Genomic DNA, 57671 nt, shown 5'->3' with positions numbered 1-57671 from the left:
GCATCGATGGCACGGTGCTTGATCTCCTCCTCGTTGACCAGCTTGGCGGCTTCCTCGTCGCGCAGCAGGGCGAAGGCGTCCTTGACCTTGACCCGGCGGGTCTCGGTCTTGTGGCGGCCCATGTTGGAGAACAGGCTCTGCAACTGGCTGGTCATCTCCTCCATGCCCGGCGGGGTCATGATGTCGATGCCTGGTCCCTGCGGGGTGATCTCGATGTCGATCTCCTTGTCGTCGAGGTCGCCCTCGCGCAGCTTCTTGCGAAAGATCTGGCGAGTGGAGCTGTCGCTGCGGGGGCTGTCCTCCTGGCCACGGGGCGGCGGCAGCAGGGCGTCGAGAATGCGATCCTCGGCGGCGTCCTCGGCCCGGTGGCGCACTTCGTCCTTGGCCTGCTCGCGCACCAGCTTGATGGCGGCCTCGGTGAGGTCGCGGATGATCGACTCGACGTCGCGGCCGACATAGCCCACCTCGGTGAACTTGGTGGCCTCGACCTTGATGAAGGGCGCGCGGGCCAGCTTGGCCAGGCGCCGGGCGATCTCGGTCTTGCCCACCCCGGTGGGGCCGATCATGAGGATGTTCTTGGGCGTCACCTCGGGGCGCAGGTCGTCGTCGAGCTGCATGCGCCGCCAGCGGTTGCGCAGGGCAATGGCCACGGCGCGCTTGGCGTCCTGCTGGCCGACGATGAACTGGTCCAGGGCGTGGACGATCTCACGAGGGGTCATCTGTGACATGGGGGCGGCCTTCAGAGCGTTTCGAGAGTGACGTGATGGTTGGTGAACACGCAGATGTCACCCGCGATCTCGAGCGACTTCTCGGTGATCTCCCTGGCCGAGAGTTCGGTGTTCTCGAGCAGTGCGCGGGCGGCGGCAAGGGCGAAGTTGCCGCCCGAGCCGATGGCGATGATACCGCGCTCCGGCTCCACCACGTCGCCGTTGCCGGTGATGATCAGCGAGGCATGCTTGTCGGCCACGGCCAGCAACGCCTCGAGGCGGCGCAGGGCACGGTCGGTACGCCAGTCCTTGGCCAGCTCCACGGCCGCCTTGACCAGGTTGCCCTGGTACTTCTCCAACTGCGCCTCGAAGCGCTCGAACAGGGTGAAGGCGTCGGCGGTGCCGCCGGCGAAGCCTGCCAGCACCTGGCCGCGATAGAGCCGGCGAACCTTGCTGGCGTTACCCTTCATCACGGTATTGCCCAGCGATACCTGGCCGTCGCCGGCCAGGGCAACCTGGTCACCGCGGCGTACGGAAACGATCGTGGTCATGGAGATAACTCCGTAACGGGGAGTCGGGGCTCCCGGTGACTTTCGGCCCCCGGTGCGCCGGGGGCCGTGAATGAGCGTTCAGGTTAGGTGTGGGCGCCGGCAGGTGAATTCAAGCGCTATCGGGACGGGGCCGGTGAATCGAAGAGCGGTTCGCCGGGGAGCGTCGTACGTTCCTCAGTTGGTGGCCCGGTGCCGCAGCGGCGTGATTCCCTGGGTCGTCATCAAGTCCTCGGCACGGCTGAGCTCGCGAGTATCGTCGTAGGGACCCACCATCACGCGGTGCCAGGTCTGACCGTCGGCGGACTGTACCTGGCTGACCTGGGCCATGAGGCTAAGGTTGCGCAGGCGCTGGCGCAGCTGCTCGGCATCCTCCGGCTGGCGGAACGACGCCGCCTGCAGCATATAGCGGGTACCTGCCGGTGCCGTCGCTTCGCGTTCCGGCGTCGCGTTCACCTCGTCGCGCAGGTTGGCGGCGATCACCTGGGCGATGGGATCGTCGGCCGGGGCCTGCTCGGCAGCGGATTCGCTGTCGATGGGGGGAGGCACGTTGACCGTTGGCTCCGGCGGCGAGGCGGTAGAGGCCACTTCGCGCGGTGCCACGACCTCTTCGGGCAGCAAGGTATAGAACTCGAAGGTCGGCATGCGCGGTTCGCGCGGCTCGACGGTCGGCGCGGGTTCGGTCACCTCGCTAGGTGAGCGCGGCATCAGGTTGGCCAGCGGCGAGTCGCTGCCTTCCTGCCAAGGGGCCGTACCGTGCTGGTGCTGGGCCAGCAGGAAGCCCGCGATGACGCCGCCAAGCCCCCACACCCAGCCGGGCAGGCGAAAGCCGTGGCCACGCGCCGGGGCGCGCTTGCGGCTGGTGGTGGCGCCGCGTTTCTTGGGCGTGCGACGGGCAGCCATGGCTTACATTTCCTCCGGTGCGCTCACGCCCAGCAGGTCGAGACCGTTGCGCAGCACCTGGCGCGTGGCCAGGCCCAGAGCCAGGCGGGCGTTACGCAGCTCGTCGTCGTCGACCATTACCTTGACGGCGTTGTAGCAGGAGTGGAACTCGGCGGCGAGGTCCAGCAGGTACTGGGCGACCTGCTGCGGCTCGCGGCAGGCGGCGGCATGGCCGACCACCTCGGGGAAGCGTGCCAGGCGGTTCATCACCGCTTTTTCCTGGTCTTCCTCCAGCTTCGCCAGGCTGACCATCGCCAGGTCGTGGTCGAAGCCGAGGTTCTGGGCCTCGGCCTTGCGCAGCATGCTGCACACCCGGGCGTGAGCGTACTGCACGTAGTAGACCGGGTTGTCGTTGGACTGCGAACGGGCCAGGTCGATGTCGAAGGTGAGCTGCGAGTCGGCCCGGCGCGCGGCGAGGAAGAAACGCGTGGCATCGCGGCCGACCTCGTCGATCAGGTCGCGCACGGTGACGTAGCTGCCGGCACGCTTGGAGAGCTTCACCTCCACGCCGGAGCGGGTCACCATCACCATCTGGTGCAGTACGTAGTCGGGCCAGCCCGAGGGGATGCCGGCCTCCAGCGCCTGCAGGCCGGCACGAACGCGGGTGACGGTGGAATGATGGTCGGCGCCCTGCTCGTTGATCACCGTGGTGAAGCCGCGCTGCCACTTGTTCAGGTGGTAGGCCACGTCGGGCAGGAAATAGGTGTAGCTGCCGTCGGACTTGCGCATGACCCGGTCCTTGTCGTCGCCGAAGTCGGTGGTGCGCAACCACAGGGCGCCGTCCTGCTCGTAGGTATGTCCCTTCTCGATCAGCCGCTCGACCGTTTCCTCGACCTTGCCCTCGCGATAGAGCGAAGACTCCAGGAAGTAGACGTCGAAGGAGACGCCGAAGGCCTTGAGGTCGAGGTCCTGCTCACGGCGCAGCCAGGCCACGGCGAAGTCGCGGATGGCGTCGAGGTCGTCGGGGTCGGCCTTGGCAGTCACGTGGCGGTCGTCGGCATGCACCGTCTCGCCGGCCAGGTAGTCGTTGGCCACCTCGACGATGTAGTCGCCACGGTAGCCGTCGTCGGGCCAGGCCTCGTCGTCGGGGGTGAGGCCCTTGGTACGGGCCTGGACAGACAGCGCCAGGTTGACGATCTGTGCCCCGGCGTCGTTGTAGTAGAACTCGCGGGTGACGTCATGGCCGGTCGCTTCGAGCAGCCGCGAGATGCAGTCGCCGATGGCCGCCCCGCGGCCATGACCCACGTGGAGGGGGCCGGTGGGGTTGGCGGAGACGAACTCCACCTGAACCTTCTGGCCGCGTCCGGCCAGGCTGCGCCCGAAGGCATCGCCGGCATCGAGTACCTGGCGCACGACCTGGGCGGCGGCGTCGGTGGCGGCGAAGAAATTGATGAAGCCGGGGCCGGCAATCTCCACCTTTTCGACGGCATCGCTCGCCGGTAATGCCGCGATCAGCGCCTCGGCCAGCTCACGGGGTTTCCTGCCGGCCGGCTTGGCCAGCATCAGCGCCAGGTTGCTGGCGTAGTCGCCGTGGGCCTTGTCCTTGGTCGGATCGACCTTGATGGTCGGCGCGGCATCGGCGGGCAGCGTGCCCTGCTGCTTGAGCGTGTCGAGGGCATTCTCGAGCAGGGAAATGATCGTCTCTTTCATGAAGCGGTTATGTCCTGTAGCGGCGGGCGCAGAGGTAGTGACAGTGACAAGGCACTCGTGAATGGCGCGGCCACGCAGAATGGGCTGGTCGACCATTATCGGCAATTGTGCTGCGGCTTTAAACCCTGTCGGCATCGCTTCGGGCTTCGGGCCAAGAGGTAGGCTGCAACTCGCAACTCGCAACTCGCAACTCGCAGCTCGTAGCTCGTAGCTCGCAGCTCGCAGCTCGTAGCTCGTAGCTCGTAGCTCGCAGCTCGCAGCTCGTAGCTCGCAGCTCGTAGCTCGTAGCTCGCAGCTCGTAGCTCGTAGCTCGCAGCTCGTAGCTCGCAGCTCTTAGCTCGTAGCTCGCAGCTCGTAGCTAGGCAAGCGTCTGCGGGTCGACATCCAGCGACCAGCGCACCCGGCGTGCCTCGGGCGCGGCCTCGAGCCAGGCGGTCAGCTGCGCGCAGGCGGCGTGCAGCTGGCTGCGCCGTTCGGCGCTCAGCATCAGTTGGATATGATAGCGGTTCTGGCGTCGCTCCATGGGGGCAGGCACCGGGCCCAGGCAGCTCACGTCGGGGGCGTGCTCGGCGACCCACTGCCGCAGCATGGCCGTCGCGTCGCGGCCAAGCGCCATGGCGGCTTCCTCGCGGGGGCTCTCCAGGCGCAACAGGGCAAGGAAGCGGAAGGGAGGCAAGCAGGCGACACGGCGTTCGGCGAGCAGTTGCTCGGCCAGGGCATCGTAGCCGCGCTCGGCGAGCAGGCGCAGGTGCGGGTCGTCGTTGTGCAGGGTCTGTACCAGCACGCGTCCCGGGTGCGAGGCGCGTCCGGCACGGCCGGCCACCTGGGTCAGCAACTGGGCGCTGTGCTCCAGGGCGCGGAAGTCGCTGGCGTAGAGTCCGGCATCGGCATTGACCACGACCACCAGGGTGACATGGGGCAGGTGGTGCCCCTTGGCCAGCATCTGGGTACCGACCAGCAGGCAGGGTGCGCCGCGCCGCACTTCGCCGAGTAGCTGATCGAAGGCGTCGCGGCGCCGCGTACTGTCGCGGTCGATGCGGTGCACCGGTACCTTGGGAAAGAGCGCGGCCAGGGTCTCCTCGGTGCGCTCGGTGCCACTGCCTAGTGGGCGCAGGTCGGCGCTGCCGCAGCCGGGGCAGGCGTCCGGCACCGGGCGGCGCTTGTCGCAATGGTGGCAGGCCAGCATCGGCGGCTGGCGGTGCAGGGTCATGCGCGCGTCGCAGTGGTCGCAGTCGGCCATCCAGCCGCAGGCGTGGCAGGCCAGGGTGGGGGCGAAGCCGCGGCGGTTGATGAACACCAGCACTTGATGGCCGGCCTCGAGCGTCTCGCGGATCGCTTCGATGGCCGGTGGGATGAGTCCTCCCTGGCGCGGCCGGCCGCGCAGGTCGATCAGTTCCAGTCGGGCCGGGGCGTGACGGCTGGCGCGCTGGGTCAGGCGCAGGTGACGGTAGTTACCGCGCTCGGCGTGGTAGAGGCTCTCCAGCGAGGGTGTGGCACTGCCCAGCAGCAGCGGGACGGCGTGATGCTTGGCGCGGGCCACGGCCAGGTCCCGGGCGTGATAGCGCAGCCCTTCCTGTTGCTTGAACGAGCCGTCGTGCTCCTCGTCGACGATGATCGCGCCGGGCCGCGCCATTGGCGTGAAGATCGCCGAACGGGTACCGATGACGATGGGGGCGCGGCCGCTGGCGACCGCTTCCCAGGCGTCGAGGCGCTCGTTGTCGGTGAGCCCCGAGTGCAGCGCCACCACCGGTACGCGGAAGCGGCTGCGAAAGCGTGCCAGAGTCTGCGGCGTCAGGCCGATCTCCGGTACCAGCAGCAGGGCCTGGCGGCCGCGGGCGACCACCGCCTCGATCAACTGCAGGTAGACCTCGGTCTTACCGCTGCCGGTCACGCCGTGCAGCAGGCAGGGATGAAAACCATCGAGACGTTCGTGTATCGCTGCCAGGGCCGTGGCTTGCTCGCGGTTGAGCGGCAGCGCTGGTTCGGCTAGCAACTGGGAAGTGGTGGGCTCGGCGGCGGTCAGAGGGGTCTCATGCCGCGCGACTAGCCTCTTCTCCACCAGCGCGAGCAGCTGTTCACGGCTGAAACCCTGGGCCACTATCGCCTGAGTGTGCAGCCCGTGGGGATGCTGGCGCAGCATGGCCAGTAGCTCGGCCTGGCGCGGTGCACGTTTCAAGCGCGGGTCGTCGGCATCGGGCTCGGCCAGGGCCTGCCAGCGCTCGCGCATGCGCCCGGCCAGGGGGCGGCCCTGGCGCAGCAGTACGGGCAACGCCTGGTGCAGAGTGTCGCCAAGTGAATGCTGGTAGTAGCGTGCCGTAAAGCGGCACAGCCATAGCCAGTCTTCGGGCAGCGGCTCGGCATCCAGCCAAGCATCCACCGGCTTCAACTGGCCCAGAGGGAAGTCGCTTCGATCGCTGCACGCCATTACCACGCCGATGACCTGACGGCGGCCGAACGGCACGCGCACGCGCAGGCCGGGCTGCCACCCACCGGGAGGGGGTTCGTGGCCCGGACGGTAATCGAACAGGCGCCTCAGGGGGGTGGGTACCGCCACCCGCAGCACGCGAGGCGGAGGCGAGGAGATGGAATCGGGCAATTGGCCTCCGGCGTCGGCTCTGCTAGAATATCCGGCCGTCGTGGTGCCTGGCTCTCGAGAATCAGGCCTGGCGGCTACCGGTTGGTTGAACGACTCAACGTTGAACGAATAGCGACGACAGACAACCTGTATGCGGTGCCTGGCAATGGATCAGGTGGCGGCATACCGCTCCATGAGGCTCAAGATGAAACAAGGTATTCACCCGGATTACAAGATGGTCACCGCGACTTGCTCCTGCGGCGCGACCTTCGAAGTTGGCACCACTGCCGGCCATGACCTGTCACTGGACGTCTGCTCCCAGTGCCACCCCTTCTACACTGGCAAGCAGAAGCAGGCGACCACCGGTGGTCGCGTCGAGCGCTTCAACAAGCGCTTCGGTGCCGCCATCAAGCGCGGTTGATTCGCCCCGCCGCGACGCAGCATCGCTCGAGAAACCCGCCTTCACGGCGGGTTTTCTTTTTTGGGGTGCGCCAGGCTTGGCGCGCAGCGCCTAACTGGCGCTGTTCCCGGGGGTGGTCCTCCCTGCTCGATGCAAGCGGTTTTGGAGATGTGGATGACGGGCTGGGCAATAAGGAAAGCGTTATAGATGCGATGATTGCCATAAGTTGCAGCAAATGGTGGCGAATGTTCGCGAATGAGTATTCAAAATCGCCGAACGGGACGGTCGTTGAGGTGTGGAACGTTTTTCTATATTGTAGGTGGCCTCTTCCCAAAGTATGGATACCGGATTCTCAGCATGACAGACGCCAAGAAGCAGGCAGCGCTGGATTATCACGCCAAGCCGATTCCCGGAAAGCTCTCCGTGGAGCTGACCAAGCCCACTGCTACCGCTCGTGATCTCTCCCTTGCCTACAGTCCTGGTGTCGCCGAGCCGGTGCGCGAAATCGCCCGCGACCCGGAGAATGCCTATCGCTATACCGGCAAGGGCAACCTGGTGGCGGTGATTTCCGATGGCAGTGCCATTCTCGGTCTGGGTAATCTTGGCCCGCTGGCCAGCAAGCCGGTCATGGAAGGCAAGGGCGTGCTGTTCAAGTGTTTCGCCGGCATCAACTCGGTGGATATCGAAGTGAATGCCGAGAGCCCTCAGGCCTTCATCGACACCGTGGCGCGCATCGCCGACACCTGGGGAGGCATCAACCTCGAGGATATCAAGGCGCCGGAGTGCTTCGAGATCGAGCAGGCGCTCGTCGAGCAATGCAACATCCCGGTGTTCCATGACGACCAGCACGGCACCGCCATCGTCACCGCGGCCGGCATGCTCAATGCGCTGGAGATCGCCGGCAAGCGACTGGAAGACGCCAGGATCGTCTGCCTGGGGGCTGGGGCGGCGGCCATTGCCTGCATGAAATTGCTGGTGGCCTGCGGTGCCCGTTCGGAAAACCTGATAATGCTCGATCGCCGTGGCGTCATTCATGCCGGCCGCGAGGGGCTCAACCCGTACAAGGCGATATTCGCCGTGGATACCGACAAGCGCACGCTGGACGATGCGATCGCCGGGGCCGATGTCTTCATCGGGCTTTCGGGGCCCAACCTGATGACTGCCGAGCACATGCGCAAGATGGCACCGAATCCCATCGTCTTCGCCTGCACCAATCCCGACCCCGAGATCCACCCTGACGTGGCGCGGGAGGCGCGACCCGACGTGATCATGGCCACCGGCCGTTCCGACTTCCCCAACCAGGTCAACAACGTGCTGGGCTTCCCCTTCATCTTCCGCGGGGCGCTGGACGTGCGCGCCACGCGTATCAACGAAGAGATGAAGGTGGCCGCCGTTCATGCGCTCAAGGACCTGGCCCGCGAGCCGGTCCCCCAGGCGGTACTCGACGCCTACGAGCGCGATCACATGGAGTTCGGCCCCGAGTACATCATTCCCACACCGGTCGACATACGCCTGCTGGAACGGATCCCGGCAGCGGTGGCCCAGGCCGCAGTGGACTCCGGCGTAGCCCGCCGCCCCTACCCGGCGCACTACCCACTGAAGACCGTGGACGACGTTTACGGTAGCTGATCGTCCTGTCCTGGCAATGCCATGAAACGACTGCGCCGGCCTTCGGGCCGGCGCAGTGCGTCGTGTCTCGGGTGCGTGTCGCTTGCGGGAGTTACCAGGTGTAGAGCAGCGTCACGTTGGTGGTGTTGTCGGTGCGGGCGTCGGCCGTCTCGGGCGGGTTGGAGTTGTGCTTGACCTCATGGGAGAGGCGCAGCGATAGACGCGAGTTGAGGCGCGCGGTGAGCGACGACACCGATCGCGATGTAGTGTTCGCATCGGTCGATTCCACCGACATCTCCTGGCGCAGGTGGGAGTAGCTCGAGAACGTCCACTGGTAGTCGAGTGCGCTGTAGACGACCCCCAGGTTGTTGTTTTCCTCTCCATCGATTCTGTCGTGGCGATACCCCGGGCCGGCCTCGAGTGACAGGCGGTGCTGACCGGTATCGATGACGTCACGGCCGTAGCCACCGATGGTGGTGAACTGCTGGTCGTAGCCGCTGAAGCGGTCCTTCTCCCAGCGGGCGAAACCGAAGAGGTAGTGAGGGCCGTCGAAGTCATAGCGCTCGCGGCCGGAAATCAGGTACTGCTCGGCGCTGGTCTCCTCGTCGCGGCTGACATTGCGCACCTCGCTGCGCAGCGTGTGGGTCCAGCGTCCGGTCAGCCAGGTCAGCCGGCTCTTGCCGATCAGGGTCTGGCTGTCGGTATTTCCAGAGAGGTGGGTATAGCCGAACTCGGCTTCACCGCTGAAGGTGGGGCTGTCTTCCTCGGGGGGCGGAGGCGCATAGAAGACACTGGCGGCGAGGGCGGTGCCCGGTAGTAGCGTCAGTCCAATGACGCTCCATGGCATCAGTCGTGGCATGGCAACTAACCTGTCCTGTTGTCCCGGTAACGGGCCGCCCCGAGGGGCGGCTGTATGGCGGTTGGCAAGACGGCGGGCGGCGTCCGTGCCGCCCCTCGGGTCATCCGTATCAGAAGATCGCCTCGTAGCTTCCCGTGCCCTGCGAGCCGCTGCGCTGCTCGATCTCCTGCTCGATCCGGCGCGGCTCCATGTCGGGCAGATAGTCCGGGTGGAAGATTTCCGTGATTCCGCCGGGCTGGCCGTCGGCCAGGCGTCGCCCGGTCTGCTCGTCGATGCGCATCCTGACCAGCTGGGCGGGCGCTTCGGGCCTGGCTTCGGGGCGGCCGTTCAAGGCATTGCCCATGAAGTCGATCCAGATCGGCAGGGCAGCGTTGCCGCCATATTCGGCGATCGAATCGTTGTTGTCCTTGCCGACCCACACGGTAGCCACCAAGTCGTCGTTATACCCTGCGAACCAGCCGTCGCGCTGGTCGTTGGTGGTGCCGGTCTTGCCCACTACGTCGCTGCGATTGAGTGACAGCGCGGCACGCCCGGTACCGCTTTCGATCACGTCGCGCAGCATGTCACGCAGAATGTAGACGGCAGTGGGGTCGGCGACCCTGGGTGCCACGTCGTAGCGCTTGCCGTCGATTTCGACCTCGGTCTGATCTTCGCGACAGTCGCGGCAGGCGATGGCCGGGCGCGCCTCGCTGATGACCTGGTCGTCGCTGCCACGGGTGACGCGCTCGATGAACCAGGGGGAAACCTGGAAGCCTCCGTTGGCCAGTACGGCGTAGGCATTGGTCATCTCCAGCGGTGTCAGGTCGGCGCTGCCCAGCGCCAAAGACAGGCCGTGCGGCAGCCGGCTCCGGCTGAAGCCGAATCCCTCCAGGTACTCGATGGTGTTGTCGAGCCCCAGGGTCTGCAGGATGCGGATCGTCACCAGGTTGCGCGAGCGTGCCAGCGCCACGCGCAGCCGGGTCGGTCCGAGGAAGTCGCCGCTGGAGTTCACCGGGCGCCACAGGCTGCTACCGTCGTGCATGACCACCGGGGCGTCGTTGACCACGGTGGAGGCGGTCATCAGCCCGGTATCCAGCGCGGCCAGGAAGACGAAGGGCTTGAAGATCGAGCCCGACTGCCGCTGTGCCTGAACCGCACGGTTGAACTTGCTGGCATTGAAGCTGAAGCCGCCCTGCAGCGCGAGGATGGCGCCGTCGGCAGGGTTCATCACGACGATCGAGCCCTCTGCATCGGGGCGCTGGGAGAGCCGCCAGCTACCGTCGTCGCGCTGCAGGATACGCACCAGGTCGCCGGTTTCGGCGATCTCGCTGGCGGAGCCGGGCTCAGGCCCGCGCGCTCTGGGGTTGCGATAGGCGCGTGCCCAGGAGAGGCCGTCCCAGGCGAGGGTCACGAGTTCTGCCTCGCGGGTCAGTACGCGCATTTCGCGGCCTTCGCTCGATACCACGATAGCCGGCTGCAGCGGGCCGAAGCCGGGGGTTCGCTCCAGTACCCGCAGCCAGTTGCTGACGTCGTCATCGATGCCCTCGACGCGTGTCTGGCTGCGCGCCGCGGCCTGGCGGGCGGTCTCCATGATTTCGGGAGACTCGTCGAGCTCCTCCTCCAGTCCGCGACGCTCGGTACGCTCCTGCGCTTCGGCGAGGCTGGCGGGAATGTCGCGCTCTTCCGGCCCGCGCCAGCCGTGGCGGGTATCGTAGTCGATCAGGCCGCGTGCCAGGGCCTGGCGGGCGTGGGGCTGCAGCTCGCTGTCCAGGGTGGTGTGGATGCGGTAGCCGCCGGTGTAGGCCTCCTCGCCGAAGCGCTCGATGGCGTACTGGCGTGCCATTTCCGCCACGTAGTCGGCGTCGACCTCGACCTGCGCCACGTAGCGGCGCGCGGTAGTCGGCTCCTGCACGGCCGCCTCGTAGGTTGCCTGGTCGATGTGGCCGAGCTGGCGCATGCGATAGAGGATCCAGTTGCGCCGGATCAGCGAGCGCTCGGGATTGGCCAGTGGGTTGAACGAGGATGGCGCCTTGGGCAGGCCGGCGATCATCGCCTTCTGCGCCAGGCTGAGTTCCTCCAGCGGTTTGTTGTAGTAGACCTCCGCGGCGGCGGCAATGCCGTAGGCGCGGTTGCCCAGGAAGATCTTGTTGACGTAGAGCTCGAGGATCTCCTCCTTGGAGAGAATGCGCTCCATCTGCAGCGCCAGGAGGATTTCACGGATCTTGCGGGTGAACGTGCGGTCGAGCGTGAGCAGGTAGTTGCGCGCCACCTGCATGGTGATGGTGGAGCCGCCCGACTGGATGTCGCCGCTGGCGACGAGCTCCAGCGCTGCCCGTGCCAGGCCGCGGGGGTCGACGCCGCGATGCTCGAAGAAAGCTGCATCCTCGGCCGCCAGCAGGGCCTGGATGAAGTCTTCGGGGATCTCGTCGAAGGAGACCGCCATGCGGCGCTCCTCGCCATATTCGCCGATCAGCTTGCCGTCGCGGGTGAAGATACGCAGTGGCGTGTGCAGTTCGAAATCCTGCAGCTGGCGCACGTCGGGCAGGCCCGGCGTGAAATAGAGCGCCGCGCCTGCCACGCTGAGCAGGGCCGCGACGGACAGCGATACCAGTAGCCAGAAGGCCGAGAGAACCAGAGTCTTGATCCACTTCATGAAAAGGCGTTATCCATGGTGAGAGCAGGAAGGGGATGGCGATGGAAGAGAGCCTTCACTGGCGTGACCATTATAAAGAATCCGAGCCGTCCGCCACCAGTATTGAGGCAGTACCCGTCCAACTTTGTGTGCAGTGGCGGAATATCATGTAACCTCATTCCTAGTAATGCGAGTATGATCTTTCTCAGCCTACGCGCTCAGGCGCACGAGGCATACAAGAGCAAGATGATAACGAGCGGCCATCGCGACGGCTTACGCAAGGGCAACGATTGATGCGACTCAGAGCCTCCGCAAAGGGGTTGATCGGTGTCGATATCACCTCGGCAACGGTCAAACTGATCGAGCTCAAGCGGGTGGGCTCCCACTTCCAGATCGAAAGCTATGCCGTCAGACCGTTGCGCGAAGGCGCCGTGGTCGAGCGACGCATTCGCGACATGGGCGAAGTGGCCGATGCCCTGGGCCGCGCGGTCGAGAGCGCCAGGCCGACCTCCCGGCTAGCCGTGGCCGCCGTGCCGGCCAGTGCCGCCATTACCAAAACCCTGACATTACCCGCTTCACTCAACGATGATGAGATCGAAGCGCGCATTCAACTCGAATCAGACAAGCACATTCCGTTTCCGTTCAGCGAGGTCGCCTTCGATTTCCAGCGACTGGGGCTCAATGCACGCTATGGCGACCAGCAGGACGTCCTGCTGGTCGCCTGTCGTCAGCAGGACGTCAACCAGCTCACCGATGCCTTGCAGCAGGCCGGCCTGGTGCCTGCGGCGGTGGACGTCGAGGCCTTCGCCATGGAGCGAGCCTTCGGCGAGTTGCGCCATCAGCTGCCGCCGGCCGCCGGAGACGACGACTGCGTGGCGCTGGTCGACATCGGCGCCACCATGAATGCCTTCCACGTATTGCGCGGCGGGCGCATCGTCTACAGCCGTGACACCGTCTTCGGCGGGCGCCAGCTCACCGAGGAGATCCGGGCGCGCTATGGCCTGACACTGGAGGAAGCCGGCCTGGCCAAGAAGCGCGGCGGCCTGCCCGAGGACTATCAGACCAGCGTGCTGGCTCCCTTCATCGAAACCTTGGTCCAGCAGGTCGGTCGCTCGCTGCAGCTCTATTATACCGCGGGTCGCAAGCACGAAGTGCGGCGCATGGTCCTGGCCGGCGGCTCCAGCGTCATTCCTGGTCTGGCCGAGCGGCTCGCCCGCGAGAGCGCTATGCAGGTCGTCATCGCCAACCCCTTTCTGCGCATGAGGATCAACTCCCGCATCGATGTCCAGACCCTGGCGGGCGACGCACCGGCCATGGTAACCGCCTGCGGCCTGGCCATGAGGTCGCCGTCATGAGCATCGAAATCAACCTGTTGTCCTGGCGGGAGCAGCAGCGGGCACGTCGCAGCCGCTACTTCTATCTGGCCTTGACGATCATGGTGCTGCTCGGTGCGTCGGGCGGCCTGGGGTTGACTTACTATTACGACGCCGCACTGGATGCCCAGCGCGAGCGCAATGCGCACATTCGCGAGCGCATGCAACAGCTCGAAGGCGACATCCGTTCGATTGGTGAGTACGAAGCCATACGTGAGCGCATGATCGGCCAGGTCCAGGTCTTCAGCGACCTGCAGCAGGGGCGCTCCCAGACCGTGCGCGTGTTCCGCGACCTGACCTTGAGCCTGGCGGATGGCGTGCACTATACCCAGCTGAGCCGGCAAGGGGACCAGCTGCGCCTGTCGGGACGCGCGGAGAGCAATCATCGGGTTTCCGAGCAGATGCGGGCCCTGGCTGCCGCGCCGGCCTTCTCCGAGCCGGTGCTGTCCGAGGTCGAGTCCGATGGCGGGGTACGGCGCCGCTTCAGTCTCGGCGTGACGCAGCTCACGGACGGCGCGCAGGACAGGCGCGGAGATGCGGAGGGCGAGCCATGAACCTGCGGGCCGAGATTCGTCGCCTCCGCGAGCTCGACTGGCGCGGACTGGACCTCAAGGAGTCGGGTTCCTGGCCGCTGCTGCTACAGTGGATCTGCTGCCTGCTGGTGCTGGGCCTGACCTTTGCCGCGGCGCACTGGTACCTGGCCGGCCCCAAGGCGGGCGAGCTGCAACGTGCCGAAGCGGAGGAGGAGCGGCTGCTGCTCGACTACCGCAATCGCGCCGCCCAGGCTGCGCGACTGCCTGACATGCTCGAGCAGATGGCGATACTCGAGTCGCGCATGGGTGAACTCATGGCGATGCTGCCCTCCGGTGCGGAGATCCCTTCGCTGATCGACAGTATCAGCGAGAGCGCCCTCAATCACCATCTGACGATCGATTTCATCCGCCTGCGCAGTACCGTCGAGCGAGATTTCTATATCGAGCGCCCGTTCGACCTTCAAGTGGAGGGCGAGTATCACCATATCGCCGGTTTCCTGGCCAGCGTGGCGGCACTGCCGCGCATCGTCACGCTGCATGACTTCGTGCTGGCGCCGGCAGAGGGGGGAGAGCGGCTGCGGCTGTCGATGCTCGCCCGCACTTATAGTTATCGGTCCCAGGGTGAGGAGGGGATGCGATGAGGCAACGCTCGTCGACGGTCCTGGTACTCCTGCTGTTGGCTGGCTGTGCCGATCCCCAGCTGGGCGAGCTGGATCGCCGGCTGACCGACATTCGCAACAACCCGGGTACGCCCAGAGTGTTGGAGATGCCTGAGGTACCTGCCTACGAGGCAGTGCCCTACCAGGCCAGCGATCGCCGCAGCCCTTTCCGCGCGCAGCTGCCGGAGCCGGAAGAGGCGCCGGCGGGTAGTAGTGACCTGGCGCCCGACCTCGAGCGCGCGCGCGAGCCGCTCGAGGCATATGACCTGGAGGCGCTGAGGCTGGTGGGCATATTGACCATGGGCGGCCAGAGCCATGCGCTGATCAGGGCGCCGGGTGGCGAGGTACACCGGCTGCGCATCGGCAGCTATCTGGGCCGGAATCATGGTCGCATCGTCAGTATCACCGGCTCGACGGTGCAACTGGTGGAGCTGGTACCCACCGGCGGGGGCGGCTGGATGGAGCGCACCACGCGCATGGCGTTGGAAGAGACAAGGCGCTGAGGATATCGCGGTCGCCCGTGGCGGGGCACTTGTAACAGGCAGGGAGTAGGGCAACGATGAAGTATGTGATTCGTACACTGGTGGGACTCTGCCTGGCATTGGCGGCGATGCCCGTCCTAGCGGCAACCACGCTGACCGGCCTGGATTTCCGTGAGGGCGAGCGCGGCGAGCTGCTGGTCGACCTGACCTTCAGCGGCGGCGTACCGGAAGTGCGCGGCTATCGGCTGGACGAGCCGGCGCGGCTGACCATCGACCTGGAGGGCACGGCCAACGGGCTGGAGAGTCGGCGCTTCGACCTGGGCGTCGGTGGAGTCGAGCAGGTCACGGCCCTCGAGGCCGGCTCGCGCACACGCCTGGTCTTCAATATGGAAGGACCGCTGCCCTACGACACGGTGCAGGAAGGCAACCGCCTGAGGCTGGCCATTGGCGGTGGAGGCTCCGTATCGGCGCTAACCAGCGCCGAGCCTGCGTCCGCGACGGCATCCAGGTCGACGGTGCCCGCCGCCACTGCGTCGAGCGCCATGCCGTCCATCAGCGATATCGACTTCCGCCGCGGCGAAGGCGGTGCCGGCCGGTTGGTCGTCACCTTCGACAGGGCCGGTGTCGATGCCCGTGTGCGGGAGTCGGGGCGCAATCGCATCGTTGCCGAACTCGTCGGCGTCGATCTGCCGGAAGCTCACAATCAAGTGCTCGACGTGAGCGACTTCGGCACGCCGCTGAGGCGTATCACGCCGCGCGCCAGTCGCGACGGCGTCACCCTGGAGATCGAAGGCAGCGGCGAGTTCGCCATGCTCTCCACCCAGAGCGGACGCCAGCTCACCATCGAAGCCCAGCCCGTCACCCGGCAGGAGCGCGAGCAGCGTGTGCGCCAGCAGTTCCCCTACACCGGTGAACGCATCACGCTCAATTTTCAGGATATCGAGGTGCGCTCGGTATTGGCGATCATCGCCGATTTCACCGGCCTCAACCTGGTGGCCAGCGACAGCGTGACCGGCCAGGTGACCCTCAATCTGCAGGACGTGCCCTGGGACCAGGCGCTGGACCTGGTGCTCAAGAGCCATGGGCTGGCCAGCCGCCAGGAGGGCAACGTCATCGTCGTGGCGCCGGCCAGTGAGCTGGCCAACATCGAACGCCAGGAGATCGAGGCGCGCGCCCAGGTCGAGACACTGGCCCCGCTGGTCTCGGAGTATGTGCAGGTGCGCTATGCCCGGGCCGAGGATCTGGCCCAACTGCTGCGCGGCGGCGATGGCTTCGGCCTGCTGACCGATCGCGGCCGCGTGGCGGTGGATGCGCGCACCAACATGCTGCTGATCCAGGACACCGCCGACCAGATCCAGGAGATCCTGCGCACCCTCGACCAGCTCGACGTGGCCGTGCGTCAGGTGCAGATCGAGGCGCGCATCGTCATCGCCCGCGATGGCGTAACCCAGGAGCTTGGCGTGAACTGGGGCGCGTCATCGAATCGGGATGGAAGAGGAGTCATCGCCAACGGGGCTTCCGTAGGGCGCTCTTTCACCCAGGATGGCAGCCGCTATTCGGCTGGGACACCTTTACCGGATCGATACCGGCCTATTAGCGGTAGTGGGCTACCGACGCCGGACTATCGTGCCGACGGGGCGACAGTCGAATATGAGGACAATGTATTTCAGCGGGGCGGGCTGACAGTCGATCTGGGGGGCACCACCCCCATGACCAGCTTCGGCTTCGGCTACCTGGCTGGCGATATTCTGCTCGATCTCGAGCTGCGTGCGCTGGAGAGCGAGAACAAGAGCCAGACGATTTCCCAGCCACGGGTCATCACCGCCAACCAGCGTACGGCGGTGATCAAGCAGGGGCAGGAAAGGGCTTATGTCGCTGAATCGGCGAACAGTATCAATACTGAGTTCAAGGAAGCGGTGTTGTCGCTTGAGGTCACGCCACAGATCACACCCGACAATCGCATTATTATGGATCTTGTGATCACCAACGACAGCTTTCGAGAGAGCCTGCCAGGCCAGGCGCCGCCCATCGATACCAACCTTATCGAGACCCAGGTACTGGTCGACAACGGCGAGACGGTGGTGCTGGGCGGTATTCTCACCACCGAACAGATAAGCCGCCTGGCCAAGACGCCGTTCTTCGGCGACTTACCTGTGCTGGGCAGGCTTTTCCGGTACAATGAGTCGAGCAATCAGAAGGTGGAGCTGCTGGTGTTCATCACTCCACGGATACTCGAGGACGGCCTGGCGATTCACTGATGCAGGACTTGCCCAATCTGATATTGGTCGGCCCCATGGGAGCCGGCAAGAGTACCATCGGCCGCCTTCTGGCGGCCGAGCTTTCGCGTGACTTCCTCGACAGTGACCATGAGATCCAGGCGCGCTGCGGTGCCGATATCCCGTGGATCTTCGACGTCGAGGGCGAAGAGGGTTTTCGCCAGCGCGAAGTGCAGATGATCGAGGAGCTGACCGCGCTCGACGGTATGATCATTGCCACGGGGGGGGGGGCGGTGCTGCGTGAGGAGAACCGCCGTCGCCTGCGCGAGCGGGGCACCGTGATCTACCTGTTCACCACCGTCGAGCAGCAGCTCAAGCGCGTGGCCAAGGATCGCAACCGGCCGCTGCTGCAGCGTCCCGATCGCGAGCAGGTGCTGCGCGAGATGTTCGACCTGCGCGATCCGCTTTATCGTGCCACGGCCGATATCGTGGTGCGTACCGACCGGCGTAGCCCCCGCGCCGTGGTCAACGAGATCGTGCGCCGCGTGCAGCGGCTGGTCGATCCCCTACAAGCCAAGGCCTGAAACATGTCGACGAGCGAACCTCTCCCAACCCGGTGCAGCCTGCAGGTAGCGCTGGGTGAACGCAGCTATCCCATCCATATCGGCCCGCAGCTGCTGGGCGATACCACCTGGCTCGCCCCCTACCTGGCCGGCCGCCAGATCATGATCGTCACCAACGAGACGGTGGCTCCTCACTACCTGGCCCGCCTGCGTGATGGCCTGCCAGGTGACGCCGAGGTGCGCGAGCTGATACTGCCCGACGGCGAAGCGACCAAGACCCTGGCGAGCGTCAGCCGTATCTGGGATGCCCTGCTCGAGGCCGGTTTCAATCGCCGCTGTACGCTGATTGCTTTGGGTGGTGGCGTGATCGGCGACATGGTTGGCTTTGCCGCCGCCTGCTACCAGCGCGGCGTAGCCTTCATCCAGGTGCCCACCACACTGCTGGCGCAGGTGGACTCCTCGGTGGGCGGCAAGACCGGCGTCAATCACCCGCTGGGCAAGAACATGATCGGTGCCTTCTGGCAGCCGCGTGCGGTGCTGATCGATACCGATACCCTGAATACCCTGCCGGCCAAGGAGCTTTCGGCGGGCCTGGCCGAGGTGATCAAGTACGGGCTGATTCGCGACGTCGAGTTCCTGGCCTGGCTCGAGGCCGAGATGCCGGCGTTGAGGGCGCTGGAGCCCCAGGCGCTGACCCGGGCGATCGAGCGTAGCTGCCAGCTCAAGGCCGACATCGTCGCCGAGGACGAGACTGAGCAGGGTGTGCGTGCCCTGCTCAACCTGGGGCATACCTTCGGTCATGCCATCGAGGCTCACCAGGGCTACGGCAACTGGCTGCATGGCGAAGCGGTGGGTGCCGGCATGCTGATGGCCGCCGAGCTCTCGCAGCGCCTCGGCTGGCTCGCGTCGGCCGATGTCGAGCGTACCGCTGCGATCATTGCCGCGGCCGGCCTGCCGCTGGCGGCTCCCGCCGATATGGGGGTGGAGGATTTCCTCTCCCGCATGCGCCTGGACAAGAAGAACATCGACGCGCGCCTGCGTCTCGTCCTGCTCGAGGCGCTGGGCCGGGCGGTGGTCCACGACGAAACGCCCCAGCCACTGCTCGAGGAGTTGCTGGCTACCTTCCCGCGGAGCTGAGCGGAGCGCCCAGTCCCGTTGGGCAGGACGGTACAGCGATACAGCCATGTAGGCCGCACGAAGCGATTCGTGCGGCCTTTTCGTTGTTCCGACTACGGTTGCCCGGGGCGCCGACTGGTGCATGCGGCATCAAATTCGCATGCCTCATGCCGTATCGGTATGGGTAAAAAGAGAAAAATTAGACCAAAGTAGCATGTCGAATCATCATCGTTTGAAATTCGTTTATGCGCAGCGCAAGTCCTTGAGCTGGTGGTTTTTTTTGCTCTGGCTTGACCAGCAAGTTGCGGATTTTCTGGAAGTTTTGGGGATTCGGTTGGGGCGGGAGATTGCGCGGCAGGGTAGAAAGTGTCTATGCTGGTCGTCCTTTTTTCTCGCGACGGCAGCAGGCTACTGCTAGTAGTCATAATAAAAAGAAAACAGATAAAGATATACCAGCACTGTCGTTTGGTCAATAGACTTTCTTGAGGCACGCCCATGAACCGAGGCCTTCATCATCCAGGCGAGTTCCGTGACAACTGTGGATTCGGTCTGATTGCACATATGGAAGGGCAGGCCAGCCACGACCTGCTGCGTACCGCCATCGAATCGCTCACCTGCATGACCCATCGTGGCGGCATCGCCGCCGATGGCAAGACGGGTGACGGCTGCGGCCTGCTGCTCAAGATGCCCGAAGGGTTCATGCGTGAGATCGCAAGCGAAGCACTCGATGTCGAACTCGGCGAGCAGTTCGCCGTGGGTGCGGTGTTCCTGCCCGACGACGATGCCAAGGAAGCGCGTGCGCGCGGTATTCTCGAGGGGGAGTTGCGTGCCTGCGGCCTGGTGATCCGCGGCTGGCGCGACGTGCCGGTGGATCCTTCCTATTGCGGCCCCATCGCGCGTGCCTGCCTGCCGCGCATCCGTCATCTGTTCGTCGAGCCGGGCAAGCTCGGCGATGCCTCCCGCTTCGATGTCGACCTGTTCATGGCGCGTCGCCGTGCCGAGCAGATGCTGCGCGACGAAGAGGACTTCTACGTCTGCTCGCTGTCGTCGCAGGTGCTGTCGTACAAAGGCCTGGTGATGCCGGTGGATCTGCCCACCTTCTACCGGGACCTGGGCGACGAGCGCCTGCAGACGGCGATCTGCGTCTTCCATCAGCGCTTCTCGACCAACACGGCGCCGCGCTGGCCGCTGGCCCAGCCGTTCCGCCTGCTCGCCCACAACGGCGAGATCAATACCATCGAGGCCAACCGCAGCTGGGCGAACTCGCGCAAGGAGAACTTCGTCAACGATCGGCTACCCGACATCGCCGAGCTGGACGAGATCGTCAATACCGTGGGCTCCGACTCATCGAGCATGGACAATATGCTCGAGGTGCTGCTGATGGGGGGCATGGAGCTGCACCGTGCGGTGCGCATGATGGTGCCGCCGGCATGGCAGAACGTCGAGACCATGAGCGCGGAGCTGCGCGCCTTCTATGAATACAATTCCATGCACATGGAGCCGTGGGACGGCCCTGCCGGCCTGGTCATGACCGATGGCCGCCAGGCGATCTGCATGCTCGACCGCAACGGCCTGCGCCCGGCACGCTGGGTGATCACCAAGAATGGCTACATTACCCTGGCCTCGGAAATCGGCACCTACGACTACAAGCCTGAGGACGTGGTGGCCAAGGGCCGCGTCGGTCCCGGCCAGATACTCGCCGTGGACACTCATACCGGCGAAGTGCTGCATACCCGGGACATCGACGAGCGCCTGCAGTCCGCCTACCCCTACAAGCGCTGGCTGAAGGAGGAGGCGCACTACCTCGAATCGGCGCTGACGGAGCTCGCCAGCTTCCAGAACATGGATACCGATGCGGTCAAGACCTGGCAGAAGATGTTCCAGGTCAGCTTCGAGGAGCGCGACCAGGTGCTGCGTCCGCTGGCCGAGAGCGGTCAGGAGGCGGTGGGCTCCATGGGTGATGACACGCCCATGGCGGTACTGTCGCGCAAGCAGCGCCTGTTGACCGACTACTTCCGTCAGAAGTTCGCCCAGGTCACCAACCCGCCCATCGATCCGCTGCGCGAAGCGATCGTGATGTCACTGGAGACCTGCATCGGTGCCGAGCTCAACGTGTTCAAGGCCACGCCGGAGCACGCCCACCGGATCATCCTGACCACCCCGGTACTGTCGCCGCGCAAGTTCACCGCGCTGCTCGAGCAGGACGACCCGACCTTTTCCCATCATCGGCTGAGCCTGGGCTACGACCCCGAGCAGATGGGGCTCAAGGGGGCGATCCACGAGCTGTGCCGCCAGGCCGAGGCCGCGGTTCACGAGGGCAAGGTAATCCTGGTGCTGTCGGACGCCAACCTCGAGAAAGGCCAACTGCCGATCCATGCCGCACTGGCGGTGGGGGCCGTGCATCACCACCTGGGCAAGCTGGCCTTGCGTCCGCGTGCCAACATCGTGGTGGAAACCGGCTATGCCCGTGACGCCCACCAGATGGCGGTGCTGTTCGGCGTCGGTGCTACCGCGGTGTTCCCGTGGCTGGCTTACCAGGTAATGGCCGACATGCATCGCACCGGCGAGCTTACCGGCAACCCGGCGGACGCCCGCGAGAACTACCGCAAGGGTATGCAGAAGGGGCTCTACAAGATCCTCTCCAAGATGGGTATTTCGACGCTCGCCTCCTATCGCGGCTCGCAGCTGTTCGAGGCGGTGGGGCTCTCCTCCGAGGTGATCGAGCTGTGTTTCACCGGCATGGCCTCGCGCATCGAGGGCACCGGTTTCAGCGAGCTGCAGCTGCAGCAGGAGCTGCTGGCCCGCGACGCCTGGACGCCGCGCAAGGGCATCGCTCAGGGCGGCCTGCTCAAGTACGTTCATGATCATGAGTATCACGCCTACAACCCCGACGTGGTCAAGGCGTTGCAGGAAGCCGTGCAGGAGGGTGACTACCGCAAGTGGAAGAAATTCGCCCAGCTGGTGAACGAGCGCCCCGCCGCGACCATCCGCGACCTGCTGGGGCTCAAGGCCGCCGAAACGGCGCTGCCGCTCGAAGAGGTGGAATCGGTCGACGAGCTGATTCCACGCTTCGATAGCGCCGGCATGTCGCTCGGCGCGCTGTCGCCGGAGGCCCACGAAGCGCTGGCCCAGGCCATGAACGAGGCCGGCGGGCGCTCCAACTCGGGTGAGGGCGGCGAGGATCCGTCGCGTTACGGCACCATTCGCAGCTCCAAGATCAAGCAGATCGCCTCCGGGCGCTTCGGCGTCACCCCGGCCTACCTGGTCAACGCCGAAGTATTGCAGATCAAGGTGGCCCAGGGTGCCAAGCCCGGCGAGGGCGGCCAGCTGCCCGGTGGCAAGGTCAACGACCTGATTGCACGGCTGCGCTACTCGGTGCCCGGCGTGACGCTGATTTCACCGCCGCCGCACCACGACATCTACTCCATCGAGGACCTGGCGCAGCTGATCTTCGACCTCAAGCAGGTCAACCCCGAGGCGCAGGTCTCGGTGAAGCTGGTCTCCGAGCCCGGCATCGGCACCATCGCCACCGGCGTGGCCAAGGCCTATGCGGATCTGATCACCGTGTCCGGCTACGATGGCGGCACCGCGGCGAGCCCGCTGACCTCGATCAAGCACGCCGGCAGCCCCTGGGAACTGGGGCTTCCCGAAGTGCACCAGGCGCTGCGCATCAACGGCCTGCGCGACAAGATCCGCCTGCAGACCGACGGTGGGTTGAAGACCGGCCTCGACGTGGTCAAGGCGGCCATTCTCGGCGCCGAGAGCTTCGGCTTCGGCACCGCACCGATGGTGGCGCTGGGCTGCAAGTACCTGCGTATCTGCCACCTCAACAACTGCGCCACCGGCGTCGCCACCCAGCACCAGTACCTGCGCGACGAGCATTTCCGCGGCACCGTGGACATGGTCAAGAACTACTTCCGCTTCATCGCCGAAGAGGTGCGCGAGCTGCTGGCGATGATGGGCATGCGCAAGCTGACCGACCTGATTGGCCGCACCGACCTGCTCGAGGTGCTGGAGGGCGACACCGCCTCCCTGCGCAAGCTCGACCTCACCCCGCTGCTGGCCAACGACTTCGTGCCGGCCGACGCACCGCAGTTCTGCCAGGTCAGTCGCAACGTGCCCCACGACCCGGGCGCCAAGAACCAGGAGGTGCTGGCCGCCATCGAGCAGGCCATCGCCAACAAGAGCGGCGGCGAGTTCAGCTTCACCATCACCAACTGCGACCGCTCGGTGCCGGCGCTCTCCTCGGGGGCGGTGGCCAAGCACTACGGCGAGGCCGGGCTCGAGGACGCCCCGATCACGCTGCGCTTCACCGGCGTGGCCGGGCAGAGCTTCGGTGTGTGGAACGCCCGCGGCCTCAACCTCTATCTGGAAGGCGATGCCAACGACTACGTCGGCAAGGGTATGAACGGTGGCAAGGTGGTCATCGTGCCGCCTCGCGGCAGCCGCTTCGAGAGCCACAAGACGGCGATCATCGGCAACACCTGCATGTACGGCGCCACCGGTGGCAGGCTGTTCGCCGCCGGCACCGCCGGCGAGCGCTTCGGCGTGCGCAATTCCGGCGCCCATGCGGTAATCGAGGGAGCCGGCGACCACTGCTGCGAGTACATGACCGGCGGCATGATCTGCGTGCTCGGCGAGACCGGCGTCAACTTCGGCGCCGGCATGACCGGCGGCTTTGCCTACGTACTCGACGAGGACCGCTCCTTCGTCGATCGCTACAACCATGAGCTGGTGGAGATCCACCGGGTCAATACCGAGGCCATGGAGGCCTACCGGCGTCACCTGCGGGAGATCATCGAGGAGTTCGTGGCCGAGACCGACTCGGCGCGCGGACGCGAGATCCTCGACGACTTCAGCGACTTCGTGCGGCACTTCTGGCTGGTCAAGCCCAAGGCGGCGAGCCTGAACAGCCTGCTCGACGAATCGCGCAGACGTCCCGAGTAAGCCGGCATCCAGGAGACATGAATATGGCCAACCGTTTGACCAGAAACGACTTTCAGTTCATCGACGTGGGGCGTCAGGATCCGCAGAAGAAGGATGCCCGCACCCGTTCGCGCGAATTCGGCGAGATCTACGAGCCGTTCAAGCCGCAGGAGGCAGCCAGCCAGTCGCACCGCTGCCTGCACTGCGGCAACCCGTACTGCGAGTGGAAGTGCCCGGTGCACAACTACATTCCGAACTGGCTGCAACTGGTGGCCGAGGGCAACATCCTCGAAGCCGCCGAGCTGTCGCACAAGACCAACTCGCTGCCCGAGGTGTGCGGTCGCGTGTGCCCCCAGGACCGCCTGTGCGAGGGCGCCTGCACGCTCAACGACGGCTTCGGCGCGGTGACCATCGGTTCGGTGGAGAAGTACATCACCGACACCGCCTTCGCCATGGGCTGGCGCCCGGACATGTCCCAGGTCACCTGGACCGACAAGAAGGTCGCCATCATCGGTGCCGGCCCGGCGGGGCTCGGCTGCGCCGATATCCTGGTGCGTAACGGCGTGAAGCCGGTGGTATACGACAAGTACCCCGAGATCGGTGGTCTGCTCACCTTCGGCATCCCCGAGTTCAAGCTCGACAAGACGGTGATGGAGCGCCGCCGCGCGGTATTCGAGGAGATGGGCATCGAATTCCGTCTCAATGTCGAGATCGGCAAGGACATCGACTTCGACACGCTGCTCGGAGAGTACGACGCGGTGTTCCTCGGCATGGGTACCTACAAGTACATGACCGGCGGCTTCCCCGGCGAGGACTTGCCCGGCGTGCACAAGGCGCTCGACTATCTGATTGCCAACGTCAACCACTGCCTCGGCTTCGAGAAGGATCCGGCCGACTTCGTCTCGCTGGAAGGCAAGAAGGTGGTGGTGCTGGGCGGTGGCGATACCGCCATGGACTGCAACCGCACGGCAATCCGACAAGGGGCGGCCACCGTGACCTGTGCCTACCGCCGCGACGAGGAGAACATGCCTGGCTCCAAGCGCGAGGTGGCCAACGCTCGCGAGGAGGGCGTCGAGTTCCTGTTCAACCGCCAGCCGGTGGCGGTGGTCGGCGAGGGCAAGGTCGAGGGTGTGAAGGTCGTGCGCACGCGCCTGGGCGAGCCCGACGAGAACGGCCGCCAGCGCCCCGAGGTGGTGCCGGGCTCCGAGGAGGTCCTGCCGGCCGATGCCGTGGTCATCGCCTTCGGCTTCCAGCCGAGCCCGGCGCCCTGGTTCGACCGCTTCGGCATCGAGCTCGACGAACGAGGCCGCGTGCTGGCGCCGGAGAAGGGCACCTACGCCTTCCAGACCACCAACGAGAAGATCTTCGCTGGCGGCGACATGGTGCGCGGCTCCGACCTGGTGGTCACCGCCGTGTTCGAGGGTCGCGAAGCCGGCGAGGGCATTCTCGACTACCTCGGCGTCTGAGCCTCGAGCTGCGGGCTTCGAGCAGGGCGGCGCTACCATCCTGCCCGTAGCCCGTAGCCCGTAGCCCGTAGCCCGTAGCCCGTAGCCCGTAGCCCGTAGCCCGTAGCCCGTAGCGGCGCGCAGCGCCCAAAATTGAGCCATTGGTCGTAATCTGCTAGTCTGTCGTCCCATCCTGGCGCGGCTTTCTGCAGCGCCTCATGATCACGTTTCGACAGGTTCTCCATGACACGATATATCTTCGTGACCGGCGGCGTTGTGTCCTCTCTCGGCAAGGGCATCGCGTCGGCCTCGCTGGCGGCGATTCTCGAGGCGCGCGGCCTCAAGGTCACCATGCTCAAGCTCGATCCCTACATCAACGTGGATCCGGGCACCATGAGCCCCTTCCAGCACGGCGAGGTGTTCGTTACCGAAGATGGCGCCGAGACCGACCTCGACCTGGGCCACTACGAGCGCTTCATCCGCACCAAGATGACCCAGGGCAACAACTTCACCACCGGCCGCGTCTACGAGCACGTGCTGCGCCGCGAGCGCCGCGGCGACTACCTGGGCGGCACGGTGCAGGTGATCCCGCACATCACCGACGAGATCAAGCGCCGGGTCTATGCCGGCGGCGAGGGCTTCGATGTGGCCTTGGTGGAAATCGGTGGCACCGTGGGCGACATCGAGTCGCTGCCGTTCCTCGAGTCTATCCGCCAGATCAGAAGCGAGCTTGGCGCCAGCCGGGCGATCTTCATGCACCTGACCCTGGTGCCCTACATCAAGACCGCTGGCGAGACCAAGACCAAGCCGACCCAGCACAGCGTCAAGGAGCTGCGCTCGATCGGTATCCAGCCGGATATTCTGATCTGTCGCAGCGAAGTGGAACTCGAGGAGACCGAACGCCGCAAGATCGCGCTGTTCACCAACGTCGAGGAGCGCGCGGTCATCCCGCTGCAGGACGCCGACACCATTTATCGCATCCCGCTGATGCTGCATGAGCACGGACTCGACGAGATCGTCTGCGACAAGCTGCGCCTCGATGCGGAACCGGCCGACCTGACCGAGTGGGTCCATGTGCTCGACGCCAAGCTCAACCCGCTCAAGTCGATCAACATCGCCATGGTCGGCAAGTACATGGAGCTACTCGACGCCTACAAGTCGCTCAACGAGGCATTGATTCACGCCGGCATCCAGACCCGGGTCAAGGTCAACGTCGACTATATCGACTCCGAAGACATCGAGCGTCACGGCACCGAACGCCTGTCCGGCAAGGACGCGATCCTGGTGCCCGGCGGCTTCGGCGAGCGCGGCGTGGAAGGCAAGATCGAGACCGCCCGCTATGCCCGTGAGAACGGCATTCCCTATCTCGGTATCTGTCTCGGCATGCAGGTGGCGGTGATCGAGTTCGCCCGCCATGTGGCCGGCTGGGAGGATGCCAACTCCACCGAATTCACCCACGACACCAGGCATCCGGTGGTAGGCCTGATCACCGAATGGCTCAACGCCGAGGGCAAGATCGAGCTGCGCAACGAGGCTTCGGATCTGGGCGGCACCATGCGCCTGGGCGGCCAGGTCTGCCACCTCGAGCCCGGTACCAGGGCACGCGAGGCCTACGGCAGCGACGAGATCGTCGAGCGTCACCGCCACCGCTTCGAGGTCAACAACCAGTTCGTCGAGGCGCTGGAGAAGGCCGGCCTGGTGGTTTCCGGCAAGAGCGTCGACAACTCCCTGGTGGAGATGGTCGAGCTGCCCGACCATCCTTGGTTCGTGGCCTGCCAGTTCCATCCCGAATTCACCTCCACTCCGCGCGACGGCCACCCGCTGTTTACCGGTTTCGTCAACGCGGCGCTGGAGCACAAGGCGGCGCGCACCCGCGCGCTGACCCCGCATCAGGAGTGAGGCCCATGGCTGTCATGACCCCGTCCAGCCCCGAACGTCACATCCCAGAGCGTCATGTATCCGTTGCCGGCCTTACCGCCGGCAATTCTTTGCCGCTGATGCTGCTCGGCGGCATGAACGTGCTGGAGTCCCGGGAGCTCGCCCTAGAGGTGGCCGAGGCCTACGTCGAAGCGACCGGTCGGCTGGGCATGCCCTACGTGTTCAAGGCCAGCTTCGACAAGGCCAACCGCAGCTCCATCCACTCCTTCCGCGGCCCCGGCCTGGAGAAGGGACTCGAGATCCTCGCCGAGGTGAAGTCGCGCTTCGGCGTGCCGGTCATCACCGACGTGCATGAGCCGTGGCAGGCCGAGCCCGTGGCCGAGGTGGCCGACATCATCCAACTGCCGGCCTTCCTGGCGCGCCAGACCGATCTGGTGGTGGCCATGGCCCGGACCGGCGCGGTGATCAACATCAAGAAGCCGCAGTTCCTGGCGCCCCACGAGATGCGTCACATCATTCGCAAGTGCGAGGAAGCCGGCAACGACCGCCTGCTGCTCTGCGAGCGTGGGTCGAGCTTCGGATACAATAACCTCGTGGTCGACATGCTCGGCTTCGGCGACATGAAGCAGACCGGCTGCCCGGTCTTCTTCGACGTCACCCACTCCCTGCAGCGTCCGGGTGGGCGTGCCGACAGCGCCGGCGGGCGCCGCCAGCAGGTGGCCGAGCTGGCGCGTGCGGGGGTGGCCGTGGGGTTGGCCGGGCTGTTCCTCGAAGCCCATCCGGATCCCGACAACGCCCTGTGCGACGGCCCCTGCGCGCTGCCGCTGGATCAGTTGGAGCCCTTCCTGGCTCAGGTGAAAGCCCTCGATGAACTGGTAAAGGGCCTCCCGGCACTGAAAATAGAATAAGCCTGGCCCAGGCAGCTCTTGGAGGGTGTTTACAAAAGTCACGAGCGACGGGCCGAGCGCAGTAGTTTGTAAGCCCCTCTTATAAGTCGAGAGAGAAAGCGGTTACCCATTGACTCAATCAACGCTGACTGAATGAAAGGACGATAGAGATGACCAAGATTGTCGAAATCCACGCCCTCGAGGTGCTCGATTCCCGCGGCAACCCCACCGTGCAGGCCGAAGTGCGCCTGGAGAGCGGTGCCGTGGGCGTGGCCTGCGCCCCGAGCGGTGCCTCAACCGGCTCACGCGAGGCACTGGAGCTGCGTGACGGCGACAAGTCGCGCTACCTGGGCAAGGGCGTGCTGAAGGCGGTGGAAGCCGTCAACGGCGCCATCCGTGAGCGTCTCGTCGGCATGGATGCCCGCGACCAGCGTGGCCTCGACAATGCCATGATCGAACTCGACGGTACCGACAACAAGGCCAAGTTTGGCGCCAACGCCATCCTCGCCGTGTCGCTGGCGGCAGCCAAGGCGGCGGCCAACGCCAAGGGCATGCCGCTTTACGCGCACATTGCCGAACTCTACGGCCAGCCGGGCCAGTACCGCATGCCGGTGCCGATGATGAACATCCTCAACGGCGGTGAGCATGCCGACAACAACGTCGATATTCAGGAGTTCATGGTACAGCCGGTGGGCGCGCCGAACTTCCGCGAGGCCCTGCGTGTCGGCGCCGAGATCTTCCACGCCCTGAAGAAGGTGCTTTCCGCACGCGGCCTGGCCACTGCCGTGGGCGACGAGGGTGGCTTCGCCCCCAACCTGGAGTCCAACGCCGAGGCGCTGGCGGTGATCAAGCAGGCCGTCGCCGATGCCGGCTACGAACTCGGGCGCGACGTGACCCTGGCGCTCGACTGTGCCTCCTCGGAGTTCTACAAGGATGGGCAATACAGCCTGTCCGGTGAGGGCAAGTCCTTCGATGCCAATGGCTTTGTCGACTACCTGGCCGAACTGTGCGAGCAGTACCCGATCGTCTCCATCGAAGATGGCATGGACGAGTCCGACTGGGACGGCTGGAAGGCACTGACCGACAAGCTTGGCGACAAGGTGCAACTGGTCGGCGACGATTTGTTCGTCACCAACACGCGCATCCTCAAGCGTGGTATCGACGAGCGGATCGGCAACTCCATCCTGATCAAGTTCAACCAGATCGGCTCGCTCTCGGAAACCCTCGACGCCATCAAGATGGCCCAGGATGCCGGCTTCACCGCGGTGATCTCCCATCGCAGCGGCGAGACCGAGGACACCACCATCGCCGACTTGGCCGTGGGCACCTCGGCCGGCCAGATCAAGACCGGCTCGCTGTGCCGTTCCGACCGGGTGGCCAAGTACAACCGCCTGCTGGTGATCGAACAGCAGCTCGGCGATCGCGTCTCCTATCCTGGTCGTTCGGCGATCAAGGGACAGTAAACGCATCGTTCTTGGCTGTCCGGCCGACGATATGGCTGACAATTTTGTAGGAAATTGCCTACAAAGAGGCGACGATCTAAGCTTACATAGGTGCAAGAAGGCCGATACCAGGGTATCGGCTTTTTTCTATCTTGCTGTTTTTTCTGGATTTATGGTTTTCCCCGTTAACCTGTGAAAGGTCGTGAGGTTGATTGCGGTGCGCTTGCGTCCTTTGCCGGAAATGCCAGAATGCACGTGGGACAAGGCAGAGCGGGAGGCTCTCCGGCAGGATGCAACGGGATGCTATTTACGTGGTACGCCCGGTGTGACAGGAAGTCGCCTCCGGGCAAGGACGTTGCCACAGGAGAGAGGGCGGAGGGAGCCGCCCAAGGAAATGCTGGGAGCCGGGCGACCTTTGGGTCGCCTTTTTTTTGCACCAAGGAGTGCATCTCTGGCGTGGCTCAGTTCTGGCGTGGCTCAGGTACAGTGCGCCGAATGCTCGTGCACTCGGCGCATGCAAGGCGGGATGAGTCGGGGCTCAGCGCTCCAGGTACTGCAACTTGCCGGGCTTTCCGTCCCACTCCTCGGCGTCGGCAGGCGGGTCCTTCTTTTCCGCGATGTTGGGCCACACCTCTGAGAGTTCCGCATTGATGGCAATGAACTCTTCCTGGCCTTCCGGCAGCTCATCCTCCGAGAAGATCGCCTCGGCGGGGCACTCCGGCTCGCACAGGGCGCAGTCGATGCACTCGTCCGGGTGAATCACCAGGAAGTTGGGGCCCTCGTAGAAGCAGTCCACCGGGCAGACCTCGACGCAATCGGTGTACTTGCACTTGATGCAGTTTTCGGTGACGACAAAGGTCATGCCTGTCTCCCTCCTCGCAGCCGGGTCCTGCAGTTCCCGGTTGGTGATGATCGGTATTCGTATTAAGCCCAAAAGTTATAAAAAACTAACTTTTTATAAGCCAGGCACAGTTGAACGCTTCATTCTAGTCATGCCGCCCGATGTGAGCAAGCGGCGCGGCGACTACAGCTGTTCGCGCCAGGCATAGATCAATTCCAGGGCTCGGCGCGGCGTCAATCCATCCGGGTCGAGGCCGGCCAGGGCATCGAGCAGAGGGTGCGGTGCGGTGGCGAACAGGTCGTTCTGCATCGGCTTGGCTGCGCTTGCGTGGCGAGCCTCGCCACGGCTGCTCTGGTCGACTTCCTGCTGCTCGAGCTGCGCCAGTTTGTCCCGCGCCCGGGCGATGACGGATTGCGGCACGCCGGCCAGCTGGGCCACCTGCAGGCCGTAGCTCTGGCTGGCGGGACCCTCTTCCACCCGATGCATGAACACGATGCCATCGCGGTGCTCGGCGGCGGTGAGGTGCACGTTGGCCACGCCCTCGGCCTGGTCGGCCAGCGCGGTCATCTCGAAGTAGTGGGTAGCGAACAGGGTGAAGGCGCGTGTGCGGGTCAGGTGCTCGGCGCTGGCCCAGGCCAGCGATAGCCCGTCGAAGGTGCTGGTGCCGCGGCCGATCTCGTCCATCAGCACCAGGCTGTGGTCGGTGGCGTTGTGCAGGATGCTGGCGGTCTCGGTCATCTCCACCATGAAGGTGGAGCGTCCGCCGGCCAGATCATCGGACGAGCCGATGCGGGTGAAGATGCGGTCCACCGGGCCGATGCAGGCCTCGTCGGCGGGCACGAAGCTGCCGGTATGGGCGAGCAGCGTGATCAGCGCTGCCTGGCGCATATAGGTCGACTTGCCGCCCATGTTGGGGCCGGTGATGACCAGCATGCGGCGGCTGTCGTCGAGCACCAGGTCGTTGGGCACGAAGGGGGTATCGCTGACATGTTCCACCACCGGGTGGCGGCCGCCGCGGATCTCGATTCCCGGCGACTCGGCGAGACGTGGGCGCGAGAAGCCGAGCGCCTGTGCGCGCTCGGCAAAGGCCGTCAGCACGTCCAGCGCGGCCAGGGCGCGGCCGGTGCCCTGCAAGGGGCCGAGTTCGCCATTGAGCGAATCGAGCAGGCCGTCATAGAGCAGCTTCTCACGGGCCAGGGCGCGCGACTTGGCCGACAGCGCCTTGTCCTCGAACTCTTTGAGTTCGGGGATGATGAAGCGCTCGGCATTCTTCAGGGTCTGGCGCCGGATGTAGTCGACCGGCGCCTCGCGGGCCTGGGCACGGGGAATCTCGATGTAGTAGCCATGCACGCGGTTGTAGCCCACCTTGAGGCCGGCCAGGCCGGTGCGCTCGCGCTCGCGGGCCTCGAGCTGCACCAGGTAGTCGCCGGCGTGTTCGGCCAGTCCGCGGTAGTCGTCGAGCTCGGCGTCGAAGCCTTCGCGGATCACGCCGCCGTCGCGGATCACCACCGGCGGGTTGTCGTTAAGCCCTCGCGCGAGCATGTCGGCAAGCGCCGGGTAGGGCCGGATATGGTGGGCCAGCTCGTCGAGCGCGGTGCCTTCGCTGTAGCCCTGCAGTTCGCGCTGCAGCTCCGGCAGCGCCAGCAGGGCATCGCGCAGGCGGGCGAGATCGCGCGGGCGGGCGCTGTAGAGCGCCACCCGGGCAAGGATGCGCTCGACGTCGCCGATCGCCTTGAGCAGTTCGCGCAGGGCCACGAAGCCCTCCTGCTCGAGCAGCAGGGCGACGGCTGCTTGGCGCCCTTGCACTTGGCTGCGGTCGCGCAGCGGGCGGTTGAGCCAGCGCTTGAGCAATCGCGAGCCCATGGCGGTGGCGGTGGTATCGAGCACGCTGGCCAGGGTGTTGTCGCCGCTGCCGCCGAGGTTGGTGTCGATCTCCAGGTTGCGTCGGCTGGCGGCGTCGATCACCACCGCGTCGTCGCGGTTCTCGACGCCCAGGGCGGTGACGTGGGGCAGGCGCGAGCGCTGGGTGTCGCGGGCGTACTCGACCAGCACCCCGGCGGCGGTAAGCGCGGCCTCGAGGTGGGCGCAGCCGAAGCCGCGCAGGTCCTGCACCTGGAACTGGTCGCACAGCAGGCGGGTGGCGGATTCGAGATCGAACAGCCAGTCGCTCTGGCGCCGCAGCCCCTGTCGCCCCTCCAGGCTGGGCGGCAACGAGAGGCTGTCCGGCACCAGCAGCTCGGCGGGGTCGAGGCGCTGGAGCTCGGCGAGCATGTCGCCTTCGCCTTCTACCTCGAGCACGCTGAAGCGGCCGCTGGAGAGTTCCAGCCAGGCGATGCCCCAGCAGTCGCCGGCCGGGTGCACGGCCACCAGCAGGTTGTCGCGGCGGGCGTCGAGCAGTGCCTCGTCGTAGAGCGTGCCGGGCGTGACGATGCGCACCACCTTGCGCTCCACCGGCCCCTTGCTGGCCGCCGGGTCACCGAACTGCTCGCAGATCGCCACCGACTCGCCAGCCTTCACCAGGCGTGCGAGGTAACCTTCGGCGCTGTGGTAGGGCACGCCGGCCATGGGGATCGGCTTGCCGGCGGACTGGCCGCGCTGGGTCAGGGTAATGTCGAGCAAGGCGGCGGCACGCTTGGCGTCGTCGAAGAACAGCTCGTAGAAATCACCCATGCGATAGAACAGCAGCACATCGGGGTGCTCGCGCTTGATCCTGAGGTACTGGGCCATCATCGGGGTGTGGCTCGGCACGTCTGTCTTGACCGCGTCGTTCATGCTTTCTCGGCTGGTTCGTCGGTTGCGTGAAGCTTGGGAAAGGGCAAGGTTACCATGCACTGCCGGTGGTCGACATGCCGGAACGCCCCTCCCCCGGCTGCGCTCTTCCGTTGGCTGCGATTGAAGCGTGGGGTCGTTTACCACCCTGCCTGTACCGACGGGAAGGATGCGCTATGGTAGCAGGCAGTTGCAGGACAAGCGGCCGGCGTTTGCCGCCGACCCTCTCGAACAAGGAGCGATACCATGCCTCATAGCGCTTCCAGTCTGGCCAACCTCGACCTCACCACGCTTGCCGAGCGCCTTGGGCGGCGCTGTCGCGAGCGTGGCGTGAGTATCACAGCCGCCGAGTCGTGTACCGGCGGCGGGGTGGCCAGTGCGATCACCTCGGTGGCTGGCAGTTCGGACTACTTCGAGACCGGCTACGTCACCTATTCCAATGCGGCCAAGTCACGCCTGCTGGGCGTTCCCGAAGCGCTGATCGCCCAGCATGGTGCCGTCAGTCAGGCGGTGGTAGAGGCCATGGTGGCGGGCGCCTGCCGCGACAGCGGGGCCAAGCTCGGCGTAGCGATCAGCGGCGTGGCCGGGCCCGACGGCGGTACGCCGGAAAAACCGGTGGGCACCGTATGGCTGGCCTGGGGTAGCGAGACGCACCAACAGGCCGAGCGCTTCCAGTTTCCCGGCGATCGCCGTGCGGTGCGCGAGCGGGCGGTGCGCGAGGCCATCGTCGGGCTGATTCGCTACCTCGAAGCCGACTAGGAACCTGTCGGGCTTAACGCTGATCTGCTACGAGATCCGGTCTTTCGGCCAATTTGATTCGATCTGAGTCGTTAAATAGCGGGCTATTCGCCTCATCAGATCGATAAACTTGTCTCGAAATCCAAATCTCTCGCGACGATCGGTCAAATCCGACAGGCTCCTAGATCGTATTCTTCGCGTGGCTAGTCGCGCGGCGAATTTTTCGTCATACTACTGTCCAACCATACAGTGTCCAGGCGAGCTCCCCGTCGGCAGCCCGCCATTCATTTTGCACCTGCAAGCGTCAGCGTGTTCTGCGAGGAGAGCCTCATGGCACAGGATGAAAATCGTTCCAAGGCATTGAATGCCGCCCTTTCCCAGATCGAGCGCCAGTTCGGCAAGGGTACCGTGATGCGCCTGGGCGATGCGCCGAGGGTGGTGATGCCGTCGGTGTCCACCGGCTCGCTGGGGCTCGACATTGCGCTCGGCATCGGCGGCCTGCCCTACGGCCGCGTGGTGGAGATCTTCGGCCCGGAGTCCTCCGGCAAGACCACCCTGACCCTGTCGGTCATCGCCCAGGCCCAGCGCCAGGGCAAGACCTGCGCCTTCATCGACGCCGAGCACGCGCTCGACCCGAGCTACGCCGAGAAGCTCGGCGTCAACCTCGACGACCTGCTGGTCTCGCAGCCGGACACCGGCGAACAGGCGCTGGAGATCTGCGACATGCTGGTGCGCTCCGGCGGTGTCGACGTGATCATCATCGACTCGGTGGCGGCGCTCACCCCGCGTGCCGAGATCGAGGGTGAGATGGGCGACTCCCACGTCGGCCTGCAGGCGCGCCTGATGTCCCAGGCGCTGCGCAAGATCACCGGCCACATCAAGAACGCCAACTGTATGGTGGTGTTCATCAACCAGATCCGCATGAAGATCGGCGTGATGTTCGGCAGCCCCGAGACCACCACCGGCGGCAACGCGCTCAAGTTCTACGCCAGCGTGCGTCTGGACATCCGCCGCACTGGCTCGGTGAAGCAGGGCGACGAGGTGACCGGCAACGAGACCCGCGTCAAGGTGGTGAAGAACAAGGTGGCGCCGCCGTTCCGCCAGGCCGAGTTCCAGATCCTCTACGGCAAGGGCATCTACCATGCCGGCGAAGTGGTCGACCTGGGCGTGCAGTGCAATCTGATCGACAAGGCCGGTGCCTGGTACAGCTACCAGGGCAACAAGATCGGCCAGGGCAAGGCCAACGCCGCTCAGTTCCTCGAGGACAACCCGGCGGTGATGGAAGAGATCGAGAGCCAGATCCGCGGCCAGCTGCTGGCCACGGTCGCACCCAAGGAAGAGGAGGCCGGTGAGCCGGTGGCCGCCGAGGCCGAACGCGAGGACGACCTGCTCTAAGCCATGCCTGCCCAGCCCGAAGCGCGTGCGTCGTCCCCGCGGGACGACGCCATTCGCCTGCTGGCCCGGCGCGAGTACTCCCGCGCCGAGCTGGCGCAGCGGTTGGCAGCCCGAGCCCACTCCCCGGAAGCGATCGGCGCCTGTCTCGATGAATTGGCCGGCGAAGGGCTGCAGTCCGATGCCCGTTTTGCCGAGAGCTTCCTGCGTTCCCGCGTGATGCGAGGCCAGGGGCCGCTCAAGGTGCGTGCCGAGCTGGAGCGGCGCGGCGTCGATCGCTCCCTGATCGCCACGACCCTGGCCGAGGCCGAGCAGGAGGGCGAGGTCGACTGGTTCGAGCTGGCCGCCGAAGTGCTCTCGAGACGTTTCACTCACCGCGGCGATTCCCCGCGCGAACGTGCCCGCCGCGAGCGCTTCCTGGCCTCTCGCGGCTTCGATTTCGAGCAGATCCGCCATGCCCTGGAGCGCCTGGGCGCTACCGAATGACGCTCAGCTTGGGCGCCCCCCTTTAGTCGCTTGACAACTGCGCTATAATGCCTCCCTTTGCGAACGCCCTTGGTGGCGCTCCTGACACGCCAAGGCGTGCGAATTCGGCCATGCGTAGCGGCGCCGAGCGCGCCTGCCCGTCGGGTGACCACGCTCATCGCCACGGATATGCCATGAAAAGCGCAGACATCAGACAGGCCTTTCTGAGTTACTTCGAAGAGCACGGCCACACCGTCGTACCATCGAGTTCCCTGGTGCCGGGCAACGACCCGACGCTGCTGTTCACCAACGCCGGCATGGTGCCGTTCAAGGACGTCTTCCTCGGCCGTGACCCGCGTCCCTACGTGCGCGCCACCTCGGCCCAGCGCTGCGTGCGCGCCGGCGGCAAGCACAACGACCTGGATAACGTCGGCTACACCGCCCGCCACCACACCTTCTTCGAAATGCTGGGCAATTTCAGCTTTGGCGACTACTTCAAGCGCGACGCCATCCGCTTTGCCTGGACCTTCCTCACCGAGCGCCTGGGGCTGCCGGCCGAGAAGCTGTGGGTCACGGTGCACGTCAGCGACGACGAGGCGGAGAAGATCTGGAAGGAGGAGATCGGCGTCGACCCGGCGCGTTTCTCCAAGCTCGACGAGGACAACTTCTGGCAGATGGGCGATACCGGCCCGTGCGGGCCGAGTTCCGAGATCTTCTTCGATCACGGCCCCGAGGTTTGGGGCGGGCCTCCCGGTAGCCCCGAGGAGGACGGTGATCGCTACATCGAGATCTGGAACCTGGTGTTCATGCAGTTCGACCGCGACGCGGCCGGCAACCTCAATCCGCTGCCCAAGCCATCGATCGATACCGGCATGGGCCTCGAGCGCGTAGCGGCGGTGCTGCAGGGCGTGCACTCCAACTACGAGATCGACCTGTTCCAGAACCTGCTGAAGGCGGCGGCCGACGCGACCGGTCATGCGGATACCAGCGTGCCCTCGCTGCGGGTGATCGCCGATCACATCCGTTCCTGCGCCTTTCTCATCGCCGATGGCGTGCTGCCCTCCAACGAGGGGCGCGGCTATGTGCTGCGTCGGATCATTCGTCGCGCCATTCGCCACGGTCACAAGCTGGGCGCCAGCGAGCCGTTCTTCCACCAGCTGGTGGCGGCGCTAGACGCCGAGATGGGCGAGGCCTATCCCGAGTTGCGCGAGGCGCGCAGCCAGATCGAGCGTATCCTGCTCAAGGAGGAGGAGCAGTTCGCGCGCACCCTCGAGCATGGCATGAGCCTGCTGGAAGAGGCGCTCGCGGCCCTCGAAGGCGAGGTACTGCCAGGGGCGACGGTATTCAAGCTCTACGACACCTACGGCTTCCCCTATGACCTGACAGCCGACGTCTGTCGCGAGCGCGGCGTGACCCTCGACGAGGCCGGCTTCGAGCGCGAACTCGAGGCCCAGCGTGAGCGTGCCCGTGCCGCCAGCCAGTTCGGCGCCGACTACGCGGCCGCGCTGGAACTCGAGGGCGAGACCGCCTTCACTGGCTACGACAAGCTCGAGGACCGCGCCACCGTCACCGCCATCGTCGATGGCGGGGGTAACGCCCTGGCAGCGCTTCAGCCCGATCAGCGCGGCATCGTGGTGCTCGACCGCACGCCCTTCTACGGCGAGTCCGGCGGCCAGGTGGGCGACACCGGTTACCTGCACGTCGAGGGGGGGCGTTTCCAGGTGACCGACACCCAGAAGCAGGGTGGCCATCACCTGCACCACGGCGTGCTGCTCGAGGGCAATCTCAGCGTAGGCGCCGAGGTGCGTCCCCAGGTCGACGCCGGGCTGCGCGCGGCCACCGTGCGCAACCACTCCGCCACCCACCTGATGCACAAGGCGCTGCGCCTGGTGCTGGGCGACCACGTGCAGCAGAAGGGCTCACTTGTTACCGCCGAGAGGCTGCGCTTCGACTTCAGCCACTTCGAGGCGATGACGCCGGAGCAGCTCGCCGAGGTGGAGCGCTTGGTCAACGAGCAGATACTCGCCAACGCGCCGACCCGCATCGAGCAGATGACCCTCGACCAGGCCAAGGCCAGGGGAGCGGCGGCGCTGTTCGAGGCCAAGTACGCCGACAGCGTGCGGGTGTTGACCATCGGCGCCGACGGCTTCTCCATCGAACTGTGCGGCGGTACCCATGTGGCCCGCAGTGGCGACATCGGTTGCTTCCATATCGTCGCCGAGCAGGGAATTGCCGCGGGCGTACGGCGCATCGAGGCGATTACCGGCGAGGGTGCATTGGCGTACTTCCGCGAGCAGGAAGCGCGCCTGGGGCGCATCGGCGAGCGCCTCAAGGCCAAGCCGGAGCAGGTCGAGGAGCGCGTCGAGTCGCTGGTGGAACGCAACCGCAGCCTGGAGAAGGAACTCGAGCGGCTCAAGGCCAAGCTGGCCAGCGCCGCAGGCAGCGACATGCTCAGCCAGGCGCGCGAGATCAATGGCGTCAAGGTGCTGGCTACGCGGCTCGAGGGCGTCTCCGCCAAGGAGCTGCGCGGCGTGCTCGACCAGCTCAAGAACAAGCTGGGCTCGGGCATCGTGGTGCTCGGCGTGGCGGACAGCGAAGCCGGCAAGGTAAGCCTGATCGCGGGTGTCACCGACGACCTGACCGGCAGGGTCAAGGCCGGCGAGCTGGTCAACCACGTGGCGTCCCAGGTCGGCGGCAAGGGCGGCGGCCGCGCCGATATGGCCCAGGCCGGCGGCAGCGACGTCGCGGCGCTGCCAGCGGCGCTGGAGAGCGTTCCCGCCTGGGTCGAGCAGCAGCTTCAGTAAGGCGTACAGGGCCGGCGACCGTGATGTCCCGGCCCTTTGACTTTGGACGACTTTCACTCATCCGAGCGTGCTTCGCTCGACAAGCGAGGGAAAACCGTAGATGGCACTATACGTACAGAAATTCGGCGGCACCTCGGTAGGCTCCGTGGAGCGTATCAAGGCCGTGGCCGATAAGGTCAAGGGCTTCCGTGACGATGGCCATCAGGTCGTGGTCGTGGTTTCCGCCATGAGTGGCGAGACCAACCGCCTGATCGGCATGGCCAACGAGATCAACGACGAGCCCACGCCGCGGGAGATGGACATGCTGGTCTCCACTGGCGAGCAGGTGACCATCTCGCTGCTGGCGCTCGCCCTGCACAAGCTCGGCGTGCCGGCGACCTCCTACACCGGCTCCCAGGTCGGCATTCTCACCGACAGTGCCCACACCAAGGCGCGTATCCAGCGCATCGAGACCGACGAGATGCGCGACGACCTGGACGAAGGCAAGGTGGTCGTGGTGGCCGGCTTCCAGGGCGTCGACGAAGAGGGCAACATTACCACCCTCGGTCGCGGCGGCTCCGATACCACCGGGGTGGCGCTGGCCGCGGCACTGGGTGCCGACGAGTGCCAGATCTACACCGACGTCGATGGGGTCTATACCACCGACCCGCGGGTGTGCTCCAAGGCCCAGCGCCTCGACAGCATCACCGTCGAGGAGATGCTGGAGCTGGCGAGCCTCGGCTCCAAGGTGCTGCAGATCCGTTCGGTGGAGTTCGCCGGCAAGTACAATGTCCCGCTGCGCGTGCTGTCCAGTTTCCAGGATGGCCCCGGCACCCTGATCGTTGCTGAATCCGACCAAGACGAGGACTCCATGGAAGAACCGCTGATCTCAGGCATCGCTTTTACCGCCAACGAGGCCAAGCTGACCCTGCTCCACACTCCTGACGTGCCGGGCGTGGCCTCGCGTATCCTGGGCCCGATTGCCGATGCCAACATCGAAGTCGACATGATCGTGCAGAACGTGGCACCGGCCGGCGACTACACCGACTTCACCTTCACCGTGGCCAAGGGCGACTACAAGAAGACCCTGAAGATCCTCGAGGAGCAGGTGATTCCCGACCTGGGCGGCGGCGAGGTCAACGGCGATGACAACATTGCCAAGGTCTCCCTGGTCGGCGTAGGCATGCGCTCCCATGCAGGCGTGGCCGCCAAGATGTTCCGCGTCCTGGCTGACGAGAACATCAACATCCGCATGGTCTCCACCTCGGAAATCAAGATTTCCGTGGTGATCGACGAAAAGCAGATGGAACTCGCCGTGCGTGCCCTGCATACCGCTTTCGGTCTGGACAAGGCCGATATCGAAAGCGAATAAGGCAAGCAACAAGAAAATTAACAAGGTACGGACGGCTTGCAACCGGTGCCTGTTCTACGCTGGGGAAGTCTGCCGCGATGAGCGGTTTGGCTTCCCTTCAACGCTGTCATGATGTCATGGTGGGGTTGGTGGTGGTGCACACTGGGCCAGTGTTACATAATGCAAGCGACAACCATGTGTTACTTAATGCAAAGCAACTAAGCGTCGGGGATCGACGCGCATCCCGTTGCTAGTCGTCTGAGAAGGAGATCAGTCATGCTCATCCTGACCCGCCGAGTCGGAGAAACGCTGATGATCGGTGATGACATCACCGTGACCGTCCTTGGCGTCAAGGGCAATCAGGTCCGCATAGGCGTCAATGCGCCCAAGGATGTCGCCGTACATCGTGAAGAGATCTACCAGCGCATTCAGCGTGAGAAGTCCGACGATGAGGGGGGAAGCAGCCCCTCTTCGTGAGTCCGTGCTCTCTTCCGGCCGTTTGGTGTAGAGAAACAAATAGCTGAATACGCTGGACAAAGGGGAACGGAAACGATAGGATATGCGCCGTGTCGTTGAGGGAGAGGTGGCCGAGTGGCTGAAGGCGCTCCCCTGCTAAGGGAGTATGGGGTTTATAGCCCCATCGAGGGTTCGAATCCCTCCCTCTCCGCCATGCGACATGTTGCCTCGTCCGATGCGTGATGTAGTTCGAAGCGTGATGTAGTTCGAAGCGTGATGTAGTTCGAAGCGTGATGTAGTTCGAAGCGTGATGATGCGCCCGTAGCTCAGCTGGATAGAGTACCTGACTACGAATCAGGTGGTCGGAGGTTCGAATCCTCCCGGGCGCGCCACGATTGCGAAGTAAGCATGAGTGGAAGTGAGCATGAGTATTCGTGTTTGAATACCTAATCTCTCGTCGTGCGGTTCGAGGCAGGGGTATCCATAGCAAGTAGTTCTTGCCATCAGCGCCCGTAGCTCAGCTGGATAGAGTACCTGACTACGAATCAGGTGGTCGGAGGTTCGAATCCTCCCGGGCGCGCCAGATTTCGACCCGTCCTCGTCTCGAGGGCGGGTCTTCTGCTTCTGGCTCCTGTGCCTTGTCACCGGGGTCATGCGTATCGACTAGCCGAGCCGGCATGGGATGATGCCGGTCGCGCGATCGTTTGGGTGCCCTCGTGACTCGATGGCACCCTTTTTTTGTCCTGTCTCTTGTCTGCTTGCCGCCTTTCCCATTCTGCACGCTTCGCCGCTTGCGCTTAGGCGGGCTCGAGGCGGCTACGGGCCCGTTCCTGGCGCTCGGGGGCAAGCCCCGCCAGCAGTATCTCCAGGTCGTTGATGCGCTTTACCGCCTGGAAGCGCCGGGCCGCTTCGGCATCGCGCTGGCGCATGTGGTTCAGCCATTGCTTGATCAGGGAAGTGACAATCCGGTCGGGAAGTGTGGTACGCTGCAGCGCAGCAAAATCGGCAAGAATGGTGGCGCGTACCCGCCAGGGCGTAGCGGGCAGTTGTTCGCCGGTAGCCAGCCAGTGGCGAATGCGCGATGCTAGCCAGGGGTCGGCAAGGGCGCCACGCCCAAGCATGACGTCACGACAGCCGGATAGCGTGCGCGCCTTCCAGTAGTCCTCGAGACTCCAGATGTCGCCATTGGCGACGACCGGGATGCGCAGGTGCCGGCGGATGCGGCCGATCCATTCCCAATGGGCCGGGGGGCGGTATCCCTCGTCGCGGGTGCGGGCGTGAACGACGAGCTGGGTCGCACCGCCGTCTTCCGCCGCCCTGGCGCAGTCGAGCGCCAGGCGCCGGTGGGAGAAACCGAGGCGGATCTTGGCCGTTACCGGTATCTCGCTGCCTACGGCCTGATGCACCGCCGACACGGCGGCGTGCACGCGGCGCGGGTCGCGCAGCAACGAGGCGCCGCCGTCATGGCGGTTGACCAGCTTGGCCGGGCAGCCGAAATTGAGATCGATGGCGCGAGCGCCAAGCTTTCTCGCCTGCACGGCGTTGGCCGCCAGTGCCGCCGGGTCGCTGCCGAGCAGCTGCAGCGTTACCGGCACGCCCGAGGGTGTCGTGACGCCACCGTCGAGTTCGGGGCAGTGGCGCAGGAAGACCCGTGGAGGCAAGCGTGCATCGACGACACGGACGAATTCCGTCACCGTCCAGTCGAAGCCGGGCAGGCGGGTCAACAGGTCGCGGGTATGGGCATCGATCACGCCCTCCATGGGGGCGAGCCCGATCCGACCTTGTAGTAAAACAACAACTTTGTCTTCCACCATGACGCGCTTGCAATATATCCAGAGTGTGGCAGTTTATATGGCCATCTTTTAACGCTTGCCGGCAAATTTGCGGCCGTTTCTCAACAAGTCGTGCACAAAAAATTGGGAGAGAGCGCATGCAGGACGTGCAGTTGCTACTCGACGGCCTGGCCCTGATGGGGGTCGGCATGGGGTTCGTTTTTGTTTTTCTTACGATTCTCGTGCTGGCTACCGTTGCGATGTCAGTGGTGATTCGCCGTCTGGCGCCCGCTCCCGTGCCCCCGGCCGCCACGCCGGCCTCGACTTCCCCTGACCGAGCGGATGACGCCGAACTGATGGCCGTCATCAGCACCGCCGTTCATCGCTATCGCCGCCGCCGCTGATCAGTGCGCCGCGAAGGCCAATACTACTACACAACACGCCACCTACGGGGTTCATCTTCATGAGTGAGATCAAGCGCCCGCTGGGCATCACCGATGTCGTACTGCGCGACGCCCACCAGTCGCTGTTCGCCACCCGCATGCGGCTCGACGACATGCTGCCGATCGCCGAGAAGCTCGATCGCGTTGGCTTCTGGTCGCTGGAATCCTGGGGCGGTGCCACCTTCGACGCCTGTATCCGCTACCTCGGCGAAGATCCGTGGGAGCGGATACGGGCGTTGAAGGAAGCCATGCCCAACACGCCGCAGCAGATGTTGCTGCGCGGCCAGAACCTGCTCGGCTACCGCCACTATGCCGACGACGTGGTCGACAGGTTCGTCGAGCGTGCCAAGACCAACGGCGTCGACGTGTTCCGCGTATTCGACGCCATGAACGACCCGCGCAACCTGGAGCGGGCCATCCAGGCCGTGCGCAAGGTGGGTGGCCACGCCCAGGGCACCATCTCCTATACCGTGAGTCCGGTACATACCCTGGATAGCTGGGTGGAGCTGGCCGAGACCATCGCCGACATGGGCGCCGACTCCCTGGCGATCAAGGACATGGCCGGCCTGCTCGCGCCTTATGACGCCTATGAGCTGGTCACGCGGCTGAAGAAGGCGCTATCGATTCCGATCCACATGCAGTGTCATGCCACCACCGGCATGTCCACCGCGAGCATCCTCAAGGCGGTCGAGGCGGGCATCGACAACGTCGACACGGCGATTTCCTCGATGTCGATGACTTACGGTCACAGCCCCACCGAATCGGTCGTGGCCATCCTCAAGGGCACCGATCGTGACACCAACCTCGATCTCGAACTGCTCGAGGACATCGCCGGCTACTTCCGTGAGGTGCGCAAGAAGTACGCCGCCTTCGAGGGCTCGTTGAAGGGCATCGACTCGCGCATCCTGGTGGCCCAGGTGCCGGGGGGCATGCTCACCAACATGGAAGGCCAGCTCAAGGAGCAGGGCGCCGGCGACAAGCTCGACGACGTGCTGGCCGAGATTCCGCGCGTACGCGAGGACCTGGGCTTCATCCCGCTGGTCACGCCCACCTCCCAGATCGTCGGCACCCAAGCGGTGATGAACGTGATGATGGGCGAACGCTACAAGTCGATCTCCAAGGAGGTCCAGGCGCTGCTCAAAGGCGAGTACGGCGCCGCGCCGGCACCGTTCAACAAGGAACTGCAGGGCCGTGTGCTCGAGGGTGGCCAGCCGATTACCTGCCGTCCCGCTGACCTGCTCGAGGACGAGATGGAGCGTCTCGCCGCCGAGCTTCGGGGAAAGGCCAAGGCTGACGGCATCCGCCTGGCCGAGGGCGAGCGCGAGATCGACGATGTGCTGACCTACGCGCTGTTCCCGCAGATTGGGCTCAAGTTCCTCAAGAACCGCGACAACCCCGATGCCTTCGAGCCGGCTCCCCAGGCGCCGGGCCAGGAAGCGGCTCGCGCCAACCTGCCGGTCGCTTCCCAGAAGGGTGGGGCCGAGGGCAAGGTGCCGGCTCAGGCCAGTGCGCCTGCCGGTCCCGAGACATATACCGTCAAGGTCAACGGCAAGCAGTACGTGGTCGAGGTCGCCGAGGGCGGCGAGATCGGTGCTGTATCGGAGCAGCCGGCTGCCCAGCCCGTCGAGAGCGCGCCGGCTTCCTCCGGCGAGGCGATCACCGCACCGCTGGCCGGCAACATCTTCAAGGTCAACGTGCGCCCGGGCGATGCGGTCAAGGAGGGTGACGTAGTCATCATCCTCGAGGCCATGAAGATGGAAACCGAAGTGCGCTCCGCCAGCGCCGGCACCGTTTCCGAGGTCAAGGTCGGTGAGGGCGACAGCGTCACCGTCGGCGACACCCTGATCGTGCTCTAAGGGCCAATACCATGGAAAAGCTATTGACCCTGTGGGAGGGTTCCGGCCTCTACAACCTGACGCTGGGCCAAGCGGTCATGATTGCCGTGGGGCTGGTGCTGCTCTACCTCGCCATCCACAAGAAATTCGAGCCGCTGCTGCTGGTGCCGATCGGCTTCAGCGGGATACTGTCCAACATTCCCGAGGCGGGGCTTGCTATCTCGGCGCTGGATCAGGCCATCGAGGTGGCGCGTCCGGCGGTGCTGCAGCAAATGGCAATGGCGCTCGGCGCGACGCTTGATCCGTTGGCCGGTGTAGAGGCGTGGCGGGGTACGCTCAAGGCAATAGTCGACAACGGCGCGTCACCCGATCAGCTGCGTGCCGCCCACGACGTGGCGGTCAACGTCGGTTACAGCGACGGCATGCTCTATGTCTTCTACTCCGTTGCCGTGGCCTCGGGCATCGCACCGCTGCTGATCTTCATGGGCGTGGGGGCGATGACCGATTTCGGCCCGCTGCTGGCCAACCCGCGTACCCTGTTCCTGGGGGCGGCGGCGCAGTTCGGCATCTTCGCCACCCTGTTCGGTGCGGTGGGGTTGTCGTCGCTGGGCTGGATGGATTTCTCGCTGCAGCAGGCCGCTGCCATCGGCATCATCGGCGGCGCCGACGGCCCGACCTCGATCTATGTCTCGAGCGTGCTGGCACCGGAGCTGCTGGGGGCCATCGCCGTGGCCGCCTATGCCTACATGGCGCTGGTGCCGATGATCCAGCCGCCGATCATGAAGCTGCTCACCACGCGTCGCGAGCGTGAGATCGCCATGACCCAACTGCGGCCGGTCTCCAAGCTGGAGAAAATCGTCTTTCCGCTGCTGCTGTTGATGCTGGTCGCGCTGTTCCTGCCCGATGCGGCACCGCTGCTGGGCATGTTCTGCTTCGGCAACCTGATGCGTGAGTGCGGCGTGGTGGAGCGGCTGACCGATACCGCCCAGAACGCCCTGATCAACATCGTCACCATCGTGCTCGGCCTCGCCGTGGGGTCGAAGCTGATGGCCGAAAGCTTCCTGGCAGTGGAAACGCTGGGCATCATGGGGCTGGGCATGGTGGCCTTCGCCATCGGTACCGCGGCCGGCGTGCTGATGGCCAAGCTGATGAACCTGGTGAGCCGCATGCCGATCAACCCGTTGATCGGCTCGGCCGGCGTCTCGGCGGTGCCCATGGCCGCGCGGGTCTCCAACAAGGTGGGGCTCGAGGCCAATCCGCACAACTTCCTGTTGATGCACGCCATGGGGCCCAACGTGGCCGGTGTGATCGGCTCGGCGGTGGCTGCAGGGGTGATGATCAAGTACCTGGGCTGATCGAAAGCGCGAACGAAGAGCCCGTCAGCCAAGCTGGCGGGCTCTTCGCGTTCCCGATGTCCTGAAAGAAGGACTAGGAAGTAGTGACGCTACCGGCGCGGCGCTGGCTGCTGGTGGCGGCAGGCGTGTCTTGGACCAGCTCGAGATCCTCCTCGACCCATAGCTGGCAGGCAAGTCGATAGCCCTGCTCGAGACGTGTGCCGAGCATCTTCTTTTCCTTCCAGTTGGGCTCGGGCAGCGCTTCGCCACCCTTGACCACCTTGCACATGCACTTGGCGCACTTGCCCATGCCGCAACCGTAGCTGAGGTGTGGATAGGGGAACTGGCGGATTCCAGCGCGCACCACCAGGTTGGTGTTGGGCTGGACTTCGCCTTCGAAGATCTCGCCATTCTTGTGGATCTTGATCAGGGGCATGGCATTCACCTGGTTCGTTGTCGTCGGGACGGGCCTTGGAGGTAACGCGACGTTGAGTGCGTCGCTCATGGCGTATGGTATACCATGTGCCATGAATACGATGTCGTCAACCTTTCGAGTGCATCGTACGGCTGGAAATGCGCCACCCCGGCATCGATGCGCTGGGGTGGCGCGGCCCGCGCGTGGCGTCAGAGCAGCAGGATGGCGAGCACCGATGCCACGACGATACCGGAGATCACCGGCACGAAGTTGCGCCGGACCAAAGCCGAGGGGCTGACGCCGGCGATACCGGCATCGGCCGCCACGCCGAAGGCCCACGCTGCGAGCGTGCCGCCGCCGGCGAAGATGGCCGCTACCTGACCCAGGGCGGCCAGCACATGTACGTCGACACCGGCACCGGTGCCCAGTGCACCGGATAGCGAGCCCACCAGCGGCAGGCCGGAGAAGCCGGAGCCGTCCATGCCGGAGAGCAGGCCGATGAAGGCCATGCCGAAGGTCAGCAGGAAGACGTTGCCATCGATGTAGTGGCCGATGTTGTGGCCGATGTCGAACAGGTAGCCGGCGGCACTGGCGCCGATGACCTGCGAGGAGTGCTCGGGGTGGCCGAGGAAGAAGAAGCCGGCGATCGGGATGATCGGGGCGAAGATCTTGATGGCGAAGAAGAAGCCTTCACGGGTATAGGTGCTGATGCCATCCAGGGCGTGATGGCCGTGGGAAGCGAACGAGGAGAGCACCAGCAGTACGGTGGCCGTGCCGCCCAGCAGCGCCGTGGCACCGCCGCCGCGAATCGCCTGGTCGGGCATGAACAGGGCGCGATAGATCATCAGCCCCGCGATGCCGAGCAGGATCGCCGGCACGGCGATGGCAAAGAGGCGTGCGTAGGGTCCGGCTTGCGGTTCGCTCGACTCCTTTACGGTATCGGCCTGGACGGCGGCGGCTCCCGCCGAGCGCGGCGCGAAGACCTCGTCGTTCTTGGGTGCCTCCAGTACGCCGGAGCGCATGTCGCGGCGCAGGTGCAGGCAGGCGATGGTGATCGCTACGACGCCCACGACGAAGGAGAACAGCAGGGTGTAGGGTACCAGTGTGGTGGTCTCGATACCTGCGGCACCGGCGGTGAGGCGGCTGGCTCCCTGGATCACCGGGTCGGCGGACAGCGCCATGCCATGACCGAACAGGTTGACCGCCATGGCGGCACCGATGGCCGGCAGGCCTACCTGCATGGCGACGGGGATCAGGACAGTGCCGACCAGGGCCACGGCCGGTGTCGGCCAGAAGAAGGCGGCGGCAATATACATGGTGATGCCGACGACGAAGAAGGCGGTCCAGGGGCCGATCATCAGCTTCTTCATCGGTGCCACCATCATGCGGTCGGCTCCTTGGTGCTGCAACGACTTCAGCATGGCGACCATCAGCGCGATGACCAGCATGATGTCGAAGAGTTCGGTGCCGGCATTGAGCAGGGCGCGGAAGACCACCTGCACGGCGAAGATCAGCTGGTTGAGGCCGCCATCGTGAGGCGCTTCGGCCAATAGGCCCAGCATGAAGATACCGGCAATGGAAGGGATGATGACTCCCTTGCGGAAGCCGATGGAAACGAAGATCGCCAGGATCACCAGAAGGAAGACCCAGTGCGACGCGGTGAGTTGTACCTGTTCGAGTTGTTCCATGTTGCACCTTGTCGTGTCGTCAGGCTTGGCGATGGCGGCGCCGAGGTCATCGGGCGGCTCATCGAGTACTTGTCGTTGTCGGTTGCTGCATTGCCACGGTTGCGTTTGCCTTGCATGTCACGAAAGCGGTGCTGGCGTCTTTCGCGCATGAGCTGCGTCAGGGCGGGGGTCGTTGCATGGCATTCTCCCATTGAAAAGGTGGCTATCCGTGAAGAACCGGTGGCCGGCTGCTAGCCCAGCAGCAAGCCTCCATAGACCAGCGCGCCGGCAACCACGAGGGCAGGGTGCGCCTTGAAGTGAAGCAGGGCGATCGCCGCCGCTGCCGCGATCAGCAGGGAGTGAACGAGCCCGGCTCCGGCCAGGGCTTCGGAGAAGAAGCTCACTACCAGGCCGGCCATCATGATGGCGATGACGGGGCGCACCCATTGGCTCATGCGCTTGACCCGGGGCGAGTCGCGATGGCGGTAGAGCAGTCCCAGGGCGCCCAGCATCAGCAGCAGGGTGGGCACGACGGTGGCGAGAACGGCCACGATGGCACCGCCGACGCCAGCCACTTCATAACCGACGTAGCCGGCCATCTTGGTGGCGATCGGGCTTGGCAATGCATTGCCCAAGCCCAGCACCTCGGCGAATTCCTGGGCACTCATCCAGCCGTAGCGGCCTACCACCTCCGCCTCGATCAGCGGGATGATGGCCGGGCCACCACCGTAGCCGACGATGTTGGGAATGAAGAAGGCGAGGAAGAGCTGAGCGTAGATCATCGGGCGGCCTCCTCGGTCGTCTTGCCTTTTGCCAGCGGCGGCAGCATGGCCGCGACCAGCAGCGCACCTATTACCAGGCCGGGGTGAATGCCGAGCCCGTAGATCAACCCGCCCGCGACACCGGCCATGAGCAGGCTCACCGCCCAGCCCAGTGCCAGGCGCGACTTGTTCATGAAGTCCCAGGTGAGCTGGGCCATCATCACCATGACCACCGGCACTACGCCCTGCCCCATGCCATGGATCCAGCTCACCTCGCGATAGCGGCTGAACAGGCCGAGCAGCAGGATCATGGCAATGATCATTGGCAGGATCACCGCGAGCACGGCGTTGATGCAGCCGAGCGTGCCGCCGACGCGAAAGCCGATGTAGCCAGGCATCTTGGTGGCAATGGGGCCCGGCAGCGTATTGGCGATGGCCAGCACGTCGGCGAACTCCTCATCGCTCATCCAGGCGTGACGCTTGACCACTTCCTGGTGTACCAAAGGGATCATCGACGGGCCTCCGCCGAACCCGAGCAACCCGATTCGGAGGAAGGAGAAGAACAGCTTTCCCTGTGGCGATGGCGTCATGTCAATGGGTGTCCTTGTCTGAAAACCAATGGTTATTTCTTCAAAAACAACATCATGTAAAGGTCTTGTTTGTATTTTTTATAGAAATAATCGATTATTTGGCCTAGATTAGGTTGCGCGGGAGCGATTCGTCAAGACCGGTATACCAAATTCCAAAAAGCGAATGGAGTCACGCCATGAACGAAATCCTCAAGCAGGGCAGCGCGACTGCCGCGAGCAGGATCTACGAAACGCTGCGCCAGGATCTGCTCAATGGCCGCTACCGTGCAGGCGAGCGGTTATCGATTACCTTGTTGCGCGACACCTATGAGGTGGGCCTGAGCCCGCTGCGCGAGGCACTCAACCGCCTGGCAGCCTATGGCCTGCTGCACCAGGAGAATCAGCGTGGCTTCCGGGTGTTGGAGCTATCGCTCGAGGAGCTTGGCGACATCACCGAGATGCGCCGACAGCTCGAGGGGATGGCGCTCGAGCTGGCCATCCGCCACGGCGACGAAGAGTGGGAGTCCCAACTGCTCGCGGCTAACCACCGGCTGGCGCGCGCCGGTGACCACACGCCGGTGGTGGAGTGGGAGCAGCTGCATTCGCGCTTCCACAATGCCCTGGTGGCCCCCTGTGGCTCGGCCTGGCTGCTGCGCTTCATCTCCCAGCTTCACGACCAGTTCGACCGCTACCGGCGAGTGGCGCCGCGCGCCCTGGAGTTGCGCCACCAGCTCGACTCCCAGCACCAGGAACTGGTGGATCTGGCACTGGCCCGCGATGCGCGTCGTGCCCGGGCGCTGATCGAGGAGCACATTACCCTTTCCAGTGAAGTGGCCATGCGCAGCTGCCGCTAGGCGTCGCCCGGAAGCGTCGGCACTCCCGGCTGTCGGCACAGCAGGAAGAGTCCAGCGGGTCTTTACAGGGTGGTGGGATTCGGCTAGTGTTGGTTTATGGTATACCAAATACGACAGCGCCTTGCCCTGATGACAACACGCTGCCTGTCGTCGAGACTCGATCGTGCAGGCGCCGGAGGAGAGCGGGATGGAAAGTCAGATGGAAAGTCAGATGGAAAGTCGGATGGAAAGTCAGACGAAAAGCTACGTGCTGACGGAGATGACCTGGCCAGAGGTCGAAGACGCGCTGAAGAGCGTCAGGATGGCCATCGTGCCGGTCGGCGCCCACGAGCAGCATGGGCCGCACATGAACGAGAGCTGCGATGCGGTACTGGCCACCGAGATGGCCAAGCGCCTTGCCGCTGCGCTGCATCCGCAGGTCCTGGTGACTCCCACGGTCAACATGGGGGTCTCTCCCCATCACCTGAACTTTCCCGGCACCATCAGCCTGCGTCCCGAAACCCTGCTGGCCGTGCTGCGTGACATGGTCGTCTCGCTGCAGCGCCATGGGATCGGCAAGGTGCTGTTCCTCAATAGCCACGGCGGCAATCAGGCCACGTTGGGCCTGGCCTGCGCCAGCTTCGCCCAGGAACTGGGCGTGGAGTGCTACTACGCCAAGACCACGGCCTCCGCCAAGAAGGCCATGAAGGAACACATTTCCTCGACCCTGTTCGGTCACAGCTGCGAGCGCGAAGTCTCCGAGGCGTACTACCTGGCCCCCCACCTGGTGCGCCCGGAACGGCTCGAAAAAGGCGATATCGCCCATGGTGGGCGCTGGGAGGGGATGCGCCCGGGCAACCCCCTCCAGGGCTTCTACTACTACGAGGAGATGACCCGCAACGGCTGCATCGGCGATGCCACCCAGGCGAGCCATGCGATCGGCAAGGCCATCGTCGAGGAGGCGCTCGAGGAGCTGTCGGCGGCGCTGCGCCCGCTACTGGCCGAACCTGCCCAAGCCCAGGCTGAGCCGGGTGAGAGAGAGCTTGCTACCTGAAGGGCCACTAACGAGAAACGAGCAGGTGGCCGAACCGCAACAAGAGAGCACTGATATGTACATCATCCTGACAAGCAAGCTGGGCGAATACGATGCCAGGCCGGGGCAGGGTATCGCCCCCGTCGAATCCTACGAGTACTTCTTCTACGGCAGGAAGAAGGCCGATTTCACCATTGCCGAGGTCAGCGGCGACCAGGGCCGGGTCAGCATCGTCGAGACCGGCGAGGGCGGCAAGACCAACAGCGTGCCGCTGAAGTTCTTCGAACGCTTCGACACGGTCGAAGCGGCGCGAGCCGAACTCGAGCAACTGGTGACCTTTGGCAGCATCGACGCACGCCTGGTGAAGGCGCCGCTGCACTGAGGCTTGCCAGTGAATCCGTCGTGACCCCCGTGCCCCTCGGCACGGGCCGTGTCTGCCTGCTTCTGGCCCTTCGTGTACCAGATACCGTTGCGCTGCCTCGATATGCTAAGATGCCGGTTCCTCTCCCTAGCCTCGAGACAGCCGAAGGTAGCCCGAATGGCAGAGACCTGGACCCAGGAAGACCTCTCTCCGATCCGTGACAAGGTATACGCCTACCTCAAGGACGCCATCCTGCGCGGTGAGTACAAGGCCGGCGACCGCCTGGTCGAGCGGGTGCTGGCCGAGAAGCTCAACATCAGCCGTACCCCCATTCGCGAGGCGCTGTTCCGCCTGGAGACCCAGCGCTTCGTGCGTACCGTGCCGCGCAAGGGCGTGGTGGTCAACGAGATCACCCAGGCGGAGATTCTCGAGGTCTTCATGATCCTGGCCTCATTGGAGTCGCTGGCGGCGCGTCTGGCCGCACAGAAGGTCAATGACGAGATCGCCGCCGAGATCGACCAGCTCATGGCCGAAATGGATGAAGCCCTGCAGGACGGTGGCGGTGATGAGGTGGAACTCAACGTCAAGTACAACGACCTGATCGGCCGGGCCTCCGGCAATCCCAAGCTCCACGAGATGCTGGTTGACCTCAAGGATTACGTGCGCGCCTTCTCCAATCTCAGCGCCGCCCTGCCGGGGCGCACCAAGGAAGCGTTGCGCGAGCACCAGGACATCCTCGGCGCTATCCGTGGCGGCGAGGAGGACCTGGCCGAGAGCTTTACCCGCATCCACCTCGAGAAGTCGCGCAAGGCCTACATGAGCCGATCGCAGGTCTGACGGAAAAGACGCAAGGCAGGACGAAACGAGCCGGGCGCCGCATTGCGAGCGCCCGGCTTCGTTGTGACCGTCATTGGCCGACAGCTGCTAGCCGATGACCAGCGGCGATGTGAGGTTCTTCAGCGCCCGGGCCACGCTCATGGCAACGATGTAGCCGGTCTTGGGGTTGCTCGGTGAAGGCGTGTTCTGTACCTCGATGCGCACCTCGCCGAACAGCCCCTTGGCGGAAACCTCATGCACGTTCTTGTCGATGGTGGGGTCGACCAGCACGCGCACCTCGGTGGCCTCGAAGCCCACGCCGGCCAGGCTCAGCGCCGCCGAGACGTTGACGCTCTCGGGAAACGCGCGGGACGACTCGCGGGCGTTGCCTTCGAAGATCGTCGTTGGTTGGGTTACCCGGTCGAGGTCGACCACCTCCTCGGCAAAGGTGCCGCGCCAGGCTTTCACCGGCTTGCGAGTGGTCAGCGTGACCCGTTCCAGCGGGCCCTGGGCGGCGGCAGCGATGCGGTCGAGTCCGGCGATCGCTGCCGAGGGCACCAGCACTCGTTTGCCGTGTCGGCTGGCGCTGGCCATGACCCGGTCGTAGAGTGCCGGGTCGCAGAAGGCGCCGACCGATACCACCATCAAGTCGCTGCCGTTGGCCAGTGACCTCTCGGCGTAGCGTATCACCGCCTCGTGACCTGCCGTTTCGACTATCACATCGGGGTGGCAGGCGAAGAAGGCCTCTTCGTCATCGGTGATCGTGCAGCCTTCCAGCGAAACGTCGTCGTACTTGCCGGCATCGCGTACCAATACGCCGGCCAGGCGGGCGTCTCCCGCCTGGCCGCCGAGGATGGCCTCGGCGACATCCCTGCCCGCCGTACCGTAGCCGATGAGTCCAACTCGGGTCATATGCCTGTCTGTCATCGCTTGCCTCACGCCTCCGCCTTGGGTCTGACCTGGCGTGCGCCTGCACCGCCCTTGGGCGCCTCCTCCCAGGAGACCTTGACGTCGCCCTTGAGGAAGGTCTGGCAGGCCAGCCGGTAGCCCTGCGCGAGTTCCTCGGCAGAGAGCAGCTTCTCTTCCTTCTTCTTCACGGCATCGGTGTTCTCGCGGCCCTCTTCGACCAGGCACTTGCAGGTGCCGCACAGGCCGCCGCCGCACTTGAACGGGATGCCACCCTTCTCGCGCAGCGACACGCGCAGCAGGTTGGAGTCCTCGGGCGCGCTGACCACCTTGCCGTCGTTGGTGATGAAAGTGATGTCCGGCATGTCGATTACCTCGCTGAATCCGATGATGCGTCAGGCCACGCTGCCTTCGAGCTCATGGGTGAAATTGAAGCTGTCGGCAAAGATGCGCTCGACGTCGAGGCCGCGCTGGGAAAAGCTCGTCTTGGCAGCGGCGATCATCGGCGGCGGGCCGCACAGATAGGCATCGAAGGCGCTCAGGTCGTCGAAGTCCTGGCACACGGCCTCGTGGACGAAGCCGCGCCGGCCGCCCCACTCGGGGTCGGCTTCCGACAGCACGGGTACGTAGCGGAAGTTGGGCAGCGTGCGTGCCCATTGGCGCAGCTGTTCGTCGAGATAGAGATCTTCCGCGCGACGCACGCCCCAGTAGAGCGCGATGCCCGGACGGCTGGGGTCGTCCTTGAGCGACTCGACGATGCTCTTGATCGGCGCCAGTCCGGTGCCGCCGGCTACCATCAGCAGCTCACGGGGGCTTTCGGCATCGTGCCGGAAGGTGCCGTGGGGAAGCTCCACGTCGAGGGTGTCGCCAGGCTGGTAGTGGGTCTCGAGTCGGCCGGTGAAATGGCCGCCGGGTACGCGGCGGATATGGAAGTCGAACAGCTCGCCGTTGGGCGGCGAAGCCATCGAGAAGCTGCGTGGACTGCCATCGTCCAGCATCACGTTGAGGTACTGGCCCGGGTGAAAGACCACTTCGCTTGCGGTGGGGATGCGCAGCACCAGGTGGGTCACGTCGTGGCTGAGCTTCTCCAGCCGTTCGATGGTGGCGACATGGAAGTCGGCCGGTATGTAGCCCGCCGGCAGCAGCTTGGCGCTGATGGTCAGGTCGCTCTGGGCGCATGCCTGGCAGGCCAGCGCGTAGCCCTCCTCGGCCTCCTCCTCTGTCAGGCCGAAGGGGAACTCCTCGTAGTCGACCGTGCCTTCCAGCAACTTGACGCGGCAGGCGCCGCAGCCACCGAAGCGGCAGTCGTGGGCGAGGGGGAAGCCCGCGCGTTCAGCGGCCTCGAGCAGCGGTTCTCCCGCTTGGGCTTCGAAGCTTTCTGACGTGTCGGAGAGAGTAATACGATAGCTCATGGCAGCCTCCTGGAGCTCACCCGTGCCAAGGCAGGGTCTTGTCGTTGTCGCCGGGTGTCGGTGCTTGGCCGGTCGTCAGGGTATCGGCATGGGCGCAGGCCACATGCCGATCCGCAGTTTCGGCCTGGCTTACTTCTTGATGTCGGCCTCGACCACCACCTCGTGGCCGGACTCGCGCAGGTGATCCTGCAGCGCTTGCAGGGCCGCCAGCCCGGCCTGGGTGTCCTGCTCGCCGTTGCCGCCGCTCAGGCCAACCCCGCCGATCACCTCGCCGTCGACCACGATCGGGAAGCCGCCGACGAACACGGCGAACTTGCCCTCGAAGCTCCACTGAATGCCGAAGGCCTCGTTGCCGGGCAGGGCGGGGCCGTTGGGGGCGGTGTTGAACAGGTGGGTCGAACGCTTGTGGCCGGCGGCGGTGAAGGCCTTGTTCCAGGCAATCTGCGGGCCGGTGACGCGGGCGCCGTTCATGCGCTCGAGTGCCAGGGGGTAGCCGCCGTCATCGACCACGCAGATGGTCTCCAGCACGCCGATCTCCTCGGAGCGCTGCTTGGCGGCTTCCACCATCAGCTTGGCTTCTTCCAGTTCCAGTCGAAAAACCTGTTTCATGAGGGTCACCTTCTCGTCAGGGTTGTCGTTGTAGATGCCGCGCTCAGCGGCCGAGGTAGACGGTCTTGGTCTGGGTGAAGAAGTCCAGTCCGGCGCGTCCCGACTCGCGGAACGTGGAGGTACTCGACTGTTTCAGCCCGCCGAAGGGGGCGTTGACCAGGTTGCCCGTGGTGGTGCGGTTGACCTTCACCGTGCCGGCCTGGATATCGAGCGGGAAGCGCTGGATGTAGCCGATGTCGTTGGTCACCAAGGCCGCAGCGAGGCCGTAGGGCGTATCGTTGGCCTTGGCGATGGCATCCTCGTAGCCGTCCACCTCGATCACCGCGACCACCGGGCCGAAGATTTCCTCGCGGGCGATGCGCATCTGCTGGGTCACGTCGCTGAAGATCGCCGGTGTCACATAGAAGCCCTTGGCGTAGTCGCCCTCGGTGAGGTGCTCGCCGCCGTACACATGGGTCGCTTCCTGTTTGCCGGCCTGGATATAGCCGAGCACGGTATCGAGCTGCTGGCGGGTGGCCAGCGGGCCGATCTGGGTGCCTTCGCTCATGCCGTTGCCGATCTTCAGCGTCTTGACCTTCTCCACCAGCCGTGTGAGGTATTCCTCCTTGCGGCAGCGGGCAATCAGCACTCGGCTGGTGCCGGTGCAGGCCTGGCCGGTCAGAGAAAAGCCGCCTTTGACGGTCAGGTCCACTGCGGTGTCGATATCGGCGTCTTCCAGTACGATCAGCGGGTTCTTGCCGCCGAGCTCCATCTGGGTGCGGGTGGCCATGGCCGCGGCGCGGTGAATGCGCTCGCCGGCGGCAGTGGAGCCGGTGAAGGAGATCGCCTTGACGCCCGGATTGGCGGTGAGCTCCTCGCCGATGGCCGAGGCGGCGCCGGTAATGAAGTTGAAGACGCCGGCCGGAACGCCGGCGTGATGCAGGGCTTCGGCCAGGCGGTAGCCGATCAGCGGGGCATCCGACGAGGGCTTGAATACCACGGTGTTGCCGGTGATCAGTGCCGGAGCGATCTTGCGTGCCGGAATCGAGATCGGAAAGTTCCACGGCGTGATGACGGTGGCCACGCCCAGCGGTTCGCGCTGGGTATAGACCATCATCCTGGCGTCGTCCTGGGGGAAGGTCTCGCCGGTGATGGTCTGGCCTTCCACTGCGTAGAAGCGCAAGGTCTGGGCCGAGCGGGCCACTTCGTCGCGGCTGTTGGCGAGCAGCTTGCCTTCCTCGCGGGTCAGCTCCTCGGCGAACCGCTCGACGTTCTCCATCAGGTAGTCGGCGGCGCGATTGAGGATCTTGGCACGCTGCGAGATGGGGGTCTCGCGCCAGGCGGCGAAGGCGCGGTCGGCCGCGCTGATGGCCTGGCGGGCGTCTTCCACCGTCGAGGCTTGGAACCGCCCTAGCAGGTCGTCCTGGTCGGCGGGATTGCGGTTTTCGAAGGTCTCCCCCGAAGTGCCCGCGACCCACTGGCCGTCGATGTAGTTGAGAAACTGGGTTGCGTTATCCAAGACGCTTACCTCTTTGTCGTCGCTGGCTGTCGTTGCTGTCTGTCAATGCTGGACCGGCTCCGCGCGTGCTCGTGCCGGGTCATCTGCCGGTATCACCCGGCAGATGACCTGACGGGGCCGGGCCTGGATCAGGCGGCCATGTCGAGCTCGGTGAGGGGCAGGTCGCCGGCGACGTAGTCGTAGTACAGCGCGGTGGTATAGAGCAGGCGCATCTGGGCGCCGATCTCGCAGATCTTCAGGCAGCGCTGCTGCAGCTCGACGGTGTCGGCATGCTCCAGCACGATCTGGTAGCCACGCTCGCCGTGGATTTCGTCGGAGACGATGTGCAGATCGAAGAACTCGACTTCCTCGTCGGTGAAGCCGTACTTCTCGCGCAGGGTCGGGGTCTGCTTGCGGTAGATCGACGGCACCTGGGACTCCAGGCCAACCACCAGCGCCGCCACGGCGACCACCGGGTGCTCACGCATGGCCACGGCATAGCACCAGCTCTGCAGGCCGCGAGTGGTGGGCGACATGTTGTCGGGGTTCTCGACGCGCTCGCGGGTGGTGCCACAGGCCTCGGCGAAGCGGATCAGCAGGTCGGTGTGACGATCGCCACCCAGCTCTTCCTCGTACATGTTCTGCAGCAGGAAGTCCTTGGCCTCGGTGTAGGTCTCCGGGGTGTTGGCGTAGATGTAGGCCAGGTAGTCGGCGAACGGCCCCACATAGTGGTAGTGGTTCTCGGCCCAGCGGGCGAGGTGGTCGCGGGAAAGCTTGCCGCTGGCCCAGGCCACGCTGAACGGGGCCTTGTTGGCGCTCTTGCCCTTGATGGCTTCTTCCAGGGCGGTACGGAATTCGTCGCGGTTCATCAACTGTGCCATGGGGGAGGACTCCTGGTTGTGCCGTGCGCTGCCTGTCGGTAGTCAGCGCCCTTGTTGTTCGAGCATGGTTGTTTGCGTCATGGGCCTGGGTAGGCCGGTGTCTTCTGGATGGCTCATGGTATACCAAAAGCCATATAGGCAGCGTAAATTCCCTTCGCTTGGCCTGTCAAGGCTTTTTCTGACCTGGGTCAAATTTTGTCGGAGGTGCTGTGGTCAGGCGATTGGAAAAGCGATGGAAGCCCGGAATGGCAAGGGTTTCGGAACTTTGTCATGGAAATGTAGGGCTGGAGGGGGCGAGAGGAGAGAGAGCTTCAAGCCCAAGGTTCCGGTAT

General features: G+C 65.0%; 47 protein-coding genes and 3 tRNA genes (1 of these 50 only partly in view). 30 read left to right on the top strand and 20 right to left on the bottom strand.

Annotated elements, in window-relative coordinates; genetic code table 11:
- From hslU to ACUY1T_RS07240, 5 genes are all read right to left on the bottom strand, one after another.
- Window positions 1-728, bottom strand: the 5' portion of a protein-coding gene (hslU, locus tag ACUY1T_RS07260) for an ATP-dependent protease ATPase subunit HslU (protein WP_446021399.1). 595 nt of this gene lie to the left of the window's left edge; 728 of the gene's 1323 nt are visible here — the first part of the coding sequence; the start codon lies at window positions 726-728; its stop codon lies off the left edge, out of view.
- An 11-nt stretch (window positions 729-739) separates the two neighbouring features.
- The gene (gene hslV, locus ACUY1T_RS07255) at window positions 740-1258 is read right to left on the bottom strand and encodes an ATP-dependent protease subunit HslV (RefSeq protein ID WP_446021398.1); all 519 of its coding nucleotides are present in this window, start codon (window positions 1256-1258) and stop codon (window positions 740-742) included.
- 174 nt (window positions 1259-1432) lie between these two features.
- Complete coding sequence (locus tag ACUY1T_RS07250; protein WP_446021396.1) at window positions 1433-2158, bottom strand: SPOR domain-containing protein; 726 nt, start codon at window positions 2156-2158, stop codon at window positions 1433-1435.
- Between the two features lie 3 nt (window positions 2159-2161).
- Entirely contained in the window at window positions 2162-3847 is a 1686-nt protein-coding gene (gene argS, locus ACUY1T_RS07245) for an arginine--tRNA ligase (protein WP_446021394.1), read from the bottom strand.
- 358 nt (window positions 3848-4205) lie between these two features.
- Window positions 4206-6443 (bottom strand): primosomal protein N', encoded by a 2238-nt coding sequence (locus ACUY1T_RS07240; protein WP_446021392.1) that lies wholly within the window; start codon window positions 6441-6443, stop codon window positions 4206-4208.
- Window positions 6444-6627: 184 nt separating this feature from the next.
- Between ACUY1T_RS07240 and rpmE the strand changes: the two genes are divergently transcribed.
- Both rpmE and ACUY1T_RS07230 read left to right on the top strand, forming a co-directional pair.
- On the top strand, window positions 6628-6843 hold the full coding sequence (rpmE, locus tag ACUY1T_RS07235) for a 50S ribosomal protein L31 (protein WP_111412913.1): 216 nt from the start codon (window positions 6628-6630) through the stop codon (window positions 6841-6843).
- Window positions 6844-7179: 336 nt separating this feature from the next.
- The gene (locus ACUY1T_RS07230) at window positions 7180-8451 is read left to right on the top strand and encodes a malic enzyme-like NAD(P)-binding protein (RefSeq protein ID WP_446021390.1); all 1272 of its coding nucleotides are present in this window, start codon (window positions 7180-7182) and stop codon (window positions 8449-8451) included.
- Between the two features lie 91 nt (window positions 8452-8542).
- Here the strand turns inward: ACUY1T_RS07230 and ACUY1T_RS07225 are convergent, their stop codons facing one another.
- Entirely contained in the window at window positions 8543-9289 is a 747-nt protein-coding gene (locus tag ACUY1T_RS07225; protein ID WP_446021388.1) for a DUF481 domain-containing protein, read from the bottom strand.
- 109 nt (window positions 9290-9398) lie between these two features.
- Complete coding sequence (locus ACUY1T_RS07220; RefSeq protein ID WP_446021387.1) at window positions 9399-11921, bottom strand: penicillin-binding protein 1A; 2523 nt, start codon at window positions 11919-11921, stop codon at window positions 9399-9401.
- Window positions 11922-12193: 272 nt separating this feature from the next.
- Here ACUY1T_RS07220 and pilM point away from each other — a divergent pair, with 272 nt between their 5' ends.
- From pilM to eno, 12 genes are all read left to right on the top strand, one after another.
- Window positions 12194-13255, top strand: coding sequence for a type IV pilus assembly protein PilM (pilM, locus tag ACUY1T_RS07215; RefSeq protein ID WP_446021385.1), 1062 nt, complete (start codon window positions 12194-12196; stop codon window positions 13253-13255).
- Entirely contained in the window at window positions 13252-13827 is a 576-nt protein-coding gene (locus tag ACUY1T_RS07210; RefSeq protein WP_446021383.1) for a PilN domain-containing protein, read from the top strand. Before pilM ends, ACUY1T_RS07210 begins: the two co-directional genes overlap by 4 nt.
- On the top strand, window positions 13824-14447 hold the full coding sequence (locus tag ACUY1T_RS07205) for a type 4a pilus biogenesis protein PilO (protein WP_446021381.1): 624 nt from the start codon (window positions 13824-13826) through the stop codon (window positions 14445-14447). Before ACUY1T_RS07210 ends, ACUY1T_RS07205 begins: the two co-directional genes overlap by 4 nt.
- The gene (locus tag ACUY1T_RS07200; RefSeq protein ID WP_446021379.1) at window positions 14444-14968 is read left to right on the top strand and encodes a pilus assembly protein PilP; all 525 of its coding nucleotides are present in this window, start codon (window positions 14444-14446) and stop codon (window positions 14966-14968) included. Before ACUY1T_RS07205 ends, ACUY1T_RS07200 begins: the two co-directional genes overlap by 4 nt.
- 56 nt (window positions 14969-15024) lie before the next feature.
- Window positions 15025-17205, top strand: coding sequence for a type IV pilus secretin PilQ (gene pilQ / locus ACUY1T_RS07195; protein ID WP_446021378.1), 2181 nt, complete (start codon window positions 15025-15027; stop codon window positions 17203-17205).
- Window positions 17205-17747, top strand: a complete 543-nt coding sequence (aroK, locus tag ACUY1T_RS07190; RefSeq protein ID WP_446021376.1) for a shikimate kinase AroK — start codon at window positions 17205-17207, stop codon at window positions 17745-17747. Before pilQ ends, aroK begins: the two co-directional genes overlap by 1 nt.
- Before the next feature lie 3 nt (window positions 17748-17750).
- The gene (aroB, locus tag ACUY1T_RS07185) at window positions 17751-18863 is read left to right on the top strand and encodes a 3-dehydroquinate synthase (RefSeq protein WP_446021374.1); all 1113 of its coding nucleotides are present in this window, start codon (window positions 17751-17753) and stop codon (window positions 18861-18863) included.
- Window positions 18864-19337: 474 nt separating this feature from the next.
- Window positions 19338-23789, top strand: a complete 4452-nt coding sequence (gene gltB / locus ACUY1T_RS07180) for a glutamate synthase large subunit (protein ID WP_446021372.1) — start codon at window positions 19338-19340, stop codon at window positions 23787-23789.
- Window positions 23790-23812: 23 nt separating this feature from the next.
- Window positions 23813-25234, top strand: a complete 1422-nt coding sequence (locus ACUY1T_RS07175) for an FAD-dependent oxidoreductase (protein ID WP_446021370.1) — start codon at window positions 23813-23815, stop codon at window positions 25232-25234.
- A gap of 222 nt (window positions 25235-25456) precedes the next feature.
- On the top strand, window positions 25457-27112 hold the full coding sequence (locus ACUY1T_RS07170; RefSeq protein WP_446021369.1) for a CTP synthase: 1656 nt from the start codon (window positions 25457-25459) through the stop codon (window positions 27110-27112).
- 14 nt (window positions 27113-27126) lie between these two features.
- Window positions 27127-27999 (top strand): 3-deoxy-8-phosphooctulonate synthase, encoded by an 873-nt coding sequence (gene kdsA, locus ACUY1T_RS07165; protein WP_446021611.1) that lies wholly within the window; start codon window positions 27127-27129, stop codon window positions 27997-27999.
- Window positions 28000-28148: 149 nt separating this feature from the next.
- Window positions 28149-29441, top strand: a complete 1293-nt coding sequence (gene eno / locus ACUY1T_RS07160; protein ID WP_446021367.1) for a phosphopyruvate hydratase — start codon at window positions 28149-28151, stop codon at window positions 29439-29441.
- Window positions 29442-29958: 517 nt separating this feature from the next.
- On the opposite strand, the gene fdxA is transcribed toward eno, so the two are convergent.
- Together fdxA and mutS are read right to left on the bottom strand one after the other, a co-directional pair.
- The gene (fdxA, locus tag ACUY1T_RS07155; RefSeq protein ID WP_111412930.1) at window positions 29959-30282 is read right to left on the bottom strand and encodes a ferredoxin FdxA; all 324 of its coding nucleotides are present in this window, start codon (window positions 30280-30282) and stop codon (window positions 29959-29961) included.
- A gap of 162 nt (window positions 30283-30444) precedes the next feature.
- The gene (mutS, locus tag ACUY1T_RS07150) at window positions 30445-33033 is read right to left on the bottom strand and encodes a DNA mismatch repair protein MutS (RefSeq protein WP_446021365.1); all 2589 of its coding nucleotides are present in this window, start codon (window positions 33031-33033) and stop codon (window positions 30445-30447) included.
- Between the two features lie 243 nt (window positions 33034-33276).
- Here mutS and ACUY1T_RS07145 point away from each other — a divergent pair, with 243 nt between their 5' ends.
- From ACUY1T_RS07145 to ACUY1T_RS07105, 9 genes are all read left to right on the top strand, one after another.
- Window positions 33277-33789, top strand: a complete 513-nt coding sequence (locus tag ACUY1T_RS07145; protein WP_446021363.1) for a CinA family protein — start codon at window positions 33277-33279, stop codon at window positions 33787-33789.
- A gap of 309 nt (window positions 33790-34098) precedes the next feature.
- A complete protein-coding gene (recA, locus tag ACUY1T_RS07140; RefSeq protein WP_446021361.1) occupies window positions 34099-35163 on the top strand; it encodes a recombinase RecA in 1065 nt (354 codons plus the stop codon).
- Between the two features lie 3 nt (window positions 35164-35166).
- Complete coding sequence (locus tag ACUY1T_RS07135; RefSeq protein ID WP_446021359.1) at window positions 35167-35646, top strand: regulatory protein RecX; 480 nt, start codon at window positions 35167-35169, stop codon at window positions 35644-35646.
- Between the two features lie 173 nt (window positions 35647-35819).
- The gene (gene alaS, locus ACUY1T_RS07130; protein WP_446021357.1) at window positions 35820-38429 is read left to right on the top strand and encodes an alanine--tRNA ligase; all 2610 of its coding nucleotides are present in this window, start codon (window positions 35820-35822) and stop codon (window positions 38427-38429) included.
- 100 nt (window positions 38430-38529) lie between these two features.
- The gene (locus ACUY1T_RS07125; protein ID WP_446021355.1) at window positions 38530-39780 is read left to right on the top strand and encodes an aspartate kinase; all 1251 of its coding nucleotides are present in this window, start codon (window positions 38530-38532) and stop codon (window positions 39778-39780) included.
- Window positions 39781-40035: 255 nt separating this feature from the next.
- Window positions 40036-40236 carry a carbon storage regulator CsrA gene (gene csrA, locus ACUY1T_RS07120; protein WP_446021353.1) on the top strand — a complete coding sequence of 67 codons (201 nt, stop codon included), beginning with the start codon at window positions 40036-40038 and terminating at the stop codon, window positions 40234-40236.
- A 100-nt stretch (window positions 40237-40336) separates the two neighbouring features.
- A tRNA-Ser gene (locus ACUY1T_RS07115) sits at window positions 40337-40429 on the top strand.
- A 101-nt stretch (window positions 40430-40530) separates the two neighbouring features.
- A tRNA-Arg gene (locus ACUY1T_RS07110) sits at window positions 40531-40607 on the top strand.
- Window positions 40608-40721: 114 nt separating this feature from the next.
- Window positions 40722-40798, top strand: a tRNA-Arg gene (locus ACUY1T_RS07105).
- Between the two features lie 214 nt (window positions 40799-41012).
- Here ACUY1T_RS07105 and ACUY1T_RS07100 read toward each other — a convergent pair.
- Window positions 41013-41975, bottom strand: coding sequence for a tRNA dihydrouridine synthase (locus ACUY1T_RS07100; RefSeq protein WP_446021351.1), 963 nt, complete (start codon window positions 41973-41975; stop codon window positions 41013-41015).
- Window positions 41976-42145: 170 nt separating this feature from the next.
- Between ACUY1T_RS07100 and ACUY1T_RS07095 the strand changes: the two genes are divergently transcribed.
- From ACUY1T_RS07095 to ACUY1T_RS07085, 3 genes are read left to right on the top strand one after another with little or no spacing between them, the layout of a single operon-like run.
- Window positions 42146-42391 carry an OadG family protein gene (locus ACUY1T_RS07095; protein WP_446021349.1) on the top strand — a complete coding sequence of 82 codons (246 nt, stop codon included), beginning with the start codon at window positions 42146-42148 and terminating at the stop codon, window positions 42389-42391.
- Window positions 42392-42450: 59 nt separating this feature from the next.
- Complete coding sequence (gene oadA, locus ACUY1T_RS07090) at window positions 42451-44286, top strand: sodium-extruding oxaloacetate decarboxylase subunit alpha (protein WP_446021347.1); 1836 nt, start codon at window positions 42451-42453, stop codon at window positions 44284-44286.
- An 11-nt stretch (window positions 44287-44297) separates the two neighbouring features.
- The gene (locus tag ACUY1T_RS07085; protein ID WP_446021345.1) at window positions 44298-45620 is read left to right on the top strand and encodes a sodium ion-translocating decarboxylase subunit beta; all 1323 of its coding nucleotides are present in this window, start codon (window positions 44298-44300) and stop codon (window positions 45618-45620) included.
- 73 nt (window positions 45621-45693) lie between these two features.
- On the opposite strand, the gene ACUY1T_RS07080 is transcribed toward ACUY1T_RS07085, so the two are convergent.
- The 4 genes from ACUY1T_RS07080 to ACUY1T_RS07065 form a co-directional block, all read right to left on the bottom strand.
- Window positions 45694-46035 carry a 2Fe-2S iron-sulfur cluster-binding protein gene (locus ACUY1T_RS07080; protein ID WP_446021343.1) on the bottom strand — a complete coding sequence of 114 codons (342 nt, stop codon included), beginning with the start codon at window positions 46033-46035 and terminating at the stop codon, window positions 45694-45696.
- A gap of 188 nt (window positions 46036-46223) precedes the next feature.
- The gene (locus tag ACUY1T_RS07075) at window positions 46224-47702 is read right to left on the bottom strand and encodes a hypothetical protein (RefSeq protein WP_446021341.1); all 1479 of its coding nucleotides are present in this window, start codon (window positions 47700-47702) and stop codon (window positions 46224-46226) included.
- Window positions 47703-47932: 230 nt separating this feature from the next.
- Entirely contained in the window at window positions 47933-48463 is a 531-nt protein-coding gene (locus tag ACUY1T_RS07070) for a chromate transporter (RefSeq protein WP_446021339.1), read from the bottom strand.
- On the bottom strand, window positions 48460-49032 hold the full coding sequence (locus ACUY1T_RS07065; protein ID WP_446021337.1) for a chromate transporter: 573 nt from the start codon (window positions 49030-49032) through the stop codon (window positions 48460-48462). The genes ACUY1T_RS07070 and ACUY1T_RS07065 overlap by 4 nt, the downstream gene beginning before the upstream one ends.
- 176 nt (window positions 49033-49208) lie before the next feature.
- Here ACUY1T_RS07065 and ACUY1T_RS07060 point away from each other — a divergent pair, with 176 nt between their 5' ends.
- The 4 genes from ACUY1T_RS07060 (at window position 49209) to ACUY1T_RS07045 (ending at window position 52075) form a co-directional block, all read left to right on the top strand.
- A complete protein-coding gene (locus tag ACUY1T_RS07060) occupies window positions 49209-49865 on the top strand; it encodes a GntR family transcriptional regulator (protein WP_446021335.1) in 657 nt (218 codons plus the stop codon).
- Between the two features lie 223 nt (window positions 49866-50088).
- Window positions 50089-50898, top strand: coding sequence for a creatininase family protein (locus tag ACUY1T_RS07055; protein WP_446021333.1), 810 nt, complete (start codon window positions 50089-50091; stop codon window positions 50896-50898).
- A 55-nt stretch (window positions 50899-50953) separates the two neighbouring features.
- Complete coding sequence (locus ACUY1T_RS07050; RefSeq protein WP_446021332.1) at window positions 50954-51259, top strand: hypothetical protein; 306 nt, start codon at window positions 50954-50956, stop codon at window positions 51257-51259.
- A 156-nt stretch (window positions 51260-51415) separates the two neighbouring features.
- The gene (locus ACUY1T_RS07045) at window positions 51416-52075 is read left to right on the top strand and encodes a GntR family transcriptional regulator (protein WP_446021330.1); all 660 of its coding nucleotides are present in this window, start codon (window positions 51416-51418) and stop codon (window positions 52073-52075) included.
- A gap of 87 nt (window positions 52076-52162) precedes the next feature.
- On the opposite strand, the gene nadX is transcribed toward ACUY1T_RS07045, so the two are convergent.
- From nadX to ACUY1T_RS07015, 6 genes are all read right to left on the bottom strand, one after another.
- Window positions 52163-52966, bottom strand: coding sequence for an aspartate dehydrogenase (gene nadX / locus ACUY1T_RS07040; RefSeq protein WP_446021328.1), 804 nt, complete (start codon window positions 52964-52966; stop codon window positions 52163-52165).
- A gap of 23 nt (window positions 52967-52989) precedes the next feature.
- Complete coding sequence (locus ACUY1T_RS07035; protein WP_446021327.1) at window positions 52990-53325, bottom strand: 2Fe-2S iron-sulfur cluster-binding protein; 336 nt, start codon at window positions 53323-53325, stop codon at window positions 52990-52992.
- Window positions 53326-53355: 30 nt separating this feature from the next.
- Window positions 53356-54372, bottom strand: a complete 1017-nt coding sequence (locus ACUY1T_RS07030) for a 2Fe-2S iron-sulfur cluster-binding protein (RefSeq protein WP_446021325.1) — start codon at window positions 54370-54372, stop codon at window positions 53356-53358.
- 129 nt (window positions 54373-54501) lie between these two features.
- Window positions 54502-54981, bottom strand: coding sequence for a GlcG/HbpS family heme-binding protein (locus tag ACUY1T_RS07025; protein ID WP_446021323.1), 480 nt, complete (start codon window positions 54979-54981; stop codon window positions 54502-54504).
- Window positions 54982-55024: 43 nt separating this feature from the next.
- Complete coding sequence (locus ACUY1T_RS07020; protein ID WP_446021321.1) at window positions 55025-56479, bottom strand: aldehyde dehydrogenase family protein; 1455 nt, start codon at window positions 56477-56479, stop codon at window positions 55025-55027.
- Window positions 56480-56607: 128 nt separating this feature from the next.
- Window positions 56608-57339, bottom strand: a complete 732-nt coding sequence (locus tag ACUY1T_RS07015) for a TenA family transcriptional regulator (RefSeq protein WP_446021319.1) — start codon at window positions 57337-57339, stop codon at window positions 56608-56610.
- Window positions 57340-57671: the final 332 nt, after the last annotated feature.

Source organism: Billgrantia sp. Q4P2 (assembly GCF_052806135.1).
The sequence above is the reverse complement of the archived record's forward strand: the minus strand, read 5'-3'. Positions and strand labels throughout refer to the sequence as shown.

Excerpts from the sequence above, each read along its gene's own strand:
- hslV (WP_446021398.1), bottom strand. The coding sequence starts at position 1,258 with ATGACCACGATCGTTTCCGTACGCCGCGGTGACCAGGTTGCCCTGGCC.
- ACUY1T_RS07250 (WP_446021396.1), bottom strand. The coding sequence starts at position 2,158 with ATGGCTGCCCGTCGCACGCCCAAGAAACGCGGCGCCACCACCAGCCGC.
- argS (WP_446021394.1), bottom strand. The coding sequence starts at position 3,847 with ATGAAAGAGACGATCATTTCCCTGCTCGAGAATGCCCTCGACACGCTC.
- rpmE (WP_111412913.1), top strand. The coding sequence starts at position 6,628 with ATGAAACAAGGTATTCACCCGGATTACAAGATGGTCACCGCGACTTGC.
- ACUY1T_RS07230 (WP_446021390.1), top strand. The coding sequence starts at position 7,180 with ATGACAGACGCCAAGAAGCAGGCAGCGCTGGATTATCACGCCAAGCCG.
- ACUY1T_RS07225 (WP_446021388.1), bottom strand. The coding sequence starts at position 9,289 with ATGCCACGACTGATGCCATGGAGCGTCATTGGACTGACGCTACTACCG.
- ACUY1T_RS07220 (WP_446021387.1), bottom strand. The coding sequence starts at position 11,921 with ATGAAGTGGATCAAGACTCTGGTTCTCTCGGCCTTCTGGCTACTGGTA.
- pilM (WP_446021385.1), top strand. The coding sequence starts at position 12,194 with ATGCGACTCAGAGCCTCCGCAAAGGGGTTGATCGGTGTCGATATCACC.
- ACUY1T_RS07210 (WP_446021383.1), top strand. The coding sequence starts at position 13,252 with ATGAGCATCGAAATCAACCTGTTGTCCTGGCGGGAGCAGCAGCGGGCA.
- ACUY1T_RS07205 (WP_446021381.1), top strand. The coding sequence starts at position 13,824 with ATGAACCTGCGGGCCGAGATTCGTCGCCTCCGCGAGCTCGACTGGCGC.
- ACUY1T_RS07200 (WP_446021379.1), top strand. The coding sequence starts at position 14,444 with ATGAGGCAACGCTCGTCGACGGTCCTGGTACTCCTGCTGTTGGCTGGC.
- pilQ (WP_446021378.1), top strand. The coding sequence starts at position 15,025 with ATGAAGTATGTGATTCGTACACTGGTGGGACTCTGCCTGGCATTGGCG.
- aroK (WP_446021376.1), top strand. The coding sequence starts at position 17,205 with ATGCAGGACTTGCCCAATCTGATATTGGTCGGCCCCATGGGAGCCGGC.
- aroB (WP_446021374.1), top strand. The coding sequence starts at position 17,751 with ATGTCGACGAGCGAACCTCTCCCAACCCGGTGCAGCCTGCAGGTAGCG.
- gltB (WP_446021372.1), top strand. The coding sequence starts at position 19,338 with ATGAACCGAGGCCTTCATCATCCAGGCGAGTTCCGTGACAACTGTGGA.
- ACUY1T_RS07175 (WP_446021370.1), top strand. The coding sequence starts at position 23,813 with ATGGCCAACCGTTTGACCAGAAACGACTTTCAGTTCATCGACGTGGGG.
- ACUY1T_RS07170 (WP_446021369.1), top strand. The coding sequence starts at position 25,457 with ATGACACGATATATCTTCGTGACCGGCGGCGTTGTGTCCTCTCTCGGC.
- kdsA (WP_446021611.1), top strand. The coding sequence starts at position 27,127 with ATGACCCCGTCCAGCCCCGAACGTCACATCCCAGAGCGTCATGTATCC.
- eno (WP_446021367.1), top strand. The coding sequence starts at position 28,149 with ATGACCAAGATTGTCGAAATCCACGCCCTCGAGGTGCTCGATTCCCGC.
- fdxA (WP_111412930.1), bottom strand. The coding sequence starts at position 30,282 with ATGACCTTTGTCGTCACCGAAAACTGCATCAAGTGCAAGTACACCGAT.
- mutS (WP_446021365.1), bottom strand. The coding sequence starts at position 33,033 with ATGAACGACGCGGTCAAGACAGACGTGCCGAGCCACACCCCGATGATG.
- ACUY1T_RS07145 (WP_446021363.1), top strand. The coding sequence starts at position 33,277 with ATGCCTCATAGCGCTTCCAGTCTGGCCAACCTCGACCTCACCACGCTT.
- recA (WP_446021361.1), top strand. The coding sequence starts at position 34,099 with ATGGCACAGGATGAAAATCGTTCCAAGGCATTGAATGCCGCCCTTTCC.
- ACUY1T_RS07135 (WP_446021359.1), top strand. The coding sequence starts at position 35,167 with ATGCCTGCCCAGCCCGAAGCGCGTGCGTCGTCCCCGCGGGACGACGCC.
- alaS (WP_446021357.1), top strand. The coding sequence starts at position 35,820 with ATGAAAAGCGCAGACATCAGACAGGCCTTTCTGAGTTACTTCGAAGAG.
- ACUY1T_RS07125 (WP_446021355.1), top strand. The coding sequence starts at position 38,530 with ATGGCACTATACGTACAGAAATTCGGCGGCACCTCGGTAGGCTCCGTG.
- csrA (WP_446021353.1), top strand. The coding sequence starts at position 40,036 with ATGCTCATCCTGACCCGCCGAGTCGGAGAAACGCTGATGATCGGTGAT.
- ACUY1T_RS07100 (WP_446021351.1), bottom strand. The coding sequence starts at position 41,975 with ATGGAGGGCGTGATCGATGCCCATACCCGCGACCTGTTGACCCGCCTG.
- ACUY1T_RS07095 (WP_446021349.1), top strand. The coding sequence starts at position 42,146 with ATGCAGGACGTGCAGTTGCTACTCGACGGCCTGGCCCTGATGGGGGTC.
- oadA (WP_446021347.1), top strand. The coding sequence starts at position 42,451 with ATGAGTGAGATCAAGCGCCCGCTGGGCATCACCGATGTCGTACTGCGC.
- ACUY1T_RS07085 (WP_446021345.1), top strand. The coding sequence starts at position 44,298 with ATGGAAAAGCTATTGACCCTGTGGGAGGGTTCCGGCCTCTACAACCTG.
- ACUY1T_RS07080 (WP_446021343.1), bottom strand. The coding sequence starts at position 46,035 with ATGCCCCTGATCAAGATCCACAAGAATGGCGAGATCTTCGAAGGCGAA.
- ACUY1T_RS07075 (WP_446021341.1), bottom strand. The coding sequence starts at position 47,702 with ATGGAACAACTCGAACAGGTACAACTCACCGCGTCGCACTGGGTCTTC.
- ACUY1T_RS07070 (WP_446021339.1), bottom strand. The coding sequence starts at position 48,463 with ATGATCTACGCTCAGCTCTTCCTCGCCTTCTTCATTCCCAACATCGTC.
- ACUY1T_RS07065 (WP_446021337.1), bottom strand. The coding sequence starts at position 49,032 with ATGACGCCATCGCCACAGGGAAAGCTGTTCTTCTCCTTCCTCCGAATC.
- ACUY1T_RS07060 (WP_446021335.1), top strand. The coding sequence starts at position 49,209 with ATGAACGAAATCCTCAAGCAGGGCAGCGCGACTGCCGCGAGCAGGATC.
- ACUY1T_RS07055 (WP_446021333.1), top strand. The coding sequence starts at position 50,089 with ATGGAAAGTCAGACGAAAAGCTACGTGCTGACGGAGATGACCTGGCCA.
- ACUY1T_RS07050 (WP_446021332.1), top strand. The coding sequence starts at position 50,954 with ATGTACATCATCCTGACAAGCAAGCTGGGCGAATACGATGCCAGGCCG.
- ACUY1T_RS07045 (WP_446021330.1), top strand. The coding sequence starts at position 51,416 with ATGGCAGAGACCTGGACCCAGGAAGACCTCTCTCCGATCCGTGACAAG.
- nadX (WP_446021328.1), bottom strand. The coding sequence starts at position 52,966 with ATGACCCGAGTTGGACTCATCGGCTACGGTACGGCGGGCAGGGATGTC.
- ACUY1T_RS07035 (WP_446021327.1), bottom strand. The coding sequence starts at position 53,325 with ATGCCGGACATCACTTTCATCACCAACGACGGCAAGGTGGTCAGCGCG.
- ACUY1T_RS07030 (WP_446021325.1), bottom strand. The coding sequence starts at position 54,372 with ATGAGCTATCGTATTACTCTCTCCGACACGTCAGAAAGCTTCGAAGCC.
- ACUY1T_RS07025 (WP_446021323.1), bottom strand. The coding sequence starts at position 54,981 with ATGAAACAGGTTTTTCGACTGGAACTGGAAGAAGCCAAGCTGATGGTG.
- ACUY1T_RS07015 (WP_446021319.1), bottom strand. The coding sequence starts at position 57,339 with ATGGCACAGTTGATGAACCGCGACGAATTCCGTACCGCCCTGGAAGAA.